Annotated in this window: 50 protein-coding genes and 6 pseudogenes (1 of these 56 only partly in view); 25 read left to right on the forward strand and 31 right to left on the reverse strand. The window is 68.6% G+C overall.

All coding sequences use genetic code 11. The features are described from left to right. Positions 1-17 precede the first annotated feature (17 nt). From ACIBK0_RS40990 to ACIBK0_RS41000, 3 genes are all read right to left on the reverse strand, one after another. Positions 18-629: a hypothetical protein gene (locus ACIBK0_RS40990; RefSeq protein WP_399091924.1), complete on the reverse strand. Its 612-nt coding sequence runs from the start codon at positions 627-629 to the stop codon at positions 18-20. After that, complete coding sequence (locus ACIBK0_RS40995; RefSeq protein ID WP_399091927.1) at positions 626-1,912, reverse strand: hypothetical protein; 1,287 nt, start codon at positions 1,910-1,912, stop codon at positions 626-628. Before ACIBK0_RS40995 ends, ACIBK0_RS40990 begins: the two co-directional genes overlap by 4 nt. Positions 1,913-2,022: 110 nt before the next feature. Continuing rightward, on the reverse strand, positions 2,023-2,883 hold the full coding sequence (locus tag ACIBK0_RS41000; RefSeq protein WP_399091930.1) for a site-specific integrase: 861 nt from the start codon (positions 2,881-2,883) through the stop codon (positions 2,023-2,025). Between the two features lie 313 nt (positions 2,884-3,196). Between ACIBK0_RS41000 and ACIBK0_RS41005 the strand changes: the two genes are divergently transcribed. After that, positions 3,197-3,409 (forward strand): zinc-binding dehydrogenase, encoded by a 213-nt coding sequence (locus ACIBK0_RS41005; protein WP_399091933.1) that lies wholly within the window; start codon positions 3,197-3,199, stop codon positions 3,407-3,409. Positions 3,410-3,434: 25 nt separating this feature from the next. Here ACIBK0_RS41005 and rph read toward each other — a convergent pair whose 3' ends face one another. The 6 genes and pseudogenes from rph to ACIBK0_RS41035 all read right to left on the reverse strand — a co-directional run. Beyond that, the gene (rph, locus tag ACIBK0_RS41010; protein WP_399091936.1) at positions 3,435-6,032 is read right to left on the reverse strand and encodes a rifamycin-inactivating phosphotransferase; all 2,598 of its coding nucleotides are present in this window, start codon (positions 6,030-6,032) and stop codon (positions 3,435-3,437) included. 324 nt (positions 6,033-6,356) lie between these two features. Beyond that, the gene (locus ACIBK0_RS41015) at positions 6,357-6,971 is read right to left on the reverse strand and encodes a hypothetical protein (RefSeq protein WP_399091939.1); all 615 of its coding nucleotides are present in this window, start codon (positions 6,969-6,971) and stop codon (positions 6,357-6,359) included. Then, positions 6,869-7,108 carry a hypothetical protein gene (locus ACIBK0_RS41020; RefSeq protein ID WP_399092148.1) on the reverse strand — a complete coding sequence of 80 codons (240 nt, stop codon included), beginning with the start codon at positions 7,106-7,108 and terminating at the stop codon, positions 6,869-6,871. Before ACIBK0_RS41020 ends, ACIBK0_RS41015 begins: the two co-directional genes overlap by 103 nt. Before the next feature lie 607 nt (positions 7,109-7,715). Continuing rightward, positions 7,716-7,937, reverse strand: a complete 222-nt coding sequence (locus ACIBK0_RS41025; RefSeq protein ID WP_399091942.1) for a hypothetical protein — start codon at positions 7,935-7,937, stop codon at positions 7,716-7,718. Between the two features lie 156 nt (positions 7,938-8,093). Continuing rightward, positions 8,094-8,636, reverse strand: coding sequence for a hypothetical protein (locus tag ACIBK0_RS41030; protein ID WP_399091945.1), 543 nt, complete (start codon positions 8,634-8,636; stop codon positions 8,094-8,096). A gap of 209 nt (positions 8,637-8,845) precedes the next feature. After that, positions 8,846-9,814, reverse strand: a pseudogene (locus ACIBK0_RS41035) (MFS transporter); the annotation flags it as partial. Positions 9,815-9,961: 147 nt separating this feature from the next. On the opposite strand from ACIBK0_RS41035, the gene ACIBK0_RS41040 reads away from it, so the two are divergent. From ACIBK0_RS41040 to ACIBK0_RS41055, 4 genes are all read left to right on the forward strand, one after another. Next, positions 9,962-11,071 carry an NAD(P)/FAD-dependent oxidoreductase gene (locus tag ACIBK0_RS41040; protein WP_399091948.1) on the forward strand — a complete coding sequence of 370 codons (1,110 nt, stop codon included), beginning with the start codon at positions 9,962-9,964 and terminating at the stop codon, positions 11,069-11,071. Positions 11,072-11,607: 536 nt separating this feature from the next. After that, positions 11,608-12,324, forward strand: coding sequence for a 2-phosphosulfolactate phosphatase (locus ACIBK0_RS41045; protein WP_399091951.1), 717 nt, complete (start codon positions 11,608-11,610; stop codon positions 12,322-12,324). A gap of 835 nt (positions 12,325-13,159) precedes the next feature. After that, positions 13,160-14,350: an NAD(P)/FAD-dependent oxidoreductase gene (locus tag ACIBK0_RS41050; protein ID WP_399091954.1), complete on the forward strand. Its 1,191-nt coding sequence runs from the start codon at positions 13,160-13,162 to the stop codon at positions 14,348-14,350. 10 nt (positions 14,351-14,360) lie between these two features. After that, positions 14,361-15,299: a sigma-70 family RNA polymerase sigma factor gene (locus tag ACIBK0_RS41055; RefSeq protein WP_399091957.1), complete on the forward strand. Its 939-nt coding sequence runs from the start codon at positions 14,361-14,363 to the stop codon at positions 15,297-15,299. Between the two features lie 64 nt (positions 15,300-15,363). Here ACIBK0_RS41055 and ACIBK0_RS41060 read toward each other — a convergent pair whose 3' ends face one another. Continuing rightward, positions 15,364-15,918, reverse strand: coding sequence for a hypothetical protein (locus tag ACIBK0_RS41060; protein WP_399091960.1), 555 nt, complete (start codon positions 15,916-15,918; stop codon positions 15,364-15,366). A gap of 81 nt (positions 15,919-15,999) precedes the next feature. On the opposite strand from ACIBK0_RS41060, the pseudogene ACIBK0_RS41065 reads away from it, so the two are divergent. Then, positions 16,000-16,393, forward strand: a pseudogene (locus tag ACIBK0_RS41065) (transposase); the annotation flags it as partial. 114 nt (positions 16,394-16,507) lie between these two features. On the opposite strand, the gene ACIBK0_RS41070 reads toward ACIBK0_RS41065, so the two are convergent. Continuing rightward, a complete protein-coding gene (locus tag ACIBK0_RS41070; protein WP_399091963.1) occupies positions 16,508-17,122 on the reverse strand; it encodes a TetR family transcriptional regulator in 615 nt (204 codons plus the stop codon). A 98-nt stretch (positions 17,123-17,220) separates the two neighbouring features. On the opposite strand from ACIBK0_RS41070, the pseudogene ACIBK0_RS41075 reads away from it, so the two are divergent. From ACIBK0_RS41075 to ACIBK0_RS41090, 4 genes and pseudogenes are all read left to right on the forward strand, one after another. Then, positions 17,221-17,786 (forward strand): annotated as a pseudogene (locus tag ACIBK0_RS41075) (aldo/keto reductase); the annotation flags it as partial. 4 nt (positions 17,787-17,790) lie between these two features. Further along, on the forward strand, positions 17,791-18,204 hold the full coding sequence (locus ACIBK0_RS41080) for a hypothetical protein (RefSeq protein WP_399092151.1): 414 nt from the start codon (positions 17,791-17,793) through the stop codon (positions 18,202-18,204). Positions 18,205-18,481: 277 nt separating this feature from the next. Continuing rightward, on the forward strand, positions 18,482-18,955 hold the full coding sequence (locus ACIBK0_RS41085; protein WP_399091966.1) for a hypothetical protein: 474 nt from the start codon (positions 18,482-18,484) through the stop codon (positions 18,953-18,955). 85 nt (positions 18,956-19,040) lie between these two features. After that, entirely contained in the window at positions 19,041-19,256 is a 216-nt protein-coding gene (locus ACIBK0_RS41090; RefSeq protein WP_399091969.1) for a hypothetical protein, read from the forward strand. 53 nt (positions 19,257-19,309) lie between these two features. Here ACIBK0_RS41090 and ACIBK0_RS41095 read toward each other — a convergent pair whose 3' ends face one another. Beyond that, a complete protein-coding gene (locus ACIBK0_RS41095) occupies positions 19,310-20,152 on the reverse strand; it encodes a helix-turn-helix transcriptional regulator (RefSeq protein WP_399091972.1) in 843 nt (280 codons plus the stop codon). 103 nt (positions 20,153-20,255) lie between these two features. On the opposite strand from ACIBK0_RS41095, the gene ACIBK0_RS41100 reads away from it, so the two are divergent. The 3 genes from ACIBK0_RS41100 (at position 20,256) to ACIBK0_RS41110 (ending at position 22,053) form a co-directional block, all read left to right on the forward strand. Then, positions 20,256-20,963, forward strand: a complete 708-nt coding sequence (locus tag ACIBK0_RS41100) for an SDR family NAD(P)-dependent oxidoreductase (RefSeq protein ID WP_399091975.1) — start codon at positions 20,256-20,258, stop codon at positions 20,961-20,963. 83 nt (positions 20,964-21,046) lie between these two features. Further along, positions 21,047-21,499, forward strand: a complete 453-nt coding sequence (locus tag ACIBK0_RS41105) for a nuclear transport factor 2 family protein (protein WP_399091978.1) — start codon at positions 21,047-21,049, stop codon at positions 21,497-21,499. Between the two features lie 317 nt (positions 21,500-21,816). Then, entirely contained in the window at positions 21,817-22,053 is a 237-nt protein-coding gene (locus tag ACIBK0_RS41110; RefSeq protein ID WP_399091981.1) for a hypothetical protein, read from the forward strand. A gap of 108 nt (positions 22,054-22,161) precedes the next feature. Here ACIBK0_RS41110 and ACIBK0_RS41115 read toward each other — a convergent pair whose 3' ends face one another. The 7 genes and pseudogenes from ACIBK0_RS41115 to ACIBK0_RS41145 form a co-directional block, all read right to left on the reverse strand. Next, positions 22,162-23,163, reverse strand: coding sequence for a hypothetical protein (locus tag ACIBK0_RS41115; RefSeq protein WP_399091984.1), 1,002 nt, complete (start codon positions 23,161-23,163; stop codon positions 22,162-22,164). Next, positions 23,145-23,708: a hypothetical protein gene (locus ACIBK0_RS41120; protein WP_399091986.1), complete on the reverse strand. Its 564-nt coding sequence runs from the start codon at positions 23,706-23,708 to the stop codon at positions 23,145-23,147. The genes ACIBK0_RS41115 and ACIBK0_RS41120 overlap by 19 nt, the downstream gene beginning before the upstream one ends. A 122-nt stretch (positions 23,709-23,830) precedes the next feature. Then, the gene (locus tag ACIBK0_RS41125; protein ID WP_399091989.1) at positions 23,831-24,403 is read right to left on the reverse strand and encodes a transcriptional regulator; all 573 of its coding nucleotides are present in this window, start codon (positions 24,401-24,403) and stop codon (positions 23,831-23,833) included. A 550-nt stretch (positions 24,404-24,953) separates the two neighbouring features. Next, on the reverse strand, positions 24,954-26,495 hold the full coding sequence (locus ACIBK0_RS41130) for a helix-turn-helix domain-containing protein (RefSeq protein WP_399091992.1): 1,542 nt from the start codon (positions 26,493-26,495) through the stop codon (positions 24,954-24,956). After that, complete coding sequence (locus ACIBK0_RS41135) at positions 26,492-26,803, reverse strand: helix-turn-helix transcriptional regulator (RefSeq protein ID WP_399091995.1); 312 nt, start codon at positions 26,801-26,803, stop codon at positions 26,492-26,494. The genes ACIBK0_RS41130 and ACIBK0_RS41135 overlap by 4 nt, the downstream gene beginning before the upstream one ends. 309 nt (positions 26,804-27,112) lie before the next feature. After that, entirely contained in the window at positions 27,113-27,778 is a 666-nt protein-coding gene (locus ACIBK0_RS41140) for a DUF4328 domain-containing protein (RefSeq protein WP_399091998.1), read from the reverse strand. Positions 27,779-28,032: 254 nt separating this feature from the next. Continuing rightward, positions 28,033-28,467, reverse strand: a pseudogene (locus ACIBK0_RS41145) (alpha/beta hydrolase); the annotation flags it as partial. A gap of 89 nt (positions 28,468-28,556) precedes the next feature. Here ACIBK0_RS41145 and ACIBK0_RS41150 point away from each other — a divergent pair. Then, positions 28,557-28,904 (forward strand): HEAT repeat domain-containing protein, encoded by a 348-nt coding sequence (locus ACIBK0_RS41150; protein WP_399092001.1) that lies wholly within the window; start codon positions 28,557-28,559, stop codon positions 28,902-28,904. A gap of 529 nt (positions 28,905-29,433) precedes the next feature. Here the strand turns inward: ACIBK0_RS41150 and ACIBK0_RS41155 are convergent. Next, complete coding sequence (locus ACIBK0_RS41155; protein WP_399092133.1) at positions 29,434-30,651, reverse strand: PP2C family protein-serine/threonine phosphatase; 1,218 nt, start codon at positions 30,649-30,651, stop codon at positions 29,434-29,436. A 170-nt stretch (positions 30,652-30,821) separates the two neighbouring features. Between ACIBK0_RS41155 and ACIBK0_RS41160 the strand changes: the two genes are divergently transcribed. Further along, positions 30,822-31,367 carry a DUF6531 domain-containing protein gene (locus tag ACIBK0_RS41160; RefSeq protein WP_399092004.1) on the forward strand — a complete coding sequence of 182 codons (546 nt, stop codon included), beginning with the start codon at positions 30,822-30,824 and terminating at the stop codon, positions 31,365-31,367. Between the two features lie 134 nt (positions 31,368-31,501). Here the strand turns inward: ACIBK0_RS41160 and ACIBK0_RS41165 are convergent, their stop codons facing one another. After that, on the reverse strand, positions 31,502-32,095 hold the full coding sequence (locus ACIBK0_RS41165) for a DUF4291 domain-containing protein (RefSeq protein ID WP_399092007.1): 594 nt from the start codon (positions 32,093-32,095) through the stop codon (positions 31,502-31,504). Between the two features lie 358 nt (positions 32,096-32,453). Between ACIBK0_RS41165 and ACIBK0_RS41170 the strand changes: the two genes are divergently transcribed. Next, positions 32,454-34,073 (forward strand): phosphodiester glycosidase family protein, encoded by a 1,620-nt coding sequence (locus tag ACIBK0_RS41170; protein WP_399092010.1) that lies wholly within the window; start codon positions 32,454-32,456, stop codon positions 34,071-34,073. Positions 34,074-34,600: 527 nt separating this feature from the next. Then, the gene (locus ACIBK0_RS41175; protein ID WP_399092136.1) at positions 34,601-36,796 is read left to right on the forward strand and encodes an FUSC family protein; all 2,196 of its coding nucleotides are present in this window, start codon (positions 34,601-34,603) and stop codon (positions 36,794-36,796) included. Positions 36,797-36,817: 21 nt separating this feature from the next. Here the strand turns inward: ACIBK0_RS41175 and ACIBK0_RS41180 are convergent, their stop codons facing one another. Next, positions 36,818-37,258 carry an Lrp/AsnC family transcriptional regulator gene (locus tag ACIBK0_RS41180; RefSeq protein ID WP_399092013.1) on the reverse strand — a complete coding sequence of 147 codons (441 nt, stop codon included), beginning with the start codon at positions 37,256-37,258 and terminating at the stop codon, positions 36,818-36,820. A gap of 44 nt (positions 37,259-37,302) precedes the next feature. Next, a complete protein-coding gene (locus ACIBK0_RS41185) occupies positions 37,303-38,652 on the reverse strand; it encodes a transaminase (RefSeq protein WP_399092016.1) in 1,350 nt (449 codons plus the stop codon). A gap of 416 nt (positions 38,653-39,068) precedes the next feature. On the opposite strand from ACIBK0_RS41185, the gene ACIBK0_RS41190 reads away from it, so the two are divergent. Continuing rightward, positions 39,069-39,248 carry a hypothetical protein gene (locus tag ACIBK0_RS41190; protein WP_399092019.1) on the forward strand — a complete coding sequence of 60 codons (180 nt, stop codon included), beginning with the start codon at positions 39,069-39,071 and terminating at the stop codon, positions 39,246-39,248. Positions 39,249-39,458: 210 nt separating this feature from the next. Here the strand turns inward: ACIBK0_RS41190 and ACIBK0_RS41195 are convergent. After that, a pseudogene (locus ACIBK0_RS41195) lies at positions 39,459-39,945 on the reverse strand (IS200/IS605 family accessory protein TnpB-related protein); the annotation flags it as partial. Positions 39,946-40,005: 60 nt separating this feature from the next. On the opposite strand from ACIBK0_RS41195, the gene ACIBK0_RS41200 reads away from it, so the two are divergent. The 3 genes from ACIBK0_RS41200 to ACIBK0_RS41210 all read left to right on the forward strand — a co-directional run bounded on the left by ACIBK0_RS41200 (position 40,006) and on the right by ACIBK0_RS41210 (position 43,600). Continuing rightward, a complete protein-coding gene (locus ACIBK0_RS41200; RefSeq protein WP_399092022.1) occupies positions 40,006-40,746 on the forward strand; it encodes a class I SAM-dependent DNA methyltransferase in 741 nt (246 codons plus the stop codon). Positions 40,747-41,001: 255 nt separating this feature from the next. Beyond that, positions 41,002-43,080: a SpoIIE family protein phosphatase gene (locus ACIBK0_RS41205; protein WP_399092025.1), complete on the forward strand. Its 2,079-nt coding sequence runs from the start codon at positions 41,002-41,004 to the stop codon at positions 43,078-43,080. Between the two features lie 304 nt (positions 43,081-43,384). After that, positions 43,385-43,600, forward strand: coding sequence for a hypothetical protein (locus ACIBK0_RS41210; RefSeq protein WP_399092028.1), 216 nt, complete (start codon positions 43,385-43,387; stop codon positions 43,598-43,600). Between the two features lie 457 nt (positions 43,601-44,057). Here the strand turns inward: ACIBK0_RS41210 and ACIBK0_RS41215 are convergent. After that, a pseudogene (locus ACIBK0_RS41215) lies at positions 44,058-44,216 on the reverse strand (ATP-binding protein); the annotation flags it as partial. Positions 44,217-44,681: 465 nt separating this feature from the next. Between ACIBK0_RS41215 and ACIBK0_RS41220 the strand changes: the two are divergent. After that, positions 44,682-46,160, forward strand: a complete 1,479-nt coding sequence (locus tag ACIBK0_RS41220; protein WP_399092031.1) for a glutamate--cysteine ligase — start codon at positions 44,682-44,684, stop codon at positions 46,158-46,160. Between the two features lie 188 nt (positions 46,161-46,348). Continuing rightward, a complete protein-coding gene (locus ACIBK0_RS41225; RefSeq protein WP_399092034.1) occupies positions 46,349-46,564 on the forward strand; it encodes a hypothetical protein in 216 nt (71 codons plus the stop codon). Here the strand turns inward: ACIBK0_RS41225 and ACIBK0_RS41230 are convergent, their stop codons facing one another. The 4 genes from ACIBK0_RS41230 to ACIBK0_RS41245 all read right to left on the reverse strand — a co-directional run bounded on the left by ACIBK0_RS41230 (position 46,565) and on the right by ACIBK0_RS41245 (position 51,815). Beyond that, positions 46,565-48,523 (reverse strand): helix-turn-helix domain-containing protein, encoded by a 1,959-nt coding sequence (locus tag ACIBK0_RS41230; protein WP_399092037.1) that lies wholly within the window; start codon positions 48,521-48,523, stop codon positions 46,565-46,567. Positions 48,524-48,595: 72 nt separating this feature from the next. After that, positions 48,596-49,627: a branched-chain amino acid ABC transporter permease gene (locus ACIBK0_RS41235; protein WP_399092040.1), complete on the reverse strand. Its 1,032-nt coding sequence runs from the start codon at positions 49,625-49,627 to the stop codon at positions 48,596-48,598. Further along, positions 49,624-50,490, reverse strand: coding sequence for a branched-chain amino acid ABC transporter permease (locus ACIBK0_RS41240; RefSeq protein WP_399092042.1), 867 nt, complete (start codon positions 50,488-50,490; stop codon positions 49,624-49,626). The genes ACIBK0_RS41235 and ACIBK0_RS41240 overlap by 4 nt, the downstream gene beginning before the upstream one ends. Before the next feature lie 77 nt (positions 50,491-50,567). Further along, positions 50,568-51,815 carry an ABC transporter substrate-binding protein gene (locus ACIBK0_RS41245; RefSeq protein WP_399092045.1) on the reverse strand — a complete coding sequence of 416 codons (1,248 nt, stop codon included), beginning with the start codon at positions 51,813-51,815 and terminating at the stop codon, positions 50,568-50,570. 167 nt (positions 51,816-51,982) lie between these two features. On the opposite strand from ACIBK0_RS41245, the gene ACIBK0_RS41250 reads away from it, so the two are divergent. Further along, a complete protein-coding gene (locus ACIBK0_RS41250) occupies positions 51,983-53,143 on the forward strand; it encodes an RNA-guided endonuclease InsQ/TnpB family protein (protein ID WP_399092139.1) in 1,161 nt (386 codons plus the stop codon). A gap of 80 nt (positions 53,144-53,223) precedes the next feature. Here ACIBK0_RS41250 and ACIBK0_RS41255 read toward each other — a convergent pair whose 3' ends face one another. Together ACIBK0_RS41255 and ACIBK0_RS41260 are read right to left on the reverse strand one after the other, a co-directional pair. Beyond that, positions 53,224-53,916 (reverse strand): ABC transporter ATP-binding protein, encoded by a 693-nt coding sequence (locus ACIBK0_RS41255; protein ID WP_399092048.1) that lies wholly within the window; start codon positions 53,914-53,916, stop codon positions 53,224-53,226. Then, positions 53,909-54,667, reverse strand: coding sequence for an ABC transporter ATP-binding protein (locus ACIBK0_RS41260; protein ID WP_399092051.1), 759 nt, complete (start codon positions 54,665-54,667; stop codon positions 53,909-53,911). The genes ACIBK0_RS41255 and ACIBK0_RS41260 overlap by 8 nt, the downstream gene beginning before the upstream one ends. Positions 54,668-54,908: 241 nt before the next feature. Between ACIBK0_RS41260 and ACIBK0_RS41265 the strand changes: the two genes are divergently transcribed. Further along, a protein-coding gene (locus tag ACIBK0_RS41265) for a long-chain fatty acid--CoA ligase (protein WP_399092054.1) crosses the window boundary here: on the forward strand, positions 54,909-56,169 show its 5' portion. The gene runs 347 nt beyond the window's last position; only the first 1,261 of its 1,608 coding nucleotides appear in the window; the start codon lies at positions 54,909-54,911; the stop codon falls past the right edge of the window.

A 56,169-nucleotide genomic window follows, 5' to 3' on the forward strand; every position in this document is an offset into this window, starting at 1 on the left:
TCGACAAACCGAAGCCCTCACGCTTTGGTGACGTCACGGACCTTCCGGGCAGAAATGCCCGGATTGCTGAAATCCACTGAGGATCGAAGCAACGGCTCGCCGATACCGGCCGGGGCCGGGCTGGTCTGGTCGAAGGCCCACAGCCTAGATGTGGCGCTGAGGTGCAGGTGAACGGTGCTGCGGCTTCGGTTGCGCTGGCGAAGGTGCCGACTGTAGGAGATCAGCACGTCAGCCGTGCAGTCGGCGAGGGTGGCGATGCCCCGCGATGCGAGCCATTCCGAAAGCTGCCGCCAGTGTCCGAGAGTGGTGCTGATGACGCTGGCGCTGACTCGTGGCCTCCAGGAGACCGAGCGGTCGATCAGGAATCTCTGTGGAAGCGATCCGTTGATCATCAGCCAGGCCAGGAGGCGTAGCTCGGTGCGCAGTTGTCCGGAGGGGAAGGTGTTCCAGTCCACGCTGTGCCGGGTGGTGCTGGGGTTGTCGATCAACGCGGCCAGTGGCCAGACAGACTCCGCGTAGGCGGCGACGGGGGCCGTGTTGTCGCCGTGGATCAGGTCGACGGCGATCGTTGGGGTGTCAGGTTCGGGTAGCTGGATGGGCGCCTGGCGTGCGGGAACGGTGAGGGTCACGAGTTGAGGTCTCCGTCGAGCAGGAGGATGATCATTTCTCGGTCCTCGGGTGTCGCGGCGGCGAGGGCCCGTTGCCACTGCGCCGCGCCAAGTCGGTCTTTGAGGTTGTCCAGGCGGGCATGGGCATCTCCCCAGGTCGTCTCCCACTCGGTCATGTCCAGTAGGTCGCGCAGGTTGGCCAGCGCCTGGTGGAGGAGGGCCAGCCGGGGGTGGTGGCCGGGGTGGATACGGGCGTTGGGGCACGCGGTGCACATGAGGAAAGACGCCTGGCAGCTGATCCCGTGGCCGTTGAAGGGGCTGTGGGTGTAGTCGTGGCAATCGGCCGTGGCGGTCGGCTGGTCACCTGGCTCGGGGTGCTGGCTGAGCTGGGCTTGAAGCACAGTGCGCCGGGCGCGATCGAGTGCGTCCTGTGCACCGTCGGCGATCACCGGCATGGCCGCCTGGTGCACCTGCGGCTCGGGGATCACGTAGGTGCGATCGTGCGTGTCCTGGCTGTTCTGCCCCGACTCGCGTCGGTGCAGCACGTTGACGGTCTTGCGCGTGCGCCGCAGCAGCGAGCCCTTCAAGCCGGCCTCCTGCGCCCAGGTGTTCACTGCGCCCTTTGCCAGGCCGATGCTGAACGGCCCCACGCGTTGCAGGTCTCCGCGTGGATGGCTGGGCAGCGCGTTGCACCAGATCAGCAGTCGGTCGATGTCCGGGGCGTGTTCGCGTACATAGGCGCGGGCGAAAGAGGTGGCTTCCAGCGCCTGGGTGATCAGCCGTCCCGGGGAGCGGGCGTCGGTGTCGACCCAGTTGCGGGTCTCCACATGCCGCCCTGCGCCGCGGCGGGGCTTGTGCAACTCCACTCGATAGACCGGCGAGCCGTCCTCGCCCGGATCGGGAGTGGCCTTCGGCACAGGCATCTCGGCGATTGCCGTGGCATTCAGGCCGTGTTCGATCACCAGCAGCATTCCCAGCGCGGATGCCTCCTTGGAGGTGAGAAACAGGCGGTGCCAGGTGTACGGAGCAGACTCACCGCCCAGAGCTTCCTTGTAGCGCCAGGTCACCCGCTGGCGCCCAGTGGCCGCCCGATCCCCCGGGGCATAGCCGGTGCGGGCCAGCACATCCAGTGCCTCGCCGACCTTCGCATCGCGGCTGCCCGGGGCGAAGGCTCCTGCTCGCCAGGCATCGAGATGAGCGGCGTTCTCACTGATGCGCAGGTGCGCGGCACGGAACAGCTGCCGCGCGGTTTTCTTCAGCACCTCGAAGTCTGCTGGTCTGAGCGCTGTTTCCTGTACCTTCAAGCGCGGGAGCCGCTGAGGCATAACCTCCCGGACCGCGGCTGGGATGCAAGTGTCGCAGCAGGTGGACCATGCAGCGTAGCTGCTGCTGGCCTGCCGGTATGTGGGGCGGCTCAGCCGCCAGGCCCTCCATAGCCCCGGGGTGAGCGCGTCCAGGTCCCTGCACCGGCTGGTCCTGGAGGGCGACGAACTGGGCAAAGGCTCGGATGGCGCGGAAGTTGGTAGCGGCGGCCCCGCCGTCCAGCCTGATCCGTGGAACTTCCACGGTCAGCAGCGACGCTCCCTCCACCAGGCGCATGCCTGAGGAGAACAGCAGTTCGGCGTACGCGACGTTGCGCGCCTCCAAGCGGCTGGCCCAGGTCGCAGCGGGCCAGCCCTGAGCCGTGTGGCCGCGCATTCCGACGTCCAGCCACCGGCGAAACGCCCGCGGGGTCAGCCAGTGCACGTTGCTGGTCCGGGCACTCTTCTCCCGTCCGGCCGGGACCGAGGTCGTCCCCCCGTACCGCCCTGCGATCGTCCGCAACTGCACCGGGCTTGCCGGGACGTACCCGTCTCCGGTTCGCCCAGTCATAGAGCCGCGTCAACGCCGCAAGCTCGCGGTTCCACTTCGCCCCGCCGACTCGGCCAGGGTTCTGGGGCGAGCGCACACGCCAGTCGTGGAAGTCGAGCAGATCATCCGCGGTGGCCTGAGTCCAGAGCTTTCCTCGCCCCCACAAGAAGTCGAAGAAGACCCGGTAGTCGGAGGTGTAATTGCGCTTCGTCTCGTGCTCTAGGAGCACGAAGCTGGAGCGGCTCAAGTACTCACTTAGCAGCTCGTCCACCCGGTAGTCGGGGGACAGCATGATCGGATCGCCAGAGTGGACCCCCGTCCGTTCTTCGCGGCTCTGCAAGTCGTCCCAGCCCGTCAGCACCGATATCTGTCTCACGCCCACGAACGTCTTCGTGGGCACCCAGAACACACGCCACCCCGGCATTGCCCCGCCCCTCTTGCATCGGCTTCAACACGCCAATTCAACAGGGAATGCCGAGAAGTGGCGCCCGCGCCAAGGGTGATCGGGTCCGGCAGGGCGCAGCTGCACACCCAGCTCGCGCCGGACTGCGGTGGTTGAGGGGGGTGGTGCGGGCGATCAGCCGGAGACCTCCGCCCGCTTCGGTGACTTTGTCGCCCCGGTCACCCGCCGATCACCGCTTCCGCCGTGGTGTGAGCGCGCTGGCGAAGAGGCGGTATTGGGAGATTGCCCTATTTCCGGCTCATGACGCGGTGATGTCAATGTCCGTGCGCACGCGATGGTGCAGGCCGGCTTCGACCTGGCAGCCTTCGTCGCCGTCCATCCTGCCGAGACACGGCAGGCGTTGCGCCGCCCGGTGAAGGCATCAGCCGAGGGAGAACTGAGGATCCAGGTCGAAGTTCTGGAGCTGGAGCGAGTTGTCGAAGCTCACCGCCGGATCGAGGCAGGGGCGACCACAGGCGAGCTGGTACTCGACCTCACCGCGCCGTGAGGCGACGTGTTCCTGGTGTGGTCGGTCAAAGCAGGATCTCGACGTACCCGTCGGTTCCGTGCACGCGGATCCGCTGCCCGTCCCGGATCAGCCGGGTGGCCTGCTCCACGCCCACGACGGCCGGCAAGCCGTACTCCCGGGCAATCACTGCGCCATGGGTCATCAGGCCACCCACCTCCGTCACCAGGCCCGTGATTCCGACAAACAGCGGCGACCAGCTGGGATCCGTGTAGGACGTGACCAGGATGTCGCCCGCTTCGAGATCGGCCTCCGCCATGTCAAGGATGACGCGGGCCCTTCCCTCGATGGTCCCGGCGGAAACCGGTAGGCCGATCAGGGCGCCGGCCGGCACGTCGTCGCGCCGGTACGCCCCCGTGACGGCCTCACCGTCCGATGTGAGCACCCGGGGCGGCGTGAGCGCCTCGTACGACCGGAACGCGTCCTTGCGCTGCTCGATGAGCTGTGCATCCACCTCGTTGGAGCGCACGACGTCGTGGACTTCCTGGAACGTGAGGTAGAAGATGTCCTCCTTCTCAGCAAGCACGTCGGCCTGCACCAGGCGCTCAGCCTCCGCCAACAGGGCCTGCTTGTAGACGAAGTAGCGGCTGACGATGCCGTACTTCGGGTACTCCCGGTACCCGATGAAGGTTCGGACCCGGTCGATCATCCGCTTGGCCTCCTCGGCCTTCCGGTCCCCGTCCGGCAGGGCCAGCAAGCGTGACAGCACGTCCTGTTCCTTCTTCTGCGCCTTCTGCCGGCCCTCCTCGAAGCGCCGCTCGGCGGCTCCCGGCTCGAAGTTCCTGACGTTGTCGAGGATCACGGGCACGAGCGTGGTGGGGCGCTCGCGCCAACGCGGCCTCGTGATGTCGATCTCGCCGACGCAGCGCATGCCGTACCGGTCGAGGTAGGCCTTGATGGCGTCGTGCGCTTCGGTCCCCCCGGCGAGCTTCGGCAACTCGTCCAGGAAGCCCTCATCCTCGACGCCCTGCAGGAACGCCACCACCTCCGACTGCGGGCGGATCACGTCCGCGACGTCGAGCAGCGCCAGTCCCATCTCCGACGTGACGTTGTCGGGGGCGGACAGCGTGAGCGTGTCAGCCGCGTTCTTCTCGCCCAGCCACTCCTGCAGCTTGTCGTTGAGCCACCACGTGGCCTCCATCCCCGCCATGATCGCCTGCATGCTCAGCGGATCACCGAGGACCCGCTTGTGCTCCTTGAACGCCTCCAGCAGGAAGTCGAACAGCGCCGGTCCGGTCTTCGTCCGGATGTCGCGCTCGAGGGCGGCGATGGACGTCCGGCTGCGATCGATCAGCTCGGTGACGATGGCCGGATCGGTCTCGATCGGGGCGGACGCACCGCCGGCCGGCGGCCCGCCCGGACCCGCGTCCGGGAGCGACGGGACGAAATCGTCGCGGTCGAGGACGGTCTCCAGAGCGTCCCTGACCAGTGGATCGCCTCTCCCCATGACGTCCAGGAGGGCGGCGCGGCTCGCCGGCGCGGCCAGGCGCGGGGTGACGTCGACGAAGAGCCTCCCGCCGGCCGTGTGCATCGGTGCCATGGCCGTCAGCTGCCACATGGAGAGCCCCAGGGGCTTCATGGGGTCGGTCATCATCTGCTGATGGCCGACGGAGACGTAGACGTGGTTCTCCTGGTCGCCGGCCTTGGGGATGGGGAACAGCGTCGTGATGGGCCGGCTTTGAACGATCTGGAAGCCGTCGTCGACCAGGCACCATTCGATGTCCTGCGGGCGGCCGAAGTGGGCTTCGATCCGCCGCCCGAGCTGCACGAGCAGCACCACCTGCGCATCCGTCAGCGCCGGCTGCTCCTGCTGCTGCGCATCGATCGCCACTTCCTGCGTACCGCCGCCGGGCAGGGCGTGAACGGCACGCTGTTTGGCGGCGATCGCCTTGGCGACGACTGCGCCGTGTCGCACCTTGAAGACGTCCGGGTTCACCAGGCCGGAGACCAGGGCTTCGCCGAGGCCGAAGCCGGCGTCCACGGTGGCGACCTTCCGGTTGCCCGTGACGGGGTCGGCCGTGAACAGGATGCCGGCCGCATGCGGGACGACCATCTGCTGCACGACCACAGCCATGTGGACCGTACGGTGGTCGATGCCGTTCCGCTGGCGATAGGTCACGGCCCGCTCGGTGAACAGCGAGGCCCAGCACCGACTGACGTGCTGGAGGATCGCCGTCAGCCCCACGACGTTCAGGTACGTGTCCTGTTGGCCGGCGAAGGAGGTCGTCGGCAGGTCCTCTGCCGTCGCGCTGGATCGGACAGCGTAGGCGGCTTGCTCGCCGAGCTGGGCGAGCGCGCGGGTGATGGCCGCCGCGAGATCGCCCGGGATGGCAATCTCTTCGATGGTCCGGCGAATCTGCGCGCTGAGCGTGCGGATCGCCTCGCGGTCGTCCGGGTTCAAGCGCGACAGCTGATCGAGCCGATCGTCGATCGACGGCGCTTCCGCCATGATCCGCCGGAAGCCGTCCGTCGTCACGCAAAAGCCACCCGGCACGTGAATGCCTTCAATCCGCGACAGCCCGCCCAGGTGCGCGCCCTTGCCGCCAACGACCGCGACTTGCGTCTCGTCAATCTCTTGAAGATCCAACACGTACTGCTCGATCATTGCGATACCTCCGAGGCAACCGTGCTCCGTTGCACTGCAGTGGCCGATCGAATAGCCGGCGCCTCCAGCTCTGTCGAACCTCTTGTCGGGCACGTCCTCATCCCTGATGGCCTTCCCTCTGACGAGTCGGGCGGAGCGCACCCCCGAATCTGCGCCCCGAGCGCCCGCAACCGCACTGCCAGTCCCACCACTGGTTCGACGTCACCGCGTCCCCCGTACGTCGACAACAGCACACGCACGTCGTCCCCCTCATTTCCGCAGGTTGAGGCCTCGACCGACGATTCTGCGCCGTGACCCGGGTCTTGCGGCAAGCCCCCCAGTGCGCTATAGCTTGAGAGTGGCAAGGAGAGAGCTCTCCTTGCCTTTGCCTTTGCCTCTGCCGTCCGGTGGAACGGGCAAGCTTCTCGCGAAGCGGTGGCGCGCCGCGTACGGGTACGCGGGATTCATCATGTTTCGCACCTTCACCCAGCCGCGCTTGCCCGCCTGGTAGGACTGTCCGGTGCCTTTCACCACGACACCTTCGATACTCGCCGTGCCCCAGGCCGGGTCCAGCCAGTCCAGGGCGGTCGCCCGGTCCGAGCTGGCGGGGCACAGCGTCAACGGGGCGGCGAGCGTGTCGCGGGCGAAGAGGTCCTCCAGGATCGCGCGGCGCTCGCGGTATGGCCGGGCAAGGAGTTCGGTTCCGGCGGTTTCCAGGACGTCGAACATGCAAGCGCGCGGGTTCGCGGATACTGGGATGTGACCGCGGACAAACCTGCGCGCCGATCTGCCTATGGTGCCGGGCTGAGCGGCGAATTCCCCTGTGGGCTCGGCGAATGAGCAACCTCGGGTGGCGCTCACCACTGTGGCCCGACGAGCTGGTGGAACAGGCCGAGCGCCCCGCCGGCCGCGGCTCCGCCGGTCACCACCGCTTCCGGCCACGAGTGACTCGCCGCGCACCAGAGGGCTCCGGTTGCGATCCCGCAGAGCACGGACAGCAACAGCACCAGCACGGTGCGGCCGCGGAACAACGTCGGCGCCGAAGTGGCCTGCTGGTCCTGGCGGCTGTCGCGGTCGTGTGGTGACGGGTGGCACATGGTCTGCTCCTCGGTCGTCGCGGGATGTGCCAACCACCCTGCGGCGTATGGCCGTTCGGCCGCATCGGCTGGTCGGGAAGCCGACGAAAGCCGGGATCCGCCCCGAACGGCGCGGGTACAGTGCCGAACGAAACCGAACCATCGATGGCACGGGCGGGGGGCGCGGTGGGGAGCGGATCGACACTGGACCCGGAGACGATTCGCACGAGGGAGGAGCTGGGAAGCGGGCTCAAGACACTGCAGCTGCTCTCCGGTCACTCCCAGGCGCAGGTGGCGCAAAAGGCTGGGGTCGCCCGCACCTGGGGCCGGCGTGGACACACGCCGGTGGTGCGGGTGCGCGGCGGCTCGCCAAAGTGAGATAGAGATCGCTCGGTTGCTGAAGATGCGGACCACGGGTCGGGCGTGGATCGATGCACTGGAGCGGGTGGTCCAAGATTTGCAGGCGCACCATTCTGTGGAGGTGGACCGATTCGATGAGATCATGGTCCAACTCAGTCGAGAGACCACCGAAGCCGGACATGCGCTGGCTCACAACGGTCTCTGGCTCGAGTCACAGGACACACCACCGCACGGAATTCCGCTGGTCCCAGCCCCAGGCGGGGCGCGACTACACGATGGGGGCGGACCAGCGTTCATCGCCCTCTCCCAGCTCCTGGGCCGCTTGCGAGAGGCTACCCGGGAAGTCCGTGCCGATGTCCTGCGACGTCCTTTGCGGCAGGGGAGTCCCGTGCGCAGTGAGGTCCTGGGGGCTCTGGAGCAAGTCAGGGCTGCGCGGGCGCAGCTGAATGCAGCCCTTCTCGATCAGATTGACCAGATCAACGGAGGTCACACGCGTCGCCTGTAGGGCGGGGCAGTCTTGTTCTGGTTCCATGGGCCGCAGCTGGCTGGTTGGAGCCGACGAGGGCAACTCTCCAGGGCGATGGAGCGTCCGCACATCTGGTCGGCATTCAGAAACGATCACGAGCGTCCACGTGGATCGGGACCTTCATTCGATGCCGGCGGCCCGCCCGATCCGGTCGTCGAGCAGGTTCTGAGCGATGGCGGCGTAGCGGCTCGCGGCGGTGTGGGACAGGTTGAAGACCAGGGCGAGGCGCAGCGGGTCGGCGCCGACCGCCAGTGCTTCGTGCAATACCCGGTCGCCGCGGATGCGTTCAAGGTAAACGCCCTGGTGCAGCAGGTGCCGCTTGAGGTATTCGGCACTGGCGGGCCCGGTTCCCAGAGCGGTCTTCGCGTTGATCAATACGTGCCGGTTGGGAGTCTTCGGCCAGGTGGCGCGACGCTGGTCGAGCCAGGCCAGCAGGGTCTGGTGAGGCAGTTCGCCAAGCCGTTGGGTGTGTCCGGCGATGGTGAGCCGGCGGTTGGGCAGGTCGAGGTCGTCCAAGGTGAGGCGTCGGATGGCCGTGGCGCGGGCGGCGTGGACGGCGGCCAGGGCGACGATCAGCCGTTGCACTGGGGTGACGGCGACCTGTTGGACGGCGAAGATCTCAGCATCGGTCACCGGCGCCCGGTACTCGCGCAGATCGCGCACTACGGCCGGAGCCAACCCACGCCTCCACGACTTCACCCAGGCTGAAGGAATCCCGACAGGGATGAGGGTTGCGTACTGCGGACGAGGTTGGGTCAGAACGGCCTGCGGTCACCCGGACGAGGTAACAGGCCCAGGTCCAGGCACTCTCAGTCGCGCCAGGAGATGGAGGACGAACACGGAACTCGAGAACTATTGCTCACCCAAGTCGGTCAGCGGTGGCCGGGCTGCTGGACGGGCGAGTATGTGGCGTCCGTATCGTCTGCCTTCGGATGCGGCGCAGCCCCGAGGCGTGGCGCGGTGGGTTCGGGCAGGTTGCGGAAGAGCAGCCAGCTCAGCATGGGCATCAGGACGAGCGGCGCCAGGGCGGTCTGCAGGGACGTGGCGTCGGCGATGCTGCCGATGGCGGGGCCGGCCAGGCCGCCGATGCCGACGGTCAGGCCGAGTGTGATCCCGCCGGCGGTGCCGACCCGGGAGGGCAGGTAGTCCTGGCCGAGGGTGACCTGCAGCGAGAAGGGCACATACAGGCCGGCCGAGGTCAGTGCCACGAACAGGTAGATGGCCGGGCCGGGCACCCACACCACGCCCGCGATGGCCGTGCCCGTGATCAAGTACGACCAGCGCGAGACTGTCACCCGGTCCCAGCGGCTCGCCAGGGTTCCGCCCAGCACCGAGCCGATCGCACCGCCGAGGTAGAGCACGGACAGGGCCGCGGTGCCCGCGGCCGTGCTGCCGCCCAGGCGCTGCCGGGCGTACAGCGAGATGAAGGTGCTCAGACCGACGAACGCGATCGACCGGAAGACCACGGCCAGTGACAGTTTCACGAAGGAGGTGGTGTCGTCGCTTCCGGCGGGCACCGTCGTAACGGGTCCGGTGGCCTGCCTCTGCTGCAGGGCTCGCACCACGGGCAGGCACATCGCGGCACCGGCGAGGGCCGGCAGCACCAGCAGCGGTGTCCAGCGCAGTCCTCCGGTGGCCACCACGGCGGTGACCATGAGCGGGGCCAGCGCGAAGCCGATGTTGCCGCCGGTGGAGAACCAGCCCATGGCCCGGTGGCTGCCCTGGCTTGCGATGCGGGCGACGCGGGCGGATTCGGGGTGGTAGGCGGCCACGCCGACCCCCGAGATCGCGACGAACGCGAGCGTGAGCGTGTAAGAGCCGCTCAGTCCGCTCAGTGCGATGCGACCAGCTACCTCACCCTGGTTGGGCCGTCCTGGACCGTGCCTCCTGCGGCTGGCGCGGTCTGGCCATGACCATGCTTGCATGCTAGACACGGGAGTTGAGTTCGCCCGTGGTCTGGGAAGGGGGCTTACGTGAGGATCGGGTCGGTGAAGCGGCCTGAACGTGTTGCTGTCATCGGAGTGGGCATCCTCGGAGCCAGCGTGGGCTGGAACCTGTCCCGGCACGGCGCCAAGGTGGTCTTCATCGACGCAGGCCAGCCGGGCGAAGGCGTCACCAACTGGTCTTTCTCGTGGGTCAACGCCAGCAACAAGACCGCGCGCAAATCCTACTTCGACCTGAACGTCGCGGGCATGGCAGCGTGCCGTGAGCTGGCCAGGACCATCGGGCCGGACTCATGGTGGTATCCCAGTGGCCACCTGCGCTGGGCAGATGATCCCGCAGCGGAGGCGAAGCTCCTGGGAACAGCCGAACTGCTGACTAGCTGGGACTACCGGGTCGAGGTGTGCACGGGGGCCGAGGTGCGCCGCCGCCTCGAACCTGCTCTCACGATGCCCGGCGAGGTTCCAGTCGTGTTCTACCCCGACGAAGCCTGGGTGCACGGACGTCATCTCGTCGGCCGCCTGGTCGGCCAGGCCGTTGCATCCGGCGCCGAGCAACGGTCCGGCACCGCGGTCTGTGACATCGGCACCGGTGCCGACGGGAGCATCCGGACGGTTGCTCTGTCCGACGGGAGCTGTCTCGACGTCGACATCGTCGTGAACGCAGCAGGCCCCAGCGCCTCCCACGTCGCCGGGCTCATCGCACGGCACTTGCCGATGCGCCGGGAACCCGGCGCCATCACCCGGATCGGCTGTGCTCAGGTCCCGGTTCACCGGGCCATGCACGCGCCTCACATCGAGATCCGCCCTGACGGAGACGCTTCGGTCGTCGTCCACAGCCGCGAGATCGACGCACTCATCGACACAGGCGAAGATCCAGCGGAACTCGCGCGGCTGCTCCACGAATCGGCGCGGCACGTCGTTCCCGAGCTCGGCGACTCCCGCATCGCACAGACACGGGTAGCCAACCGGCCCATCCCGGCCGACGGATTCCCCTCGGTGGGAGCGGTGCCGTCTGTGCCGGGCTACTACGAGGCCGTTTCCCACAGCGGCATCACGCTCGGGCCGGTGATCGGCCGGCTGCTTGCTTCGGAGATCCTCAGCGGGAAGAGAGATGAGATGCTTGCCGACTTCCGCCCGGAGCGGTTCCCCCCGTGACCGCCCGGGCAAGCGCCACCAGTCCCGCGACCAGGCGGGTGCGTCTCCGTGCGCCCGAAACAGGCTCGTAAAGGCGCGCCGCCGCGTCACGCGAGCCGGAAGACCGGTCGGTCCTCCACCTCTGCCGCTCCACCCCGCGCACGAGTTACCTGCGTCTGGCGGTTGAGCGCCACGCCAAGAGACGTGTTGCAAGCGGCACCAGTTGGTGTCTGTGCGGCCGGGCGGCTTGACGCAGTCGTCCCAGTCGGCGAGATCGGACGCCGTGGGGTGGTGGTGTTCGCGAGCGCCCGGGTGGCGACGTGCTTGAGCTGCATCCCGACAGCGATCTCCGAGCCGGGAAACTCCCGGGTGAGCATCGTGCGGCTTGTGCCCGCAGAGGCCGTGTGCGGATGGCCCCGTGTGGCGATTGAGCAGGAGTGTCGTTGTGGACCACTTTCGCGACGCAGGCAGCGGGAGGTGTTGCATTCCGAGACCGTCGCTGTGATGCGGATCACTCTCTGGGTACTTCGGATCGGGCATGCGGAATCATGATCGGAATGGACGCTCGTTTCCTTAGCATCGCTGAGCTGGTCGAAGCCCCGTCCGTGGCGGTCGTAGTCGACGTCATGCGTGCTTTCACCGTGGCTGCCTGGGCCTTTGCTCAGGGGGCGGAAAAGATCGTTCTTGCTGAGTCGCTGGACGAATCCCTGGCGCTCAAGGCTCGCCACCCGGATTGGGTGGCGCTCAAAGACGGTCCGCCCGCGCCCGGGTTCGACACCGTCAACTCGCCGGGCCTGCTGCGGTCTATTGACCTTGGCGGACGGACCGTTGTGCAGAAGACCACGGCAGGGACGGTCGGTGCCCTTGCGGCCAAGGAGGCGTCGCTGGTGCTGTGCGCCGGCTTCGTGGTGGCGGAGGCAACAGCTCGGCTCTTGCGGACGCGCAAGAGCGACAGTGTCACGTTCGTGATCACTGGCGACGATGGGCAGGCCGATGAAGATCTGGCGTGTGCTCAATACATCGCTCGAAGGGTCACTGAGGCTGGCACGGATTCTGCTGAGTTCCTCCGCAGAGCTGCCGAGTCGCGCGCCGCCGCCGAGCTGGCGGAAGGTGTACGTCAAGGAGTCCATCCTGATGACGTTGCACTTTGTCTTGAGGTCGACCGGTTCCCCTTCGCCATGGTGGCGACCTTGGAGAGTGCGCTCATGGTCCTGCGTCCGTGCCACGCCGCTCTGCAGGAGCCAGCGATGCCCAGGGCCGCCGGATGCCATTGATCAGCCCGCCTGTCTCGTCAGAATCGGTCACCCCCAGCGGCTCGCCCCACCGCCGCGGCGGCCGCCATCGGGTGCCCTCGACGGTGGCGGCCCGGTCAAGCTCCCGGTAGTCGTACACACTGGCAAGGGCCTCGTAGGAGATCCAGGTGGTGCGGAACTTCTTGCTTTTGGTGATCCCGGCCCGCATCGGGAAACGGAATCGAAGTCCGGGTCGGCCTCCAACGGCAGCGCGGGGATTTCCCAGAGCAGGAGGCAGGTGAACTCCTGGAGCCGCAGCCCGGTGGTCAGCACCAGGTCTCCGACCGCGGCGTTGCGGGCCATCTCCCGGCCGTGGAACCCGGTTTCCTGCGAGCCGTCCGGGGCAAGCCTCCGGCGCCCCTTGCGGAACAACTCGGTGGAGTCCGGCTCCAGGTACTTGATCGTCACGTGCGGTTTCGGCGTGCGGCGGATCGCCAGGTTCACCCTCACCTCCCGGCCCGTGCCGGCGAACAGAGCCGCGCGGCCCGGTAGGTGAACGGCTCGGCCGCTGCGTGCCCCTCGTTGATCGCCCACCGGTAGAACAGCGACAGGGTGATACGGCCGAAGCGGCTCGCAAACTGTGGTGGCCGTTCGCAAACTGGGCTGCTCGGTCACACGGGTGTGACGCCGATCGACAGTTGGCCATCTCGATCCGTAGTTGGCCAGCGCCCCGTTTCGACTGCGCAAGGAAGGCCCGAGCGCCTGCCGGAGGCTCAGCCGCTCATCTCGGTCGGTGACCCGCGTCACACTCGGCGCCTGTCAGCAATCGGGGCGCCGTCTCGTTCAAGGGGCACGCGAACGAGACAGGAGCAACGCCATGAAGCACCGCATCGTCGTACTCGGCGCCGGCTACGCCGGGGCCTTCGCCGCCGGAAACCTGGCCCGCCGGCTCTCCCCCGCCGACACCGAGATCACCGTCGTCAACACCGAGCCCGACTTCGTCGAGCGGATGCGGCTCCACCAGCTCGCGATCGGCCAGGACCTCGGGTTCCGCAAGCTCGCCGACGTGTTCGCCGGGACCGGGGTGCGGCTGCGCCTGGCGCGCGTCACCGGCGTCGACCCCGAGCGCAGGACCGTCGCCGTGACCGGCGAAAACGGCGACGGCGAGCTCGCGTACGACACGCTTCTCTACGCGCTCGGCAGCTCCGTCGCCCACCATGGCGTCCCCGGCGTGGCCGAGCACGCCTTCGATGTGACCGGCCGGTCCTCGGCGCTGCGTCTGCGCGAGCGCCTGGCCGGCCTGGGCGAGGGCGGCACGGTGCTGGTCGTCGGTGAGGGGCTGACCGGCATCGAGACCGCCACCGAGTTCGCCGAGTCGCGGCCCGACCTCTCGGTCGCACTCGCCGCCCGCGGCGAGTTGGGCGCCTGGCTCTCCCCGAAGGCCCGCCGCCACCTGCGCCAGGCCTTCGACCGGCTCGGCATCACCGTCCACGAGCACACCGGAATCGAAGCCGTCGAGCCGACGCGGGCGATCGCCGCCAACGGTACGTCCATCCCGGCCGAGGTGACCGTGTGGTCGGCCGGGTTCGCCGTGCATCCCATCGCGGCAGCCAGCGGCCTGGAGGTCGCCGGGACCGGCCAGATCGTCGTCGACCGCACCATGCGCTCGCTCTCGCACCCGGACGTCTACGCCGCCGGTGACTGCGCCTACGCGATCGGCGAGAACGGCCGGCCGCTGCCGATGTCCTGCGCCTCGGCCGGTTTCACCAACATGCAGGCAACAGCCGCGATCATCGCGCGCCTGACGTGCAGCAAGGTCCCGACCATCGGGCTGAAGTATTACGGCAACCACATCAGCCTCGGGCGGCGGGACGCGATCTTCCAGATGGTGGACGGGGACGTCCGGTCGAAGTCCTGGTACCTGGGCGGCCGGACCGCCGCGCGGCTCAAGTCGGGCGTGCTCAAGGGGGCCGGGTGGGGCATCACACACCCGACCTTCGGCATGCCGAAGCGCAAGCGCCGCCTGTCCACCGCACCCGACCAGGTCGGTGTGAGGGCCGCCGCATAGGTTGTTCCGCATGGACAGCGCAGCCATCGATCGGTTCGAGGCCAGCCGGGGCCGGCTGGCCTCGCTCGCGTACCGTCTGCTGGGCTCGGCGGCCGACGCCGAGGACGCCGTGCAGGACACGTTCCTGCGCTGGCAGGCCGCAGACCGCGAACGGGTCGAGGTGCCGGAAGCGTGGCTGACCAAGGCCGTCACCAATCTCTGCCTCGACCGGCTCCGCTCGGCGCAGGCGCGCCACGAGCGCGCGGCGGGTGCCTGGCTGCCCGAGCCGCTCCTCGAGGGCGACCCGATGCTCGGCCCGGCCGACACCTTCGAGCAGCGCGAATCGGTGTCCTTGGCCGTACTGACCCTCATGGAGCGCCTCTCACCGGTCGAGCGAGCCGTCTACGTCCTGCGCGAGGCCTTCTCGTACAGCCACGCCGAGATCGCCGGAATCCTCGACATCACCGAGTCCGCGAGTCAGCAGCATGTCCACCGCGCCCGCATCCGGGTCGCCGCCGAGCGCCGCCGCGGCGGAGAGGCCGACCCCGCGTCCGCGCGCCGGGTCGTCGAGGAGTTCCTCGCCGCCGCCACGTCGGGGCGCACGGAACGGCTGGTGGCGCTGCTCACCGATGACGTGACGGCGGTCTCGGACGGCGCCGGACTGGCCAGGCGGCTGCTGCGGTACACGACGCGCGAGCGGGTCGCCTCCTACGTGCGGGCCGGCTTCAAGCCCACTCCGGCGAAGCGGCGGCTGGCCGGCGGCTCCCCCGCGATGCACATCGCGCTGGTCAACGGCTCCCCGGCCGTCCTCGCCGTGGTCGACGACCGGATCGTGGGCGCCGTGACGTTCGAGGTCAGCGACGGCAAGGTCGCGTCCCTGCGCGGCGTCGCGGCCGCGGACCGGCTCGCGCGCCTCAACAGGGCCTGGCGGCAGCACGAGCCCGACGCGCCGGTCATCAACGCATGGTGACCTGAGCCACCGGAAGACAGTGACCTGCGTGCGGTTGTGCTCGGTGGAGAGCGGGCATCCGGCTCTACCGGTCGCGTGTGAGCCTGTACGAGCAAAGATCCAGCACCAACTCGTTGTCGGCTTGGACTTCGAGATAGAGCGCGAGCGGCATCGGTGGGTTGCGCAGGAACGCGACGGCGGACTCGGTGAATTGGACCCTGCCGTTGCCGAGGTGGGTGATGCCTTCGGGTTCTTCGAGCGCGGCGAGCCAGTCGGCATGGCCCTCGTCCACCACAGCGGTGTAGGTCGTGACGGTGCCTGATCTCGCTTCGGTGGCCCGCAGGATGTCGTCGTAGCGGGCGTGGTCGATGACGGCCTGTATCGCCGCCTCGAAGCTCGGCAGCCCCACGCCAACTTTCCTGGGGGCATAACCCTGTGCCCGGGCGTAGGCGATCCACGCCAGCCCGCCCGCCACCTCCACGACGTGGCCGACCTGGAATCCGTCCTCATGCCCGTCGTCCAGGAGTACGAAGAAGGTCTCCTCGCCGCGCGCGTGCTGACCGGGTTTCGCCTTGCGCAGGTATAGCCTCCGCTGCTTCAGCAGCTTCTTGAGGGACGGGTCGATGTTGGCCGTGCCCATGCTTCCTCCCGGCGTCAGCGATGCCCTGGGTCGCGCCTCAACTCGGCACCAATGCTTGCGTGTTACTGCCCAGCGTGCCCGTTGCCACTCCCGCCGGACGTCAAACGACAAGCCCAGCTTGAGCTCTGGGAGAGGATCGAGCCGCTCTTGCCGAGGAAGGAGCGGCGCTTCGGGTTTCCCGGCCGAAAGCCGTTTTGGGACCATGCGGTGCTGTGCGGGATCTCGTTCGTGCTCTGCACGGGCATCCAGTGGGAGCACCTGCCGAAGGAGCTGGGCTGCGGCTCGGGCATGACCTGCCGGCGGCGGTTGCGGGAAGCTGTCGCCCGCCGCGGCACCCGGCAGGGGGCTGGGCACCTTGCGCTGGGTGAGGGAGCGGACCTTCGCCCGGCTCCACGGCTTTCGCCGGCTCCGCGTGCGCCGGGAACGCCGCGCCGGCATCCACGAGGTATTTCTCAGGCCCGCCTGCTGCCTGATCCCCCACCGGCCAGCCCGCTCACTGTGCCGACCGCTGCACGACGGTGGCTCAGGCAGTCTGCTTGGCTGCTGCAGCGCCTGCCGGGTGATGATTTCCGCTGTTTTCGGTGGGTGGTCAGGAGGAGCCGGTGTCGGCGTTGCCTGCGGTGGCCGGGAAGAGGCGCTGAACGGCGGCGACTATGGCGGCGCGGCGGGCCGCCAGGGAGGGGTCACGGACCTGGTCGGCAGCCGCTTGGACGAGGTCGAGCTGTCCGGCCCAGGACATGGCGATCTGGTTGACGAAGACGAGGATGTCGATGGGGTCCCAGGCGGGATCCAGGTGGCCGGCTTCCTGAGCCGTGCGCAGCTGCTCGACCTTGCGGCGGACGGTTTCGTGGGTGGGGTCATCGGGGGCGGCGCCGCTGCCTGGGAATTCCAGCCGGCCCCAGTTCATGAGCCGGAAGTGGTCGGGGTGGCGCATGAAGTAGTCGTGCACCCGCCCCGCGTATTCGGGCAGGTCGGTGGGGTCCATGCGGGTCGCCTCGGCCACCGCGGCCAGCTCCCGCTCGGCGACGAACCGGTAGAGGGCTTCCTTGCTGCGGAAGTAGGCGTAGAGGCGTTCCTTGCTCGTCTTCGCGGCTTTGGCGATGCGCTCGATCCGCGCTCCGGCGATCCCGTGCCGGGAGAACTCGGCCCCGGCCGCAGTGACGATGCGATCGCGGGTCGAGTCTGCGCTGGTCGAGGAGGTCATGCCCCCAGACTACCCAACCGAACTGTTCGGTTTGGCGAAGGGCGAGACAGGGCGCACGGTTAAAACCGAACCGTTTGGTTTGACCAGAGGAGCGCGTCATGCAGCACAGGACACTCGGCAGCCAGGGCCTCAAGGTCTCGGCGATCGGCTACGGCTCGATGGGCCTCACGATGGCCTACGGCCCCGGCGACGAGCAGGAGGGCACCGCCGCCATCCAGCGTGCGTACGGCCTGGGCGTCACCCCTTCTTCGACACCGCCGAGCTCTACGGCTGGGGCACCGGCTCCAACGAGATCCTTCTCGGCAAGGCGGTCAAGGACTTCCGCGACGACGTGGTCCTTGCCACGCCGAAGATGTCGCACATGCGCGTCCTCGTCTGCGAGGCCAAGTTCGGCTTCGACCTGTCCTCCCGGTCGGAGCAGGGGTACGGCCTCAACAGCCGCCCCGAGAACATCCGCAAGGTCGCCGACAACAGCCTGCGCCACCTCGGCGTGGATCACATCGACGTCCTCTACCAGCACCGCGTCGACCCGGACGTACCCATCGAGGACGTCGCGGGCACCGTCAAGGGACTGATCGACGCGGGCAAGGTCAAGTACTTCGGCCTGAGCGAGGCCGGCCCGCAGACCATCCGCCGCGCCCACGCGGTCCAGCCGGTCTCCGTCCGACATGGGCAACCTGCAGAACGAGAAGGACTACTCCCCCAACAAGGCCTACGGCGACGCCAAACTGGCCAACATCCTGTTCACCCGGGAACTGCACCACCGCCACCACACACACGGCATCGCCGCAGTGGCGTTCCACCCCGGCGTCGTGGCCACCAACTTCGCCAACGACACCACCCACTTCATGCGGTACGTCTACCACACCCCGATCATCAAGAACCTGTTCACCATCAGCCCGGACAAGGGCGCCGACCAACTGATCTGGCTCGCCGAAGGCGCCCCCGGCACCACCTGGCAGCCCGGCGAGTACTACGAGAAGCGCAAGCCGGCACCCTCCACCGAACAAGCCCGCGACCCCGAACTGGCCCGCCAACTGTGGGACCGCAGCTCCACCCTGCTGTCGATCACCACGCCATGACGAGCCGACCTGGATGACTGCTCATCGCGGCCACGCGGCCCACCCAAACCACCCCACCCCGCCTCGCCCCGCCGATGGTGGAGGCGATGGCCACACCGCCGAGCCATACGCCGGCAGCCGGTCGCGCGCTCTTCGAGTTAAGGATGGGTCTTCGTTTCCCACGTGATCGCCGCCAGGACCTCTCGGCGAGGCCCGGGCCGAGACCGGGGTGAGAGAGACCGGTGTGATGATTCGGGCGCATTTGCCACAGCCTGTTGCCCGGAAAGGGAAATTCTGCATGCAGTCATCACGTCTTCGCCGGCGCCTCACCGCTACTGCCCTCGGTCTCCTCGCGGTCGGTGCGGGTGCCGTCGCCACTGCCGCTCCGGCCATGGCCGGCGACGGCTCCACCATCTTCGGCAAGGACAACACCGTTGCCATAGGCACCGTCGCGCTTGCCCCGAACAAGGCCATCGCTGTCGACGTCACATACTCCTGCGATCCGACCGGGGACAAGCTGTCCCTGGACGTGATGTGGCGGCTGTCCGACAAGCGGGACTCCGACGTCCGCAGCCCCAGGGGGGTGGCCACGGTCCAGCACTCCGCGCTGACCTGCGACGCGAACAAGCATGACGTGCGGGTCACAGTGCCCGTCCTGCTCCCCGACGACAGCCTGCCCTTCGGCAAGGGCGACCCCGTGCAGGTCACGACCCAGTTGAGCAACCTGGAAGGCGCCCCGTATGCCAAGACAGTGAAGATTTCAACGCTCTGACAGCGTGGGGGAGCCGCGGCCGACGGTGCGCGGCTCCCCCCATGCCGGCGGTGACGCGCCGCTCTGACATCCCGGATCGGACGATGTGTTCCGCAGCGCTTCCTGCGGGTCCCCGGCACGCTCCCGACACCACAGCGAAAGCCGGCCGATCCGCTCCGGCACCGGTCCCGACGACCTGCCGCGCGCCGCGGGCAGCCTGCTCTTGCCCGCCCAGGACGACGACAACAACCCGCACGGGGCGGAGTGCCCGGTGAGCGGCCGGGCCTGGACGGCCCCGACGATCGTGCAGTGGCTGGTGTGAGCACGGCCTAGGAGCCGTGCTGGGATAGGCCCGGGCCGGGAGTGTCGGTGGGGTTATGTCATGACCTGGGTGCCGATGGACCCCAGCAACTCGAACTGCTCGGCTGCCGGAGAGTTCGGTGGTGCTGAGCAGGCGACGATGCGCAGGTCGTTCCCGGGGACGGTGAGGGTGTCGCAGTCCACCATGACGGGTCCGAGGTCCGGGTGGTGAACGGTCTTGCTGTCGGTGGTGTGGAAGCCCACGGCGTGGGAGTCCCACAGCTCGTCGAAGCGGTCGCTTGCGTGTCGCAGATCGGTGATCAGCGATCGAAGTGCACTGTCCTGGGGGTAGCGGGCTGCAGAGGAACGCAGGTCGGAGACGAGGGCTGTTTCGAACCGGGCTTGCTGCTCGGGGGTGTGGGTGACACGGCTGGGCAGTCCGGCGAAGTGTCGCCAAGCGATGTTGCGTTCCCTTCCCCGCCATGCGGAGGGGTCACCGATCAGGGCGGCCCAGAGAGGGTTCCAGGAGATGAGATTCCAGGCGGCGTCGTGGACGCTGAGGGGGGTGTTGCGCAGCTGGTCGAGCAGCCGCTGGACGCTGGGAGGGATGTGCGGGGTGACGTGTCCCGCGGTGGGCGATGCCTGTCCGGCCAGCAGGTAGAGGTGGTCGCGTTCGGGCTCCGACAGGCGTAGGGCGCGGGCGAGCGAGGCGAGCACCTGCGGGGAGGGTGAGGTGGCGCGTCCTCGTTCCAGGCGAACGACGTAGTCGACGGAGAGGCCGGCGAGCTGAGCGAGTTCCTCGCGCCGCAGGCCGGGGGCCCGGCGGACGCTGCCCACGAAAAGTCCGAGGTCCTTGGGGCTGGCCCGGTCGCGCCAGTGGCGCAGTGCTTGGCCGAGGGTTGCGGAATCGTCCTTCACGCTGCCATTGTCCGCCCGGGACCGGGCGACAGCCTGGTACTGCCCGACCCCCCGCTGATGAGGGCTCTGTCTGTTCCTGCGCGGGGCACGCAGGCTGAGAGACATGACAGTCACCGTTATCACCGGGGCGAACAAAGGCCTCGGCTTCGAGACGGCCCGCCGTCTCATCGAGCAGGGCCACACCGTCTACGCAGGAGCACGGGATGTGCACCGCGGGGCCGAGGCCACCAAGGCCCTGGGCGCCCGCCCACTCCTGATCGACATCACCGACGACGCGTCGGTCACCGCGGCCGCGGCAACCGTGCGGGCCGAGGCCGGACACGTCGACGTGCTGATCAACAACGCCGGCATCGCCGGCCCGACCGCCGCCACCGGCGAACTGACCGCTGCCGACCTACAGCAGGTGTACAACACCAACGTTTTCGGAGTGGTCCGCACCACCCGCGCCTTTCTGCCCCTGCTGCATGCCTCGAGCCGGCCGGCCATCGTCAACGTCAGCAGTAGCCTCGGATCACTGACGATCAACGCCGACCCCGCCGCGCACACCGACATCCTCCCGGCCTGGGCGCCACTCCTCGCCTACAACTCCTCCAAAGCGGCCCTGAACATGCTGAGTGTGCTGTACGGGCAGGCCTACCCGCGGATCACCGTCACTGCGGTGGACCCCGGTTTCACCGCGACCGACCTCAACGGCCACCAGGGCACGCAGAGCGTCGAGGAGGGAGCCGCCGTGATCATCGCCGCCGCCACCTCGGGCGCGGACGCGCCCACCGGCACCTTCATCGGAGCCTTCGGGCCCGTTCCCTGGTGACAGCGCCCCTCGCCGGTTCCGGCCGTCCGGCGCTGTCCCGTCTGCCACACCCGATCCAAAATCCGCACATAGGGAGAATCACTATGGACACCACGCACCAGGATGCTCTCGAGACCGCGCAGGCTTTCATCGCCGCTTTCGAGAGCCGTGACCGGGATGCGGTCGCCGGGCTCCTTGCGCCTGGCGCGACCTTCACCATCCCGCTGTCGATCGAGGGCACCCCCGAGCCCTGGTATGTGTTCGACAGTCCCGAGCACGTGCTGGGCTACATCGCATCCGTTGCGGCGAAGTTCGACCACGTCGCGTTCCTGGACAAGGTCTGGACGGTCAGCGAGGACGCCCGCTCGGTGTTCCTGCAGGCCAACGGCGACATCCTGTCCAGTGCGGAGAAGCTCGTCTACAACAATGTCTACATCTTCCGTATCGACGTCCAGGACGGGCAGATCACCAAGGTGTGGGAGTACGCCAACCCCGTCGCCTACGCCAACCTCGGCATCGCAAACTCCGAGGCCGAGACCGCTGCCCAGGCCGGCTGACCCACACACCATCGGCACTGACCTGGCCCTTGGGGCGCAACCCGATACCCTGCACGGAGAAAGTGCCCTCCGCCTGGACCGACAGAACCCCTCAGCAAGGTCCATCGTCCCAGGTCAAGAAGGCACTTTCGCGCTTCCGCCCCAAAGCCAGCCGTCCCCAATTGGAACGGTGAGGTTAGGGTGCGGGCATGGCTGTCATGGATGTCCGCAATGACTCGAAAGGGTGGCTCACCATGTGGCTCGAGCCACTTGGTGAGGATCGATAACTCAAGCCGGGCGAGTCGTTCCGCGTCCGATCCGACTACAACGGCGACGAGTTGGCCTTCTCCGTCAATTATTGGGTGGATGAAAACGACAGGGCGGCAGGTATCGAGACCGTCGCCGTCCGGATCGAGAACGGTGACTGCTACGCGGAAGTCGTCGACAACGCAGGCAACGTCATCGAATGCGGCCACCAAAGGCCTGCCGAGATCAACAGGCGATGGCAAGCCAAGGCCGAAGAGATACAGAAACGTACAGCGGAGCAAAAGGCCGGACGAGAGTCAGCCGGGTGAGCGTGAGACTTCGTCCTGTTTGAATCTCCCCGGGCATGCTCACGTTCCCCGTTTGGTTGACGCAGCAGCAAAGCCGGCCGTCGACGGTTGCCGCGGCGCGCGCTGGTGTCACAGGCCTGCCAGGGCGAGGAGTCGGCGCATGTGTGCGGGCGGCAGGTCGGGGTTGCCGGCCGCGGCGGTCGCGACCGATTCCGATGAGTCGGTCAACAGCTGCATCAGGTCGCAGGCCGGAAGCCGGGGATGGGTCGCGATCGCGCGCCGCACCGTGTGATCGGGATCGGCGGCCAGGCGACGGACGAGTTCCACCGGCAGATCGAGGTCGCGCGGGGCCAACTGCCGCATCCTTGGATCGGGATCGGTGGCCAACCGTCGAAGGACGTCCGCCGGGAGGGGGAGGTCATCAGCCGGACGCCACCGGGTCTTTTTCTCCGGGCGGTAGCTGCGGTCGATGCGTTCGGCGGTGGCGGGATCGATCCGGTGACGGGCATGCAGAGCCATCGTCGTACGGACGCTGCTCTCCTCGTCGTCGAGCAGTCGGGCCACGGCCGGCGCCGGGAGGCGGTCGGACATCGCGGCCGAGGCACGGAAGCAGGCGTAGGGCGCGTCTACGTACGGCAAGGGGTCAGCGGTCACCCATGGCAGACGCACTGTCCGAAGCTCCCGACGCGCTATCTCGTTCATGAGCTGTCGTTCAAGCGCGTCGTCGTCCAGGATTTGATGGTCGGCGAGCCAGTCCAGCAGGGGCAGGTCGGACAGGATCTGTGCGTGGATCGCGGCGCGGGTCGACTCCGGGGTGTCCTCACGGAGGAAGACGCGGAGTGTGACCCGCCGGCAGGGGTCCTCGGCAAGGATGTCGCGCAGCGGCGGCGGGAGGTCGGGGTGGTCCGCGAGTTCCGTGCGCACCTCCTCGTCCGGGTCGTCGGCCAGCCAACGGGCCGTGTCGGCGTCCAGCGTGCAGTGGCGTACTGCCCCGGCGCGCGTGACCGGGTCGGCCAGCAGAGCCGGGAGCAGGTCGTCAGGTGGGACGGGATGGGGAAGCCGTCGGTAGTAGGTCGCGCAGGCTCCCGCGCGCACCGCGTCCTCGGGGTCCGTCAGCGGGCGCCGACGCACCGGTTCCGGGGCCTGCGTCCACCATTGGGCAAGCGTCGCCCGGATCTTGGGCTCCGGGTCGTCCGCCAGCGGGCGCGCAGATCTGTCGGTACGTGATCGCTCTGCGCCAGGTACTCGCGCACACGAAGGTCGGGGTCGCCGAGCAGCCGCTCGAAGAGCTCTCGCGGCGGGCCGTCCGCGCTGACCACTACGGCCGCGCGTATCTCCGGGTCCGGGTGGTCGGTGAGCGTCATCCGGAAGGCGTGCGGGAGGGCACGGTTGAGCGCGAGCGAGTGCGTGAGCCAGTGGTCATCGACGGCGATGATCTCGGCGACCATGCTGTCGGTCAGGTCCGGGCGCTTGGCAACGCTGCCGAAGTCCCTGCGGTGGGCGAAGAGGCGGCGGACGAGCTCGGGAGGCAGTGAAGGGTTCCCTGCGAGTGCCTCCACCACCTTGTCGAGGTGGACCGGTGGCGGCGTGACGTCCGACACGGCAAGCGACCCTTCCAACTCGGCGAGCTGACCGCCGAGTCTCTCATGCGCGGTCGTCTTTTTGCGTTCCGCCAAGGCCGATGAGGTACTTCAGCGAGCAGGTCTGTCCCCTCACCGAGCCTGGAGCGGGGAGTCGGCACCTGCAGACCCGTCCCTCGCCGAGACCTGACGCCGTTGATCGACGCGTGGTACAGCGGTCAGGCCGCGAAGCCCACGTTGGTCACGTACTCGTACTGGCCCCACTGGCTGCCCAGGTCGACGATCTTCTCGATCCAGGCATCGTCCAGTGCCTGGGGGTCGTTGTCCGCCCAGGCCTGGACGACACGGTCCCAGTGACGCACGTTGAAACTGCGGTATTCCACGACGCGTTGGCGTGCGCGGGGTACCCGGGACTGGTTCAGGGGGTGGATTTCGACGCGGGTGCCGCGGCCGTCCGCGTTGAGACGGCCCAGGAGGTAGCGGGCGACGTTGTGGCGGCGCACCGTCTTGTAGGCGGTGTCGATGCGCTCGAGGTTCTTCCTGGAGGGGGCGTGTGTGCCCTGCAGCCAGGCTGTGAGGGTGCGGTCGGTGACGGTCAGGCCTGCATCGCGGGCGGCTTGGAGGGCGTGCTCGGTGCGGGTGAGGTAGTGCAGGCGGGCCAGCAGGCCGCGGCGCGCGGTGACGGGGGTGGCGATGTAGCCGGCAAGGGCGTCGAGCCGACGGGCGACCGCCTCGTGGGCTTTGATGCCGCGAGCGCCGTATTTGCCGAAGTCGATGTTCTGTTCCGGCATTCATTCCCGCCCTTCTCCGGCCTGCTTTCCCTGCGATTGTCCGAGACTGCCACTATATCGCAACTCGTATGTTTCTTCCGGAAGTTGGGAGGGCCTGACAGTCTCTTTCTGTACTGGTTTTCCGTTTTCGTTCCGTGTGCCCCGAGCGGGGTCGGGACCGGACCGTGCCGGCGTGATTGCGCCGGATTCATCGTACTGGTGGAGGCGGGCTCGGCGTGTGTGGTCGACTGCCCCAAAAAGGCCCGCATCCCCTACACGTCCGGAAGTTTCTCATGCGTTCTCTGCGCACTCTGCCGGTCGTGTGTGCCCTTCTTGCCGACAGCGTTTTTGCCGCGCCGGCGGCTCATGCCGATGCCGATGCCGCCGAGGCCTAGGGGTGTAGCGGCAGTCTGATCGACACGCGTGCCATCACTGACGGCAGCAAGACATACGGCCAGTTGAAGGTGTACTGCGGCACAGCGAGCGGCGGGACGAACTGTGCGGTGGCTGTCGACACGCGCTACGGGTCCAGTGTGAAGAGCTGCGTGGTGTCCGGGCGGTCCTGCCCGGTTCAGCCGGGCCGGCTGCCGGCGGATGGCCGGGGCCCGGTGCCGGCGGTGTAGGTGTCTTTGGGCTTCATTTCGCTGACGCCGCGGCCTTCGGGAAAGACGCTGCGCCAGTCGCCGATGACATGCAGTTCGTCGGTGCCCATGACGCTGACGACGGTGAGGCCTTCGTCGTATGCCTTGTATGCCTTCCACCACAGGTTGGAGAACGCCTGAGAGCGAATGATGTGCATCCAGTCCTGGCGGTAGAGCTCGCGGTTGTAGTTCGACTCCCCCATCGTCGAGACGAACTTCGAGTACATCGCCTTGAGGTACTCCAGCGTCACCTCGTCGTTCGCGGCGATCGCCGTGTCGCGGGCGTCCCGCAGGATGATGCGGAACTTTTCCAGGAGGCCTTCGGTCGCGCCGGAGGTGTACGACTCGTGGATCTCGGGGGGATCGCACAGTGCGTATGCCGGTGCCGACAGGCGCAACAGGAGACGCAGGGTGGGTTCGGTGACCCAGAGAGGGCCGGCTTCGTCGCGGTTGCCGATCGGGTTGGGCAGCACGGCGTCGTGGTCCCAGGGGGGCGGGGTGATGAGGTGGACGCCTGCGCGGCGCCTGTCGTGTTCGGGGCCACTGGAGTGCTCGAGCTGTCCGATCGGCAGATGGGTCTTGAACGCGGACAGGTAGTAGGCGTTGACGTCCAGGACGGTCACGTCGTGGCGTCCTGGGGGCAACTCGGGGCGGGCCCATTTGGGGCGGGCCTCCCAGATCTGGTCGGGGCCGCGGGCGGTCTGCTTGCGCAGGATGTCGGGCATCCAGGGGTGCGCCACGATCTCGTACCGGCCGCCCTTGCGGCAGGTGTCGAGCAGTGCCATCACGTCCGGGATCGCCCGCTTCACCAGTGCCGCCGTTGCCGCCTCCAGGTCACCGGCGTGTTCGGCCAGTGCGGCCGCGACCGTTTCCGCGATCACATCCCGGGTATCGGAGACGGCCTGCATCCGGCGGCCCACGGGGACACCTTTCAGGCTGCGGCCGAGGCGGTGCGCGGGGGGCTGAGCGAGTGCCGGGTCCGGGGGCGGGGGTGTGTCGGTAGAGATTGGTGCTGCGGGGGCCGCGGGGCTGGTCGTGGCGCATTCCGCGGGATCCAAGTGCTGGGGGAATCCAGCCACTTGCCGGCGGGCCGGCTGCCCGCACAGGACACACGGCTGAGGCTCCGGGAGGGCGTGGACCTCGTCGGGGCCGGAGGCCGCCTCGGCCTGCCCGTCCGCGTCCGCCGAATCTTCCTCGGCCGGTGCTGCAGCGGTCACGGCCGCGGCCTGAGCCTCCAGTTTTGTCTGCGCTCCCTGAAGGAAGTACGCGTATTTGTCCCGCACTTCCCCACTCGGGTCGCGGCCCGATTCCCAGCCGCCGATCGTGGAGGGGCTCACCCCCAGGGCCTGTGCCACCTGCGTGCGTGACAGGCTGAGTGCCTCCCGCAGTGAGCGCCGCTGCTCGGCGGGGGGCAGTTTTGCCTCCTGGCGTGCGGTGGCCAGCAGTGCGTCGATCGCTTCGAAGTCCGTCATCGCGCCGCTCTTTTCGCCGCCCCGGCCTCGGGTGCCCTGCGGCCGGTCATGGGGCGTCGCCGTCTGGCGGTGGGCAGGGATTCGCAGGCCCGCGTAGGGCCGGCCAGCAGGTCGAGTACGTCGAGCCCGTAGTGCATGGCCAGGGCATCGCAGTCGTCCAGGCTCCAGGCGGCACTGCCGGACTGACGGCGGCTCAGTTGCGCCTGGCTCACGCCGAGGACGGTGGCGAGGTCGGACTGCGTCTCTCCGGTGATCTGCATCAGGGCGGCCACGGCGGCTCGCACCCGCTCGCCCAGCATCATCCCCATGATGTCAACTCTACCAGGCATTATGCGAATCAAGGCAGAAACTTGCTCATGGTGTTGAGGTCTTTCCTGCAGCGCAATCCTGTTACCGGTCCGGCTCCACCTCCGGCCCGGGAAGAACAGCCTTCGGCGAACCGCCGTCGGTGCGAACGGGCCCGGCGAGATCGCCGGCAGGCCGCTCACGAAACCGGGCGCCGCGGGGTCGTCGTCGTAGGGCGGGCCTGCGACCGAAGCGCGGCACCGGCGACGGTGCAGCGGGTTGCTTGCTTCACCGCCTCCGCCCAATCGGGCACACAAGGGGCACCCACACAGCTACTGTTCGGTTCCGCCGGGGCCTCGCTGCCCTTGGAGCACGGCGTGTTGCAGCATGCCGCTCAGCTGCCAGACGACGGCGACAGTCAGGGCGGCGGCTCCGATGTGCAGACTGTCACTGAGCATCACGTGCCGCAGCGCCTGGCGGGCCTCGCCTGCTGTTGCAGCCTGCTTCAGCGCCGAGTAGTCCAGCGTGGCCCAGTGGCCTGCGGCGAGTACGGTGAGCCACCAAACGGTGAGCAGAGGGTTGCCGCGACGCCGTCGCATTGTCGGCTCGGCGGCAGCCCACAGGTCGTTGATGAACATCTTCGGTATGAACAGCTGGGCCAGTGGAACCAGCCAGCCGAAGAGCACCCAAGCGCGGTCGCGGCGCTGCCCCTGGGGCCAGACCATGTCTGCGAGTGAACGCATGCTGCGGAGCCAGAGAATGAACAGCAGCATGGTCGCGAGGAACGCCGCTTGCAGCCACCCAGTCAGGTTCCCGAACCACATGTCGGCCCTGACCAACGCCTCGCCTTCATCCGACCGCTTCAGCGATAGCGCCTGGAGCACCTGGTACTTGCGCCAGCCTGCTACCTCGGTGGCCACCGTCACCAACGCGAAGCAGGCGAGCATGCCGCACGTCCATCGGGCGAGCCCGCCCGGCAACGCCGCTCTTCCACCCATTCCGTACCTCCGAAAGGCCCGCCTGTTCGGACTTTCCGCAGGTCGCAGGGGATCTTAGCCATTGAGGCGAGCGGAAGTCACGCCCCCGCTCGACTCCACCCAGTCCCCCAGTTCGTTGCGGTGCTGGAGGAAATCAAGGTGCGCAGGCCAGTCGGTCGTGCGCGCACCCGTCCCGACGCGCCGGTCTCCCACGACGCCGAGCAGTACAAGGAACGCAACACCGTAGGGCTGGTCGGACGCCGATACCCGTCGGGTCAGGCCGGTGATGTGACGGCCCGGCCAAGATGCCGGGCGAAGAACCGGACCACGCTGTCGTCCTCGAACCTGGACAGTTCCTTGTGCCTTCCCGCGTTGGCGTGCAACGTCTTCTCCTTCGAGGCGAAGGCGTCGAACAACGCGAGACCGGACTGGCGGGGGATGTGCTCGTCGTCCCACTGGAGCATGAACTCGATCGGGATGGTGATCTGCTTCGCCGTCTCGGCCAGAGCTTCGGGCCAGTGGAGACCGAAGACCGCAGCGGTGATGCTGTGATCGGCCACCACGAACGGCACCCCTATCGCGGTGCCCATGTGTCAGACCGAAGTAGCCGACCGGCCCTTCGGCGCCGATCTCCGAAAGTTCCTGGAGGGCGTCCAGGGTCGCCTGCCACTCGTGACGGAGCGCTCCGCCAGGTGGGCGTTGTCGCGGACGCGACGCCATCGCCCTGCTCTCGAGGGACGACGACTACCCGGTACGACTCCTGCTGTGTGAGAACCAACCGACCGTCGACGGCGAGGTTGTGCTGCAGACATATCTGGACTGCAAGGTCATCACCAAGGGCCTGTTGCAGGGCCACCCGAACTTCCCGCGCACGGGCAACGGGCAACGCTTCGCCAGCGACCCCGATCCAGAGAAACGACGGCTGGTGCGCCTCGACTCTGAGGCGCCCGTCGACGTTGTGGTCCGATTGCTTGCCGACCCCGACGACAGCGTACGTGCCATGGCAGCCGCGCACCCCGCGCTGCCGGTCGATCTCATCCTCCGAAGCTGCGGGAATCCGGAGACCTCCTCCCGCGCCCTCAGCAATCAGGGCCTTCCCGTGGAGGCCATGCACCAGTACCTGGACGATGCGGGCGTCCCTCGCTGACGAGGACCGATCAGAAGCGCAGAGCACGTCCTCTGACACCGCAGCGGCGCTGTGGGCCGCGCTCGCGATCCACCTGCTGTCCTCTCCCGCGAGACAACCGCATCCCGGCACCCCTCCGCAGCACGCCACGAGATGGATGACGTCTGTGAGCGCCGCCTGATGACCCAGGTCAAGCCTCGCTCACCTCCCTTTCTGCAACTGGTGCATACGGCGGGGTCGACGCCGGGAATGGCGACCGTTTGGACAGTGCGGCCCGGTGCAGCATTGGCTGCTGTCCCCGCTCATCCGATCTTGCCCCCGTATGGTGGCCTGACCTGTGCAAAGACAAAGTCGCTTGAGACGTGGACGCCTCACCATCTCACTTGATGTTGTTAGCCAACAGCGTTTCCATGTCCGAGGCCGTCGCACAGCGACACATTGACTTGGCCTCGGATTCCCGGCCCGGACACCAGGGAAGGAGATGCCGGCCGAGTACCCGACCCGGCCGAAGGCGGCGTACAGGCACTGCGAAGCTGGGCGCAATCCCGTGTCATCGGCACTGCGGGCGCCATTCGAAGAGCAGGATGGTCAGGTCGTCCCGCAGTTGGTTGCGCTGGTAATCGAGGATGGCGTGGATGAGCAGCCGCAGCACCTCGGCCGGGCGCTCTCCGGCGGCGTTGGAGCGGATGATGAAGTCAGTGAACCGGTCGAGGCCGAACTCCGCACCGTCCGCGTCGCGAGCTTCCACGACACCGTCGGTGTAGAGCAGGACGCAATCGCCCGGTTCCAGGGTCGTCTCGTGGACCTGCCGGGCTGCCGGGGCGAGTGGGCCGGCCAGGCCGATCGGCGGCTGTGGGGGGCTGTCCAGCGCCCCGGCGAGCACCCGCTCGGCACGGATCAGCAGCGGTGGGGGGTGACCGCAATTGACCCAGCGCAGCACCCCGGTCTCGGCATCGAGCCGACACAGCACGCCGGTGCAGAACTGGTCGGGCAGCCACTGGGCGAGCGCCTGGTCGACGGAGCCGACGACGTCGGCCAGGTGGCCACCGCCGCGGCGGGCGTTGCGCGCCGCCGCCATGGCGACCGACGTGGTCAGGCCGGCAGTCAGATCATGACCCATGGCGTCGAGGATCATGGTGTGCAGGATGTCCTTGACCACCGAGTGGTCGAAGGCGTCGCCGGCGATGTCGTACGCCGGTTCCATCGCCGCGGTCGAGACGCACCTGGTGCTGCCGATGGTGCGGGGTGGCAGGAAGGCCCGCAGCATCTCGGCGGGCAACTGCATGGGCGCGGTGCGGGTACGGGCGGCGAGCCAGTCGCTGTAGGCGCGTTTGGAGGTGATCAGCATGGCGAGGAGATGGGCCAGAATCCGGGTGCGGCGCATCCGTATCCCGTCGAGCGAGGCGGTCCGCACCGCCAGCACGCCCAGCCGCTCCGCACCGTCGACCAGGGGCATCCAGAGGATCAAGCCGTCGTCGGCCTCGGCCACCCGCGGGGAGACCGTGCGGTACGCCCAGCCGGCCGACGAGAGGTCCACCGGGAGCGGCTCCAAAGCCTCGTCGAGTGGGATGAGCAGCCGTTGTTGCAGGTCGACGAGGTAGATCAGCGCGGTGTCCAGGCCGAGGGATGAGGCGCACCGGTTCGCCAGGGCGGGCAGTTCGACCGGCAGGGCCGTCTGCGCCTCGAGGATCAGCTCTTCCAGCCGATTCTCGTCGATGGCGGTGTCGGGACCGGAGGACGCGTGCGGCGGGTCCGACACGGGGATCACTCCTTCCGTGCCCAGTTTCACACCGACCCCGTCCTTTCTCACGTCAGGCAAGCCCGTGACGAGGGCGAGAGCGGTCAGCTGAGCTCGACCAGGCCCACCTCATGCGCCAGCTATGTGATCAGCCGGTCCGGTATCGAGATCACCGCTCTACCGCCAAAATGTTGAAGGCGTTGAAGCCGGCGCAGCCGGCCGAGCCGGCCAATGGCATGAAGCTGAACTGCGCGGCGTTCGAACGCCGCAAGCTGAACCCGGGCTTCAACAAGCTGCCGGCGTCGATCCGCAACATGGTCAAGAAGTTCGTGCGGGACCCGATCGACGTGGCCACCGGCGGCATGTCCCTGTCTCGCACCGACGTGCGCCTGCCCAGTGTCCTCCCGCTGATCCTGCAGCGCACGCACCCATCCTCGTACCGATGGGGTGGCTGGTTCGGTCCCTCCTGGGCGTCCACCCTCGACCAGCGCGTCCAGGCCCACGACACCGGCCTCGTCAACGCCACCGCCGACGGCGCCCGCCTCTGCTTCCCTCTCCGCGATGCCGGGGCCGACGGGCCTGTCCGTCCGGACACGTCCGGCTCGCATCTGACCCTGTCCTGGGACACCGGAACCGACGGCGGCATCCGCATCACAGACCCCGACACCGGCCTGACCCACGTCTTCCACAGCCCCGTCCCGGCCACTGGCGACACCGCCGTTGACCTGTCCCTGCCGTACATCTGACAGGCAGCCCACGCAGAGCCGGCCTGCTGCTCCGGCAGCCCCAGGGCTCGGGTCGGCGAGAGGCCCCGCCTGCATGAGCCTCCAGCGCCATCCGCCAACATCCACCGCGTCAACGACGCTACGGGTCCGTACGCCTACGCCCGCAAGTGCCCAAGCACGTGTCCGGCCAGCGGATACGGCCGCTCCTCGGGCAACAACGCGAGGGCCCGGTCGAGTTCACCGGCCCTGACCCGAGCATGCACCTCCCTGGCGAGCGGCGTCACGTCCTCGATGCCGACTATCCACTCGTCGGCGTACCGGGCCGCGGCCTCCCCCGCCAGGCCGAGCTGGAGCGAGCGGTACCGCAGCGGTGCGAGCCGTAGATCCCTCTCGGGATCCCACTGCACGCGCGTCGGCGCGTGCCTCAACTCCCGCTTCCAGGCGGCCTGGTTCTCGTGCAGCCCGCGCACATAGTGCGACAGGCACGCGTTGCGCAGTGCCCACTCGAAACCCTCACGCTTGATCTCGACAGCGAGCACGGTCTCCTGCCCCTCCTTCGTGCCCCAGCCGCAGCGGTACATCATCCACAGGAAGCTGGGCTTGATCCACGTCATCCGATCCCGCTTCCACGTGGCGGGGAAACGGCCCTCGCGAACCGCAGGCAGACCGATGGCCGGAGAGTACGCCTGGTAGATGGTGACGGTGGATGCCGTGTAGAGCGCGCGGATCCCGCGTTGAGGTTCTTCCATGGGGTACAGGGTGGGGCTGACGAGAATCGGTCGGCCATTGATTTTAGAGCGCGTCAGGGCTGGTGCCCTCAGTCCTCCGCGGGGCCAAGCGCAGACGCGCACCGTCCAGGTCGGGATCAATCGGCCGGGCATCCTGCAGGCGTGTGGGGCGTCAACAGCCCAACTCTTATTCGTCTTCGATGGCTTCGGCAGCCCCCCCGTTCGAGACGAGGCCGCTTCCTGTTGTTTCCCGCCCCCTGTCCTGGTCTTCATGCGCCCGAGCCTCGGGAGTCGTAGGGGTTGTTTGAGATGGGTCGCGCACACGGCCGCAAAGCATTGCCCCCACCGGCCATCATCGCGCCCCAGCCGTGAGGAAGTCATGGACCACAATGCCCTCGCCAGACCCGCCCGAGGTACCGCCCGCGTGCGCGCGGGCCTCGGCGTCGCCGCCGTACTCGCCATCGCCCTTCCCTCCCTGATGCCGGCCACAGCGCAGGCCGACCCCGCGAACTCCGCGGCGACCATGCAGTGGGCGACCGAGACCCTCGCACCCGGCGTACAGGTACGTACCGGCGCCATCCGGAACGTCGACATCACGCCCACCTGGACGGTCGCCGTTCAGTCCCCGGGCATCAGTCGGCTGACCGGCGCCGCGACCTGGTCCGAGGTCGGCACCCAGAGCTGGGCCGATGCCACGGAGCGGAAGCTGCGCGACGCGGGTTTCCAGCCGCGCGTGGAGAGCGTCCGGTGGCCCGACTACTCCGACGCCCCGCACGAGGTGATGGGACTTCGGGTACGGGTCGGCTCCTTCTCCACCCAGGCCGCCGCCCAGTCCGCGGCGGCGGCGATCACCTCGGCCGGCTTCCACACTTCGGTCGCCTGGACCGGCTACGACATCCAGCAGCCCGCCGACCGGGAAAACGTCCATGTCGCGTTGATCGACCCACGCGTCTTCGACGGCACCGTCGAGGGCACCCACGACGGCAATGTCGCACAGCGGAAGACCACCTCGTCGGTCGCCGCTCAGCTGAACTCGCTGGTTGCCGTCAACGGCGGCTTCTTCGTGACCTCGGACGCCGACGGCGTCCAGGGCACCGCGTCCGGCCTGGGTGCCTACGACGGCCAGTTGGGGTCGATGGCGGTCGGCTCGCGGGCCGCGCTGATCCTCGCGGACGGCGGTCGTCACGCCCGTGTGGCCGATCTGACCACCACCGTCACCGCCCGGGCCGGAAACTCCTCATACCGGATCCAGGGCATCAACCGGGTCCCAGGACTGGTGCGCGACTGCGGCCGTCCCGGCACCACCCCCAGCGACCTGCCCTGGCAGGACGTCACCTGCCGACTGGCCGACGACCTGGTCCGGTTCACCCCCGAGTTCGGCGCCGACCTACCCACCGGGCCCGGCGTCCAGGCGGTGCTCGACGCGTCCGGCCGTGTGGTCTCGGTCGGTGCGCGCGGCGGCCGGGTACCGGCGGGCGGGAGCGTCCTGCAGGGCATCGGCGGTGGTGCCGGCTGGCTGACCACACACGCCGATCCCGGCAGCCGAATTCGAGTCGACGAGGTCATCCGCGACACCAGCGGCCGACGGGTCGAACTCGATGACGGCGACTCCATTGTGAGTGCCGCGCCCACCCTGGTGAAGGACGGCCGCATCGACATCGACGCGGTCGCCGAGGGCGTGGTCGACCCGCAGGACCTGTCCTTCGGATACGCCTGGGCCAACGTCCGCCAGCCGCGCACCATGGCCGGTGTCGATAGGAAGGGCCGGCTGATCCTGGCCACGGTCGACGGGCGGCAGACCGGTGGCAGCGAGGGCTTCACCCTCCATGAGGCGGCCGAGTTCATGCGCTCGCTCGGCGCTGTGCAGGCGCTGAACCTCGATGGCGGCGGTTCCACCGCGATGGCCGTCCGCGGAACCCTGGTCAGCAACCCCTCGGACACGACCGGTGAGCGCGCCGTCGGGGACACGGTGCAGGTGCTTGCGGCACAGGCCGACTGACAACGGTCGTCGCTCCGCCGCCGGGCGACCGCTGGGCGGCGGAGCTGGCCGGGGCGTCGCCGACTGGCGGCTTGCCTCGGGCGGTCGGGCAGGCGGAAGCGGCAGCGCGGCGGCCGCCCGGCGCAGTCTCCTTGCCGTCGCGGGCACGCCCGTGGCAGACGGACACATCACCGCAGCAAGCACGGTCCCCTACAGGATCTGGGGTGGCCCCGGTGGGTCCCAGGCGCGGGGGGCGGCGCGGTTCCGGTGCGGCTGCCTGCCGTCGTCTCGAAGGTGGGCGTGGAGTCCATGGTGGGCGGTGCCTTCGACGGGCCGGACTGCGCGATGTGGCCGCCGACCCGTCCGGGGCGTGTGCCATCGCCCCGCCGACGTCATCCAGCGCAGGGCTGCACGGGCGCGTGCCATGCTGGGACTGCGGATCATGACGGAGAGCGGAGAAAAGCGACAGCGTGAAGACAGTGGCAAGGCCGAATTGGACGGGGATCTGGGACCGGTTCGAGGCATCCGACCCCGGGCTGTTGCGGCTGATGGCCGGGCTGCGGACCGTTGGTGCCATCGCGCTCACGCTCGCGGTCCTGGCCGTGCTGGGGGCCGATGTCAGTCACATGGTGACCGGCGCCATGGGGGCCATGGTCGCGACCTTCGCCATCAAGGAGAAGCAGCGGCACGAACAGGCCCTTACTCTCGCGTTCGGCCTGCCCGTGGCGCTGGTGGCGATGTCACTGGGGGCTCTGCTGAACACCAGGGTCGTCGCGGGCGATCTGTTGTTCATCTCCCTGATCTTCGCCGCCGTGTACAGCCGCCGCTTCGGGGACCGCGGCACGGCGCTGGGCCTCATCGGGTTTCAGATCTACTTCGTCGCCCTCTTCGTCAGAGCCACCTCCGCCGCCCTGCCGCAGCTGTACGGAACGCTGGCCGTCGCGTTCGCCTGCAGCGCGGTGGTGCGGTTCGGCCTGGTCGTGGAGACGCCCGAACGCATTCTGCTGCGACTGCGTGAGGCGTTCAGGGCCCGGCTGGCCCAATTGGTTTCCGCCCAGATCGAGTTGCTCGATGCCGGGCCCGACCGCGTCGACAAGGCCCTGGAGGACGTGCGCCGGCACACCGCACGCCTCCACGAGAGCGCGATGATGATCCAGGGGCGGCTGGAGGAGGGAACGAGCAGCAGCACCACCGCCTCGCTCGTCCAACGGCGCGTGGCCGATGCAGAGATCGCCGCTGAGCGGCTCGGCGTTCTCCTGCTCAACGCGCGCAGCGCCGAACGCGCCGACACGCTCACCCTGCACCTGCCGCACGCGCCCGTGCCGCCTCCGGGCGACCGGCTGCGCGCCCAGGACGACACCACCGCGAGGCTGCGCCGCGATCTCGACGCACTGCGCCTGCTCGTGGTCCGCCCGGTCTCGAACGACCGCGGCACCGCGCTGGCCCACCTCCGCAACCGGCTCCTCGGCTACCGGGACGAGGAGAATCTGCCGCGCGCCTCGGCCGTCGTACAGGACGTCTTCCGCGGCATCGGAGAGGCGGCGCGCTCGGTCCTGGGCCTGCGGCTGGCCCTCGACGGCCCCCAGGACGAGTCCGACGACACACCCGCGACGGCCCGTTCCCGGGAGGAGCTCGATGCCGAGGACGTCGCCATCGCGGGGGCCGAGGAGTCCGGGCAGGGCGGGGACGACCGCAAGGGGCTGGAGCGGCCCACGACCCGGGCCGCGGTCCAGGTGTCGGTGGGTTCGGCCCTGGCCATCGTCGGCGGGGAGTTCCTCTCCAGCCAGCGCTGGTACTGGGCGGTGCTGACCTGCTGGGTCGTCTTCCTGAACACGGCGTCCACCGGGGAGATCCTCGTCAAGGGCTACCGTCGGCTGCTGGGCACTGTTCTCGGCGTGGTGGCCGGTGTCGGTCTGGCGGGCCTGGTCGGCAACCACACCTGGACGGCGTTCGCACTCGTCCTGCTGTTCATCTTCGCCATGTTCTTCACCGCGCCGCTGTCGTACGCCCTGATGTCCTTCTTCGTCACGGCGATGCTGGGCCTGCTGTACACGCTGCTCAACACCTACAGCGCCTCGGTTCTCGTCCTGCGCATCGAGGAGACCGCGCTCGGCGCCGCCTGCGGCGTGATCGCGGCCGCCGTGATCCTGCCGGTGCACACCGATCGCCGTACCGACGAACTCCTCGGCACGGTGCTGACCCGGCTCGGTGACGTCACCGGTGCCGCGGTGGAGCAGCTGAGCGGCGGTCCCGCACTCGATCTGCTGGACCGGGCCCGGGATCTGGACACGGCACTGGACGATCTACGGGCCTCCACGCAGCCGTTGACCCATCCGATCACCCCGCTGCGGTCCCGTCGCCAGACCGCTCGCTACCTTGTGGCCCTGCTCGAGACGTGCGCCTATCACGCGCGTTCCCTGGCGGCGACGGCCGAACTCCTCCCCTACAGCAAGACGGTCGCCGCGGATCCCCGTCTCAAGGGTGCGGGACGGCGCATCGCCCACAACATCGACGTACTCGTCGCCCGCGTCGAGGACGACGCCGACGACGGGGTGGCCGAGACCGGTGCGAGCCTCGCTTCCATGCTGGAGACCGACGCGCCAGGTTCCCCTCGGCACGACCGCGTCACGGGCCGGGTGCTACGGCATCTGCAGCGCCTGGACGAAGGGGTGATCGGTCTCGCCCGTCCGCTGGGGGTGACCGTCTCCACACCCGACCAAGCATCGCCGGGGCGGGGCTCGTAGCCGGGTCCGGCGTCGTGGCCCTCAACCCACATTCCACAGGAACCGGTGCGTGTGGATCCCGAAGTACGGGAACGACTGCACCTGCCGGACGCCTTCGATCGGTCGCACGACGTCGTTGACGAAGTCCAGCAGATCCCGGGGGCCCGGGCAGACGACCTCGGCGAACAGGTCGAAGCCGCCGGAGGTCAACACCGAGTAGACCACCTCGGCCCGCTGGGCCAGGTCGTCGGCGACCGCTCGGGGGTCACCGTGCACGGCGATGCCGAGCAGTGCCATGGACTGTCCGCCCATGCACATCGGGTCCGTGACTCCGACCACCTGTACGGCCTGGGAGTCGAGCAGTCGTTGCAGCCGCTGGCGGGCCGCGGATGCGGACAGGCCGACTTTCGGGCCCAGTTCGGCATACGCGATACGGCCGTCGACCTGCAGTTCACGCAGGATGGCCCGGTCGATCTCGTCCACGGTGTTCCTCTCTCGCTCACCCGAACCAAGACTGACGGCGCGGTTCAGCCGACCAGTTCGGACAGGGCGGCGGCAAAGACGTCGGTGTGCGTGTCCACGTCTTCCTCCGTGGTCGCGGGGCACATGAGGGCCATGTTGTGGAACGGGGTGAGCAGGATGCCACGGTTGGCGAGGTAGAGGTGGAGGTAGTCCTCCAGCTCGCTGTCGGCAGCGGCGGCGGATTCGGTTCCGGTGCGCGGTGCGGAATCGGCGAAGCGGTACTCGGTCCGGGCGCCGAGCCTGCTCACCGACCACGGCAGCGCCCACGCGTCGATGCCCGCGCGTACCCCCGCCTCGAACCGCTCCGACAGCTTCGACATCCCGTCGAAGGCGTCGTCGGTGAGGACGTGTTCCAGGGTCGCTCGCGTCGCGGCCACGGACAGGGCGTTGCCGGCGAGGGTGCCGCCGACTCCGCCCATGTCGACCAGATCCAGGTCGTCACGGTCGAGGAGCTTCTCGGCGAGCTCGGCCGAGAGCCCGTAGGCACCGGCGGGGATACCGCCGCCGATCGCCTTGCCGATGGTCAGCAGGTCCGGCTCAAGGCCCCACGCAGCGGTGCAGCCGCCGGGACCGGCGGAGAAGGTATGCGTCTCGTCGTTGATGAGGAGCGTGCCGTACTGGCGCGTCAATTCCCGCACGCCTTCCAGGTAGCCGGATTCGGGCAGCACGATGCCGATATTGGTGAGCGCGGGCTCCATCAGGACGGCGGCGACGTCGCCGTGGGCGAGTTCGCGCTCCAGCTGTACCAAGTCGTTGAACTCCGCGACCCGGCTGGTGAGCGTGACGTCGCAGGGGGCGCCGACGTTGCCGGGGCGAGAGGTACCGCGTCCGTCCGGACCGACCACGATCAGCGACTCATCGACGCTGCCGTGGTAGCTGTAGCTGTTCACCAGGATCTTGGGCCGTCCGGTGACTGCCCGCGCCAGCCGGATGGACCAGCGGTTGGCATCGGTCGCGGTCAGCGAGAAGCTCCAGCGCGCGAGCCCGAAGCGGCGGGTCAGTTCGGCGCCCACCCACTCGGCGTCCTCGGTGGGCAGCATCGCCGTCGCGCCGCCGAGTTCCGCGAACCGGCTCCGCACCGCCTCGGCCACCACCGCGGGTGAATGGCCGGCCATGGCGCCCGTGTCACCGAGACAGAAGTCGATGTACTCGTGGCCGTCGATGTCTGTGATCCGGGCGCCGCGCGCCGTGTCCAGGTAGCGAGGGAAGGCCCCCGCGGTCTTGTTCATCCACGTCATCGGGACCCGGCCGAAGAGGTGGTCGGCCCGTTCATAGGCGGCCTGGGACCGCGGGTTCCGACGCTCGGCCTCGGCGATCTCACGGGCCAGAAGCTGCTGCAGGCGGGTGCGGTCCATTGGGTGCTCCTCCATCTGGTGACCGAATACCGCGATGCTACGAATGAAAATGACGTGAAAGCAAGATGTGACGATTGATTCGACTGTCGATGCGATCGAATCGAGAGTCTGGAGTGATCGCTCCTCTCCCAGCCCGAGAGGTCCATCACACCCGGTCGTCATGAGTCATAAAGCGACATCCTCCGTATCTGTTCTGTGGATCAGCGCGGCGTCACACGGCCGGCAACGACGGAGAGCCAGGAGCGGAGCATGGCGGGCATCGGAGCGGAGCATGGCGGGCATCACGGGGGCATCCACGTGCATGGGGCGATATGGATCAGGGCTCACCGCCGACGCAGCCACGAGCGCCCGCCGACGCGTGAACCTGACCAAGTCGTCCCCAGGGCGCCGAGGAGCATGCAGTATCCCCGCTCGAAGTGTCCGTTCACCGGGCCGTGTTCGTCGATGACAGCGGCCGTCGGCGCTCATGGCTGCGCAGGATGGGCTGGGTCGTCGCGGTCACCTGTGTCTGCTTCGCGACTGCGCTCGTGGCTCTGGTGAGCGGGGACTACTCCCGCGCGCCCTTGCTGTCTCTGCCGGTCCGGGGCCACAAGTAGGCTCAGGTCGACGCCCCCGAACCGCGCGTCGATCCGCGGTCCACGGCCACACGGTCCCCCTCCCCTGAGTCGACGGCCGGCGCCTCCACGAATCCGCGCCGGTTGCGCGATGAGAAAGGGGTGATGGGGACGGACGGATCGTCTGCGGGCGAACCGGTCGGCGCCGCCAAGGAGAAGCAGCCGCCTCGCCATTTCGGGAGCACACCGTTCCTACAGACTGAGCGAGGATGAGTCCTGTTTCCAGGACGGTTGGTGCTCAGCCGCGTGCTCCGAACGGTGTTGGGCACGCTGGTCGCCCGCGTTCGCTCCGCTGCCGGGCGGCACGCATCTGGTGCGTGGACCGGGGATGCGGGGGCGGGGTCCCTCACGCCCGCGGGTCTCCGTTGCGGCCTGGGCGGTCCGATGCCCATATCCATCGCTCTGGTGGGTACGGGGCGGTGCCGTCCGTCGCCGGATCGCGATGCCGGAGGGCGCGTCGCCCGATCGCGATGCAGGCCGCATCGTGCCGGGAAACGGTGCGGTTGGTGCTGGTCAGGGGCTGCTGCCAGTGCTGGGTGCCCCAGCGGGAGGTGTAGGCGGGATCGACCGCGACGACCGCGATGTCCTGCTCGGCGGCCATCGTCACCAGGCGGGTCTTGAGTTTCGCGGTGGGGAAGCGGGAGATCAGGCGGCGGAAGCGTTTGTTGCGGCCCCGCGCTCCCCTGACCGGCCGACAATTCGCGCGCGCGGCAACGGACTTCCCCGGTACGGTCGCGCGATGGACGATGAGGACGGCTACTTCGGAGAACTGGTCGCGGCTGCCTACGACGAGTCGTCGGCGGACATGTTCGCTCCGAGCGTCGTAGAGCCGGTGGTTGACGTTCTGACGGGGCTGGCCGGCGGTGGGCGCGCCCTTGAGCTGGGCATCGGCACGGGGCGCATCGCGCTGCCGCTGGCACGTCGCGGAGTCCCGGTCCACGGCATGGATCTGTCACGGGCGATGGTCACCCGGCTGCGGGCGAAGCCGGGTGGCGACGCGATCGGCATCACGATCGGCGACTTCGCGACGACGAGGGTGGACGGGAGGTTCTCCGTCGCCTACCTGCTCTTCAACACGATCATGAATCTGACGACGCAGGAAGCGCAGGTGGCCTGTTTCCGCAACGTCGCGGCGCACCTGGAACCCGGAGGCTCCTTCGTCATCGAGGTCATGGTCCCCGAGTTGAGGAAGCTTCCCGCCGGGCAGAACGTCGTGCCCTTCCACGTAAGTCCGACGCGGTGGGCATTCGACATCTACGACATCGCGACTCAGGCGACAAGTTCGAACTACGTCGAGGTCGTCGACGGTCGTGGCACCTACCGATCCATCCCCTTCCGATATGTGTGGCCTTCGGAACTCGACCTGATGGCCCAGCTCGCCGGGTTGCGGCTGCGTGAGCGGTGGGCGGGATGGACACGGGAAGCCTTCACGAGCGAGAGCCCCCGGCATGTCTCCATCTGGGAGAAGCCCGCTGACTGACCACTACGGGGGCCGTTGACACGCCCACGGCTCGCCCCGTAGTGGTTCAGCCGCGCGTCGGGGGCAGGGTTGGCCAGGGGGTTCTCCCCATGGGAAGCATGGCGCCCGCTTACGTCGCCTTGGACATGCCAATGTGCTGCGGCTGGGCAATGTGAGGGGCCAGAGGCAGCATGGAAGCACGGGTATTCAGAACCCAGGCGTGCGGCGTTGCCTGCAGAGGTCGGCATGTCCTGCCCTGGTGGAGGAGGATCTGCGATGACAGCCGAATCCTTCCAGTTCAGCGGGGACGAGCCGGGCGTCGACCCGTCCCGGCCGATCGGCCTGCTGGATGTGCTGAGCGTGGCTGCCGTGGTCCTGGACGCCGACGGGCGCATAGTGTTCTGGACGCCTCAGGCCGAGGAGCTCTTCGGCTACACCGCGGAAGAGGCCCTGGGCAAGTACGCAGCGCGACTGTTCATCCACCCGGAGCATCTGAAGGCTGTCCAAAGTCTGTTCGCGGAGGTCCTGGCGACCGGCCGGAGCTGGGCCGGCGCCTTCCCCATCCGGCACAAGGACGGCAGCACCCGCCTGATGGAGTTCCGCAACATGCGGCTGCTGGACGATCTCGGGGATGTGTACGCCCTCGGCATCGCCGCCGACCACACCCTGCTCCAGCGCGTCGAAACCGATCTGGCTCTGTGCGAGCGGCTGATCAACCAGTCCCCGATCGGCTTGGCCCTCATGGATCCCGACCTGCGCTATCTCCTGGTCAACCCCGCGCTGGAGCGCATCGACGGGATACCCGCCGAAGACCACATCGGCCGCCACCTCAGGGACACCCTGCCCTTCCCCGACGTCGACACCATCGAGTCGGCCCTGCGTCAGGTGCTCACCACCGGAACCCCCCTGCTCGACCAGTACCACGTGGGCCGCCCCCCGGCCGACCATGACCCTGACCACGAGCACGAGCACGCCTGGTCTCTGTCCTTCTACCGGCTGGAGGACCCCGGCGGGCGGGTCCTGGGCGCCGCCACCTCGGTCGTCGACGTCACCGAGCGGCACCGCGCGGCCATCGAGGCCGACCGGGCCCGGCGCCGCCTGGCTCTCATCGCCGACGCCTCCATCCGCGTCGGCACCACGTTGGAGGTGGAGCAGACCGCCCACGAACTGGCCGAGATCGCCACCCCCGAGCTCGCCGATGTGGTCGCCGTCGACGTTCTCGACTCGGCCCTGGCCTGCCGCCGCTCGCGCAGACCGGACAACGGCCCGGAACTCTTCCGCGCGCTGGCCCTCAAGGCGGCGCATCCCACGGTGGCTCTGCGTGCTGCCGACCCTCCCGGTGACCTCACTGCCTACGGGGGCGACCGCCTGGTCACCCTGTGCGTCCACACCGGCCGACCGGTCCTGGTACGCCACGTCGGCGACCACGATCTCGAGCGCATCGCTCGCGACCCCGAGGCCACCGCGCTCCTGGCCCGCGCCGGCGTCCATTCCTATCTCGCCGTGCCGTTGATCGCCCACGGCGAAGTGCTGGGCGCCCTTGACCTCAAACGCACCCGCAACCCGGTCCCGTTCGACCAGGACGACGTCGTCCTGGCCAGTGAGCTCGCCAGCCGTGCAGCCGTGGCCATCGACAACGCCCGCTGGTTCCAGAGCGTGCGCAACACTGCCCTGACCCTCCAGCGCAGCCTGCTGCCCGACCACCCGCCGCACCACACCGGCCTGGAAACCGCCTCCCGCTACCAGCCCGCCCAGACCACCAGCGAGGTCGGCGGCGACTGGTACGACGTCATCTCGCTGGCCGACGACAGGACCGCGCTGGTCGTCGGCGACGTCATGGGCAACGGGATCGACGCAGCCGCCACCATGGGCCGGCTGCGCACCGCCACCTGCGCCTACGCAGACCTCGACCTCGCACCGGACGCCGTGCTCCAGCACCTGGACAAAATCACCTGCGATCTGGAGCACTACATCGTCACCTGCCTCTACGCCGTATATGACCCCCACACAAGGCAGTGTCACCTCGCCAACGCAGGACACATGCCGCCCGCGCTGGCCCGCCCCGGCGAGGCCCCCGTACTGCTCGACCTGCCCTCCGGAGCCCCGCTCGGCGTCGGCGGCATCACCTTCGAGACCACGACGGAGGACCTCGGTCCTGGCGACCTGCTGGTCCTCTACACCGACGGCCTCGTCGAAACCCGGCAACACCCCATCGACGACCGCCTGAACGTGCTCCTCAGCTTCCTCGACGAGCCCCACCGGCCGCTCGAAGAGACCTGCGACCTCCTGCTGTACGGCCTGCGCCACCCCGACGACCACGACGATGTCGCCCTCCTCGTCGCCCGGGCCCTCTAGGCGATACAGCGGCCCACCCCGCCATACGTGGAGCCGCAACGTTCTGTACGACACTGCCACCACGGGAAGGGACGATGCACGTTCACCGCATGCGACTCCAACGAATCGAGCACTCACCCAAGCTGACGCCCCGAGCAGCCGGCATCAGCCCGTCGTGGGGCAGATTCAGCCGACGAGGTGTCCGCCCCTGGACTGCGTCCGTTCGGGGCCAAGCAGGCCCGGCGCCGACAGCGCAGCGTCTGTGCCGATCACGCTTGGACAAGTGTCCGCAGGAGCGGCACCTCCCGTGATCAAGGAGAAGAGAATGCCTATCGATACCGTCGAACGATTCCTGGCCGCCCTGAGCCCACGCGCCCGAGAACATGTCCAGCAGCAGCCACGCGAGGAGCAGGAAAAGCTCGCCGCCGCCTGGGAAGCGGAGCTGAGGGCGGACACCGACCTCGACACGTTGAGCGAGTTGTCACCCGCCGCCGCCGAGAGCGAGGCAGCCACACGGGTCTTCAGGAAGCTCTTCGAATAGGTGCCGTTGGACATCCTGGCGGCCCGCCATGTACGTTCCGGCCGCCAGGGTGCATCTCATGCGACGTACATCCCCTCGAGCTCGTGACGCGATCACGGCAACAACCTTGTTGATTCCGCAATGGCGACGGGCGAGGCCAGGGCATTCGGTGGACGGTGGACCGCGTTCGGCCAGGCCGGAATCCGCGAGGTCGACCGGTGCGTCGTGACCGTTGCAGAGCGGCGGATCACGCCGAGCCTGGAGCGGCTCGCCGCGGAGGCGTCCCGGCTGGATCGGCTCGTCACCGCGCCCGGTGGGAGCGCGCATTGCGTCGTCGCCGGGGGGAATGAGCCATGGGCTCGGTCACGGAAGACCTCGGGGCATCGGTGTGACGTACGGCCGGCGGAACTGCAGGGGCTGTACCGTCACCGAGATCTCCGAAGTCACAGCCCTGCGGCTGGAAGTCACAGCCCTGGGACTATATGAAGGCCGGTACCGACAATCTGGCGGAGTCGTCCAGCTCGGCCCAGACCGTCTTGCCGTGGCGGGCGTGGCGCGTTCCCCAGCGTTCGGCGAGCTGGGCCACCAGGAGCAGACCGCGTCCTCCCTCGTCGAAGACACGGGCCCGGCGCAAACTGGCGACCTGGCGACCCCCGAGCCCATTGGTGCGGGCCAGCAGCAGCGCGACGTCGTCGTCCGGTCGAACCGGCAGCAGGGCGTCGGCACGAGACAGAAGACTGTCCGCGGTGAAGTCCACAGCTACGACGCTACGCCGTGCACGCGCTGGTGGATTCCCGTGCGGTCCTCGTACATCACCGAGGGGGCTGGAACCCCGCTTGAGGAACGGGCCGGCCCGGCCTGGCGCATCCCGTCGTTCACGCCGGGGTGCCCGAGCAGCCCGCCGACACACTCATGTCCCAGCCGATCCCAGCGGTCGTTACGGCGGCGGCCTGAACCTGGTGCGACAGCCGGTTCACGGGTCCCGTCGGCCGACTCGTGGCGATCAGCCCGTGCGGCGATTCCCGTCCCGCGTGGTCACGGCCGCCCGGCGGTGCGACGCTGGGGTGGAGAGGTGTCCGAGGAGGGAAACCCGGGAGGGCCGATGGGACGTGACGTCCCGGCGCTGGTCTTCACCCGCGAGGACCGCCGCCGGTACCGGATCAAGATGCAGGAGTGCCTCGACGCCTTCGCGCAGATGCTGCGCGAGTCACGGTTCGAATCCGAACGGCCCCAGGTGGGGCTGGAGATCGAGCTGAACCTGGTCGACGACGAGGCAGAGCCCACGATGTGCAACAGCGATGTGCTCGAGGCGATCGCGGACCCAGCCTGGTCCACCGAGCTGGGCCGGTTCAACCTCGAGATCAACATTCCGCCGCGGCGTCTGACGGCGGGCGGCCCCGACGCCTGGGAGTCCGAGATACGCGCCGCACTGAATCACGCGGAGCAACGCGCCAGGTCGGTCGAGGCACGTCTGATCATGATCGGAATCCTGCCTACCCTGCGGGAGGAAGACGTCGGCGAGACGGCGCTGTCGGAGAACGCGCGCTACCACCTGATCAACGAGCAGGTCTTCGCGGCCCGGGGCGAAGACCTCCTCATCGAGGTGGACGGCGTCGACCGACTGCGGACCTACGCGGACACGATCACCCCCGAAGCCGCGTGCACCAGCACCCAGTTCCACCTCCAGGTGTCCCCCGAGGAGTTCGCCGACTACTGGAACGCCGCGCAGGCGATCGCCGGGGTCCAGGTCGCGTTGGCGGCCAATTCTCCGTTCCTGTTCGGCAAGGAACTGTCGCACGAAACCCGTATCCCGCTGTTCGAGCAGGCGACCGACACCCGCCCACAGGAGATCAAGGTGCAGGGGGTGCGGCCCAGGGTGTGGTTCGGAGAGCGGTGGATCACCAGCGTCTTCGACCTCTTCGAGGAGAACCTGCGCTACTTCCCGGCGCTACTGCCCCTGTGCGACAAGCAGGATCCCGCGGAGACACTGGACCACGGCGACATCCCCGAACTGGCCGAGCTCACCCTGCACAACGGCACCATCTACCGCTGGAACCGCCCGGTCTACGCCGTCGCCCACGACAGAGCTCACCTACGGGTGGAGAACCGTGTGCTGCCCGCCGGCCCGACCGTCGCCGACACCCTCGCCAACGGCGCCTTCTACTACGGGCTCACCCGAGCCCTGGTGGAGGAGGACCGGCCCGTGTGGTCACGGATGTCCTTCTCGGCCGCCGAGGACAACCTGCACACGGCGGCGCGGCACGGCATCGATGCGCGGCTGTATTGGCCAGGGATGGGCGAGGTGCCCGTGCCCGAACTCGTCCTGCGCCGTCTGCTGCCCCTGGCGCATCGAGGGCTGCAGCACTCCGGCATGGACGAAGCCTGGCGGGAGCCGCTGCTCGGCATCATCGAGCAGCGATGCGTCGCCGGACGCAACGGAGCGGTCTGGCAGAAGGAGATGTTCCACCACATCGACGCCACCACCCATACCGGCCGTCACGAGGCTCTGCGGCGGATGACGCAGCAGTACATCGACTACATGCATCTCAACGCCCCGGTCCACACATGGCCGGTCGACTGACGGAAGTCACCCACGGGGTTTCACCTCCGCGGCGGTGCTTGATTGCGGCGGCGAGAAGTGGCAACGCCTGACGGTGAATCGAAGACCGCGTTCGGGCCGGGAGCAGGGGGCACGCCGAGCTGAGCACTGCCCCGCCGCTCAAGGATGGCGCCAGGCCCGACCTGGGCGTCGATTTCACCAAGGGCGAGATGTGGAAGCCCTACACGGTCGTTGACCGCAACCTGTTCACCGGACAGAACCCCGCCTCGGCAGGCGTCCTGGCCGAACGACTGCTCGAGGTCCTTTACGGCATCTCACTTGGTGAGTACCACCCATACGGCAAGGGCCAGTTCCTCGGGATGACGGCATCCTGCGTCGCTGCGCCCAAGGCCCATCCGTGCGACAAGGTGCGCGCCGACCATTGATCATTCGGCGGACAGCACCGTATGGATCTTGAGGGCGAGGTGGATCTGCAGCGCCTGGTCGCCATGGCGCCAGTGCGGGCCGAGCAGCGAAGTGACGCGATCGATGCGCTGGTAGAGGGTGTTGACGTGAATGTAGAGCTCGGCAGCAGTGCGGCCCAGGCCGGTGTCGCAAGCGAAGTAGGTGAGCAGGGTGCGGGCGAGCTCGCCGCCCCGTGCGGTGTCGTAGTCGAGGACAGGGCCGATGGTGCGGCGCACGAAGCGGTGCAGCTCGTCGCGGCCCGTCTGATGGAACAGCAGTCCGTAGACACCGAGTTGGCTGGGAGAGGCGCCTTCTCCGTCGCGGTCGAGCGCGAGCAGGACATCCAGGCAGCGAGCCGCGTCGTGGTGTGCTTCCACGATGGCGTCGACGCCCGGCGCAGCCGTCGCGGCGCCGACCGTGACCGGGCTGTCCAGGGCCCGTGACAAGTGTTCGGCCAGGTTGCCGGCGGCCTCGTCCGGGTCGGGGTCCTGCGGCAGGAGGACGACAGTGTCGCCCCGGTATTCGCCCGCGAGACCCCGGGCATGGGCGGCGTACGAGGCGGCGGCATCCGCGATGCGTCGCCGATGGGTGCTGTCGCGGCAGCGGGCGGCGAAGACCGTGTGCGGGCGCTGGAGGTCGAGACCGACCAGGGTGGCCCGGCGCCGCAGGCCTTCCCGGTTCCGATGCGGGGAGCCGAGGAGGTCCTCGAGGATCTCGCCACGCAGCCGGTGCTCGGCCTCGGCGACGGTGCGTTCGCTGAGCAGCATCAGCGCCGTGACGAGCGCGGCGCGCTCCAGAGAACGCACACCTGAGGCGTCCAAGTGGTCGCGGACGAGCAGCAGTACGCCCAGAAGCTCACTGCCGGCGACGATGGGGGTCGCGCAGGCGGCGGACCCGTCGGCGCCGGCCGGGATACGTCGGGTGCGGCGGGCGTCCGTGCTCAGCACCCGGGCGTCACGGACGGCGTGGGCGGCCGGGCACGGATCCGGGAGCGTGCCTTCCCTGCGGGCCTGTTCGACCAACGGGTCGTCGCCGGCGGCGGCCATGGTGCGGCCGCGAGGGTCCAGGACGAGGATGCTGCCGCCGAGAACTTCGGCGAGGGTCTGCGCCACGTCGGCCATCCCGCCGCCGTCGAGAACAATGGTGGTGAGCCGCTCGTGCAGGGCGGCGGCGCGCTCGATCGATTCGCTGTGGGCGCGGATGACGCCGTTGGCCTCGGTGAGTTCGTCGACAGCTCTGCGGACGTCCTGGAAGAGGGTGGCGTTCTCGATGGCGATGGCGGCGTGGTTGGCGAGCGAGACCAGCAGGGCCACTTCGTGGTCGGAGAAGGGGCGGACCCGGCGGTTGGCGGCGAACAGGACACCGATGACGTTCTCGCCGAGTTTGAGGGGCACTCCCTGGATCGAGATCAGCCCCTCGCCGCGCACGACGTCGTCGATACTGTGCTCGAAGCGCAGGTCGGCGAAGTAGTCGGGGGTGTTGTAGGGAACCGCTGTCTTGGCGACGAGCCCTCCGAGGCCTGCGCCCATGGCCAGCCGGGCCTGTTTGAACGCGTCCGTGCGGATTCCGTCGGTGACCCGCATGTAGGTGTCGCCGCGTTGACTGTCGTTGAGCATCAGATAGGCCACGTCAGTGCCGAGCAGGCCATGAGCCCGGCGAACGATGGCCTGGAGCACGGCCTCCAGATCACGCAGAGAGGACAGGTCGCCCGCCGTCTCGTAGAGCGCACCGAGCTCCGCCTCCCGGCGCCGGCGCTCCTCCAGACGCGCGCGTACCTGCAGGGCGTCGTCGACCAGCGGGGCCAGCCAGGCCCGGTCCTGCTCGGGGCATCGCTCGAGGACGGCTTCGTACTCGCTCTGCGCGGCGTCGTCGCGCAGCAGGCGCAGCAGCCGCGCCGCAGGCTCCACATCGGCCCGACTGTGTGCGGTCGTCGAGTGCACGGATGCCTCCTGGGTGTTCCGGTACGCGTTCCCGCCTGCGATGTTCGCCGTCCCGGCCTGGTCTGCACAGATCTACGGCGACACCGGCTGCGACGAGTCGTCGTGGTCGCGCTCCAGGTGTGGTTCCGGGTCGGATGTCGGGGACCCGGAACGGGGGCGAAGCACGTGCGCCAGCGTGCCCCACACTCCTCGGCGGAAGAGCAGGACGACAACGATGAAGACGCCGCCGGTGACCAGGCCGGTCTCCTCGAAGCCTGAGGTGGACAGCCAGTCCTCCAGACGGACGATGGCGCCGGCCCCCAGCAGGCTGCCCCACAGCGTGCCCATGCCGCCCAGGACCGTCATCACGACCACCTTGCCGGACGTCGTCCAGTACACCTCCTGCAGTGAGGCAAACCCGTGATTGACCGCGTACAGTCCGCCCGCGAGGCCGGACAGAAACGCGGAGACGGTGAAGACGACGAGCTTGTAGCGGTCGGCGGGATAGCCCAGGGCACGGGCACGAGCGGGATTGTCGCGCACGGCGACGATCACCCGGCCGAACGGGGAGTGGGCGATCCGCCAGGCCGCGGCGAGGCCGAGCAGAACCACCGGCAGGGCCGCGTAGTAGAAGACGAACGAGTCCGACAGATCGAAGCCCGGCAGGTCGCGGGGTATTCCCTGCAGGCCGTTCTCACCGCCCGTGACATCGCCCCACTGGTTGGCGATGAAGTACACCATCTGCGCGAAAGCCAGGGTGACCATGGCGAAGTAGATGCCGCTGCGCCGGACCGCGAGAAGCCCGATGGGCAGGGCGAGCAGCGCGGCGGCCACGGCGCCACCCAGGACGGCCACATAGAACGGCAGTCCGCTGTGCAGGGCGATCAGCCCGGTGACATACGCCGAGCTGCCCCAGAACGCCGCATGGCCGAAGGACAGCAGTCCTCCGTGACCGAGCAGCAGATCGAAGGCGACGGCGAACAGCCCCCAGCACAGGATGTCCGTGGCGACCGGCGGGTACAGGCTCCAGGGCAGGCCGAGGGCGACGAGCAGCCCGGCGGCGAGCAGGCCCCACCTCATCCGGGCGGGGCGGCCGTGCAGCTTGTCGAGGAGGGTGAGGATCACGCGTGTTCCTCCTTGCCGAAGAGTCCGGCGGGCCGGACCAGCAGCACAACGGCCATCAGCAGATAGACCGAGGTCTGCGAAAGGACGGGGACGTAGAGGTTGCCGAGCGCCTGGAGCATGCCGATGGTGAAACCTGCGAGCACCGAGCCGAAGACGGAGCCGAGTCCGCCGATGACGACGACGGCGAACACCGTGATGATCAGGTCGCTGCCCATACCGGTGTTGACCGCCCGCATGGGTGCGGCGAGCACCCCGGCCAGAGCCGCGAGCCCGACGCCGAAGCCGAAGACCGGCGTGACCCAGCGCCCGGTGTCGATGCCGAACGCCCGGGTGAGCTCGGGCCGTTCGGTGGCCGCCCGCACAATGGTCCCGATCCGGGTGCGGGTGAGCAGCAGCCACACGGCCAGGCAGAGCGCGACCGAGACGGCCAGAACGAACACCTGGTAGCGCGGGAAGTCGAACAGGCCCAGGTCCATCGAGCCGGTGAAGGGACCACGCTCGTACGGCTGGGAGTGTGCGCCGTACTTCATGCGCAGCAGGTCCTGGCAGACCAGTGCGATGCCGAAGGTGAGCAGGAAGTTGTAGAGCGGGTCGAGGACTGTCAGGCGGCGGATCAGCAGCCGTTCGAGGAGAGTACCGGTCACGGCGAGGGCGAGGGGGACGAGCAGCAGGGCCCACCAGAAGCCGAGCCCTGTGCTGTCGGCGAGGGCGACCGCGCCGAACGCGCCGAGCATGTAGAGCGCGCCGTGGGCGAAGTTCACCACGCGCAGCATGCCGAAGATCACGGCCAGGCCGAGTGCGAGCAGGGCGTAGAAGCTGCCGCTGACCAGCCCGTTGAAGGCCTGTTGGAGAAACGAGGTCATGGGTGGGTCCCGTCTTCGGCCGGTGGCCTGCCCGTGGGGCTCCGTCGTGCGGCGGGTGGGCCACCGGGCCCTGGTGGTCAGCTGAGGTGGCAGTCGGGGGACGGCTTGTCGAACGCCTCGGCCGCGGGGATGGTCTTGACCGGCTCGGTGTAGTCACCGGGCTCGCTCGCCTTGGCCGGGTCCTTGACCTTGGCCAGGTAGGCATCGTGGACGATCCGGTGGTCCTCGGCACGGACGGTGGCGTTGTGGGCGAAGAAATCGCTGAACTTGGTGCCGTCCAGTTCCTTCGAGACGTCGGCCGCCTTGTCGCTGCCCGCCTTCTGCGCGGCTTCCAGATAGTGCGTCGCTGCCGAGTAGTCGGCCGCCTGGACGAATGTGGGCCGCTGTCCTGTGCGCTCCTTGAACCGGTCGGCCCAGGCCTGCGCCTTGGCGTCGACGTTCCAGAACCAGGCCGTGGTGAACATCGTGCCGGCCAGTTTGTCCGCGCCGATGGCCTTGATGTCGCTGTCGAAGAGCAGGCCGATGGCCAGCTCGATGCCCTTGTCCTTCAGTTTGAACTGCTGGTACTGCTTCACGACGTTGGCCAGGTCACCGCCGGCCTGCAGCGCTCCGAGCACGTCCGGCTTCGGCTTCAGGCGCGGCGCCTTGAGCAGGAAGGTGGAGTAGTTGTCGCTGGGGAAGGGCGTGGGGTCTTTGGCGACGATCTTGCCGCCCGCACCCGCGATGGCCGTCTCGAACTTCTTCTGCATGTCCTGCCCGAAGGCGTAGTCCGGGTAGATCGTGTACCAGTTCTTGCCGCCCTGTGCGGTGACCGCGTCGCCGGTGCCGTGCGCCAGCATGTAGGTGTCGTAGGCCCATTCGTAGGTGTACTGATTGCAGGTCTTGCCCGCGAGTTCCGTGGTCGCGGCCCCGGTGTTGAAGTACAGCTTCTTGGCCTGGCCCGCGACGGTCTGCACGGCGAGCGCCGCCGACGAGGTCGGCACGTCGAACAGCGCGTCGGCCTGCTTGCGGTCATACATCTCCCGGGCCTGGGTGTTGGCGATTTCCGGCTTGTTCTGATGGTCGGCCTTGATGACCTCGATGTTCTGGGTGACCGCCTTGTCGCCGTACTTCTTCTTGAAGTCGTCGACGGCCATCTGCACGGCCTGTACCGAGTTGGGTCCTGCGATGTCCGCGTACACGCCGGACAGGTCGGTCAGTACACCGAGCACGATCTTGTCGTCGCTGACCTTCCCGCCGCCCGAGCTCGGTCCGCCGCCCCCGCAGCCCGCGAGAAGTGCCCCCACGGCGGCTGAGGCCACGACCGTCGACAGCCTGTGCTTCATCTGATTCCTCCGTAGATACTCCGCCCCTTTTGGGCGGAAAGGAAACGGACTCCTGCGGTGCAGGGCAGGGAAAACCGATTCGCCGTCAGGGCAGATCGGCGTCCACCCTCCAACTGCCCGCGAAGAGTTACGAGTTGGTTTGCTGGGCTTTGGGCTGTGACCATCACCTGAAGCGGGCGTATCGGTACCGCTTCTACCCGAGCGATGCTCAGGCAGCCGAGCTGTCGCGCACGTTCGGGTGTGTGCGGAAGGTCTACAACCTGGCGCTGGCCGCCCGTACCGAGGCTTGCGCGCGCAAGGAAAGGGTCACCTACAACGCCACCTCGGCGATGCTGACAGGGTGGAAGAAGACCGAGGAGCTGGCCTACCTGTCCGAGGTGTCCTGCGTGCCCTTGCAGCAGTGTCTGCGGCATCTGCGCAGGGCGTTCGTCAACTTCTGGGAGAAGCGGGCCAAGTACCCGCGCTTTAAGTCCAGGAAGAAGTCCCGCCGCTCGGCCGAGTACACCTCGTCGGCGTTCCGCTACCGCAACGGCACTGTGACGCCGGCGAAGATGAAAGACCCGCTTCACATCGTGTGGTCGAGGCCTCTGCCCGAGGGGGCGGTGCCCACGACGTTGACCGTTTCGCAGGACGCGGCGGGCCGCTGGTTCGTTGCGATGATGTGCGAGAACGCGTCGGTCAAGCCGCTGCCGACCACGGACGCGGCCGTCGGGGACGATGCGGGGATCACCAGCCTGGTGACGCTGTCCACCGGGGAGAAGGTCACCAACCCGAAGTTCGAGCGCCGGGACCGGGTCCGCCTGGCGAAGGCGCAGCGGGAGCTGTCCCGCAAGGCCAGGGGCGATGGCAAGGTTGCCAAGATCCACGCCCGTATCGCCGACCGGCGCCAAGACCACCTGCACAAACTGACCACTCGGCTCGTTCGTGAAAACCAAACGATCGTGATCGAGGACCTGACGGTCCGCACCATGCTCAAGAACCACACGCTCGCCCGCGCCATCTCGGATGCGAGCTGGAGCACCCTGCGCGGCATGCTCGAGTACAAGAGTGCCTGGTATGGAAGGGACCTGGTCGCCGTCGACCGCTGGTTCCCCTCCTCCAAGCTGTGCTCCAACTGCGTCACCCTCGCCGTGAAGATGCCGCTCAACGTCCGCACCTGGACGTGCGGGGTCTGTGGGACGACCCATGACCGGGACGTGAACGCGGCCATCAACCTCAAGGCCGCCGGGCTGGCGGCTTCTGTCTGTGGAGCCGGTGTAAGACCTCAACGGAGCACTCCGGGCGGGCGGTCGGCGACGAAGCAGAACACCTCACAGCGCGAGCCGTGAGAATCCCCCTCGTTTACGAGAGGGAGAAGTCAATCCATCCTCCTGGTGCCTACGTCACGAATGAGCGGGGTGACGGGGTGTCACAGCCCGAGAAAGGCGAGGAGTTCGCCCTCGCGTCGGCGTACGTCGGCGTTGTCGAGCGACTCGACGACCCGGCCCTGGGCGAGGAGGTAGTGGCGGTCGGCGACGGTGGAGGCGAAGCGCAGGTTCTGCTCCACGAGCAGCACCGACATTCCGTGCTCCTTGGCCCCGCGCAGAATCTCGCCGATCTGCTGCACGATCACCGGAGCCAGGCCCTCGGTCGGTTCGTCGCACAGCAGCACGCGGGCGCCGGCGCGTAGGACCCGGGCGAGCGCGAGCATCTGCTGCTCACCGCCCGAGAGCTTGCCGCCGGGGAAGCGGCGGCGCGCGGCGAGCACCGGAAAGGCCTCGTAGATCCGGGTCAGTGGCCACGCGGAGCGCGGGGCGGCCGGCGGCAGGGTCAGGTTCTCCTCGACGGACAGACCCGCGTAAATGCCTCGGTCGTCGGGCACGTACCCGAGGCCGAGCCGGGCCCTGCGGTGCGGGGCCGCCGCTGTGATGTCCCGGCCCGCCAGTGCCACCCGGCCGGTCATCCCACTGTGCAGGCCCATGGCGCAGCGCAGCAGTGTGGTTTTGCCCGCCCCGTTGCGGCCGACGATAGTGACGACCTCGCCTTCGCCGACCCGCAGGGACACCTCGTCCAGGGCCGTGGCCTCGCCGTACCGGGCGCTGAGGCCCTTGATCTCAAGCAACGTCGGCCCCCAAGTACGCCTCGACGACCCGTGGATCGGTCTTGATCCGGTCGTAGGGGCCCTCCACGAGCACTTCGCCGCGCTGCAGGACCGTGACGGTGTCGGCGAGCGAGCCGACGACACTCATGTTGTGCTCGACCATCACCACGGTGCGTCCCTCGCGGATCTGGTCGACGAGGGCCACGGTGCGGTCGATGTCCTCCAGACCCATACCGGCCGTCGGCTCGTCGAGCAGCAGCAGCGCGGGGTCCAGGGCGAGGGCGAGGGCCAGTTCGAGGGCCCGCTTCTGTCCGTAGGGAAGGTTTCCGGCGGGCCGGTCGGCGAGGTGCGCGAGCCCTACGTCGCCGAGGAGTTCCAAGGCCCGGCCGGAGAAGCGGCGCATCACTTTGTCCGTGCGCCAGAACCGGTGGCCGAGACCGGTGCCGGACTGGAGCGCGAGCTCGACGTGCTCCCTCGCCGTCATCTGCTCGAAGAGGCTGGTGACCTGGAAGGAGCGGGCGACGCCGAGGCCGGCAATACGCTCCGGCGGCTGGCCGGTGATGTCGTGTCCGTCGAAAGTGATGTGCCCACTGCTCGGCTTGAGAAATCCGGTCAGCAGGTTGAACAGGGTTGTCTTTCCTGCTCCGTTGGGGCCGACGAGCGCGTGGACCGTGCCCTCGGCGACGCTCAGGTCCACCGTGCTGACGGCGTGGAATCCCTGGAACTCCTTGGACAGGCCTTGCGTGACCAATATGGCGCGCGGTTGTCTCATGACGCCTCGGATGCGCAGGGGATGCACCGGCGGTTGCCGATGTGCGGCAGACGTTAAGTTCGGCCATGAACGGCGGCTACGGAGAGAATCTCCACAAGCCGCCCCTGCGCGGGTGTGGGTTTTCTCCCTGCCCGGGTCGCGCCGCCCGTCGCCGGTATGGGTACTTGCTCCACTGAGGTGCGGGACGGTCTGGAGTTTTCCTCCGTCGCTACGGTCCCGCAGCGCGGTGACGATGTGCGCCATGGCGATGATGGAGACTCCGCTCAACACCTGGCTGCTGTTCGGCCATGCCCCGCGCTACTTCCCCGACACCGAGGTCGTCACGCGACTTGCGGACGCCCGTGTGCACCGTTACACGTATGCCGAATTCGCCTGCCGCGCCCAGCAGTTGATGCACGCTCTGGACGCCCTCGGTCTGGCGTCGGGTGACCGGGTGGCCACCCTCGCCTGGAACGGCTACCGGCACCTGGAGGCCTACTGGGCCGTGCCCTGCACCGGGCGCGTCCTGCACACCCTGAACCTCAGGCTCTCTCCCGAGGACCTGGCCTATGTCATCGGCCACGCGGACGACCGCGCCGTCCTGGTCGATCCCGATCTTCTCCCCCTCCTGGAGAAGGTGCACGAACGGGGCGGCCTCGCCGGCGTGCGGCATGTCGTCGTGCTCGGCGACAAGGTGCCCGACACCGCGCTGCCGGGTGTGGTGGCGTATGAGGAACTGATCGCCGGCCTGCCGGACGCATACGCCCCCCGCGACATCGACGAACGCTCGCCGCTCGGTCTGTGCTACACCTCCGGCACCACGGGACGCCCCAAAGGCGTGCTCTACACACACCGTTCGACCGTGCTGCATGCCATCGCCGCGTCCTCGCAGGCCGCCATGTCCATCGGCCCCGGTGACTGCGTGCTGCCGGTCGTGCCGATGTTCCACGCCAATGCCTGGGGCGTTCCCTACACCGCCACTCCGTACGGCGCCAAGCAGGTGTTCCTCAGCGGCTCGCTGGACCCCGCGGCCCTGGTCGAGCTGATGGCCGCCGAACGGGTCACGGTCGCCGCCGGCGTCCCCACCATCTGGATGGCGGTCGCCGACGAGATCACCGCCCGCGGCGGGCTGCCTGAACTGCGGCATCTGCTGTGTGGCGGGGCTCGCCCGCCGCGCGCCCTGGTCGAACGCTACCGGCGCGACTTCGGCATCCCCTTGGTGCAGGTGTGGGGCATGACCGAGACCTCGCCACTGGCCAGCCTGGCGTGGCCGAAGGAACGGATGCGTGACTGGGACGAGGAGCGGGTCACCGACGCGGTGCGCACCCGGGCGGGTCTCCCGCTGCCCGGCGTGCAGATGGACATCCGCGACGAGGCCGGCAACTCCCTGCACTGGGACGGCATTTCGATGGGGGATCTGCTGGTGCGCGGCCCGTGGATCGCCGATTCCTACCTGGGCGGCGAGGGCGCCGCCCAGTTCACCGAGGACGGCTGGTTCCGTACCGGGGACATCGCCGTCGGCT

This window comes from Streptomyces sp. NPDC050564 (genome assembly GCF_044457265.1).
Lineage (GTDB): Bacteria > Actinomycetota > Actinomycetes > Streptomycetales > Streptomycetaceae > Streptomyces.

Bases quoted from the DNA above. Each gene is read 5' to 3' on its own strand.
- ACIBK0_RS41000 (WP_399091930.1), bottom strand. From the start codon at position 2,883: ATGCCGGGGTGGCGTGTGTTCTGGGTGCCCACGAAGACGTTCGTGGGC.
- ACIBK0_RS41005 (WP_399091933.1), top strand. From the start codon at position 3,197: ATGGTGCAGGCCGGCTTCGACCTGGCAGCCTTCGTCGCCGTCCATCCT.
- rph (WP_399091936.1), bottom strand. From the start codon at position 6,032: ATGATCGAGCAGTACGTGTTGGATCTTCAAGAGATTGACGAGACGCAA.
- ACIBK0_RS41020 (WP_399092148.1), bottom strand. From the start codon at position 7,108: ATGTGCCACCCGTCACCACACGACCGCGACAGCCGCCAGGACCAGCAG.
- ACIBK0_RS41045 (WP_399091951.1), top strand. From the start codon at position 11,608: ATGGACGCTCGTTTCCTTAGCATCGCTGAGCTGGTCGAAGCCCCGTCC.
- ACIBK0_RS41050 (WP_399091954.1), top strand. From the start codon at position 13,160: ATGAAGCACCGCATCGTCGTACTCGGCGCCGGCTACGCCGGGGCCTTC.
- ACIBK0_RS41055 (WP_399091957.1), top strand. From the start codon at position 14,361: ATGGACAGCGCAGCCATCGATCGGTTCGAGGCCAGCCGGGGCCGGCTG.
- ACIBK0_RS41060 (WP_399091960.1), bottom strand. From the start codon at position 15,918: ATGGGCACGGCCAACATCGACCCGTCCCTCAAGAAGCTGCTGAAGCAG.
- ACIBK0_RS41070 (WP_399091963.1), bottom strand. From the start codon at position 17,122: ATGACCTCCTCGACCAGCGCAGACTCGACCCGCGATCGCATCGTCACT.
- ACIBK0_RS41080 (WP_399092151.1), top strand. From the start codon at position 17,791: ATGGGCAACCTGCAGAACGAGAAGGACTACTCCCCCAACAAGGCCTAC.
- ACIBK0_RS41085 (WP_399091966.1), top strand. From the start codon at position 18,482: ATGCAGTCATCACGTCTTCGCCGGCGCCTCACCGCTACTGCCCTCGGT.
- ACIBK0_RS41100 (WP_399091975.1), top strand. From the start codon at position 20,256: ATGACAGTCACCGTTATCACCGGGGCGAACAAAGGCCTCGGCTTCGAG.
- ACIBK0_RS41105 (WP_399091978.1), top strand. From the start codon at position 21,047: ATGGACACCACGCACCAGGATGCTCTCGAGACCGCGCAGGCTTTCATC.
- ACIBK0_RS41125 (WP_399091989.1), bottom strand. From the start codon at position 24,403: ATGCCGGAACAGAACATCGACTTCGGCAAATACGGCGCTCGCGGCATC.
- ACIBK0_RS41130 (WP_399091992.1), bottom strand. From the start codon at position 26,495: ATGACGGACTTCGAAGCGATCGACGCACTGCTGGCCACCGCACGCCAG.
- ACIBK0_RS41135 (WP_399091995.1), bottom strand. From the start codon at position 26,803: ATGGGGATGATGCTGGGCGAGCGGGTGCGAGCCGCCGTGGCCGCCCTG.
- ACIBK0_RS41140 (WP_399091998.1), bottom strand. From the start codon at position 27,778: ATGGGTGGAAGAGCGGCGTTGCCGGGCGGGCTCGCCCGATGGACGTGC.
- ACIBK0_RS41165 (WP_399092007.1), bottom strand. From the start codon at position 32,095: ATGGAAGAACCTCAACGCGGGATCCGCGCGCTCTACACGGCATCCACC.
- ACIBK0_RS41170 (WP_399092010.1), top strand. From the start codon at position 32,454: ATGGACCACAATGCCCTCGCCAGACCCGCCCGAGGTACCGCCCGCGTG.
- ACIBK0_RS41175 (WP_399092136.1), top strand. From the start codon at position 34,601: ATGGCCGGGCTGCGGACCGTTGGTGCCATCGCGCTCACGCTCGCGGTC.
- ACIBK0_RS41185 (WP_399092016.1), bottom strand. From the start codon at position 38,652: ATGGACCGCACCCGCCTGCAGCAGCTTCTGGCCCGTGAGATCGCCGAG.
- ACIBK0_RS41200 (WP_399092022.1), top strand. From the start codon at position 40,006: ATGGACGATGAGGACGGCTACTTCGGAGAACTGGTCGCGGCTGCCTAC.
- ACIBK0_RS41205 (WP_399092025.1), top strand. From the start codon at position 41,002: ATGACAGCCGAATCCTTCCAGTTCAGCGGGGACGAGCCGGGCGTCGAC.
- ACIBK0_RS41210 (WP_399092028.1), top strand. From the start codon at position 43,385: ATGCCTATCGATACCGTCGAACGATTCCTGGCCGCCCTGAGCCCACGC.
- ACIBK0_RS41220 (WP_399092031.1), top strand. From the start codon at position 44,682: ATGGGACGTGACGTCCCGGCGCTGGTCTTCACCCGCGAGGACCGCCGC.
- ACIBK0_RS41225 (WP_399092034.1), top strand. From the start codon at position 46,349: ATGTGGAAGCCCTACACGGTCGTTGACCGCAACCTGTTCACCGGACAG.
- ACIBK0_RS41240 (WP_399092042.1), bottom strand. From the start codon at position 50,490: ATGACCTCGTTTCTCCAACAGGCCTTCAACGGGCTGGTCAGCGGCAGC.
- ACIBK0_RS41245 (WP_399092045.1), bottom strand. From the start codon at position 51,815: ATGAAGCACAGGCTGTCGACGGTCGTGGCCTCAGCCGCCGTGGGGGCA.
- ACIBK0_RS41260 (WP_399092051.1), bottom strand. From the start codon at position 54,667: ATGAGACAACCGCGCGCCATATTGGTCACGCAAGGCCTGTCCAAGGAG.